50 protein-coding genes and 4 tRNA genes (1 of these 54 running past the window's edge) are annotated in these 56,581 nt (G+C 56.8%); 25 read left to right on the top strand and 29 right to left on the bottom strand.

Translation table 11 applies throughout. The annotated features are described in order from the left end of the window. The 3 genes from ACR0NW_RS01090 to ACR0NW_RS01080 all read right to left on the bottom strand — a co-directional run. A protein-coding gene (locus tag ACR0NW_RS01090) for a DUF502 domain-containing protein (protein ID WP_170650111.1) crosses the window boundary here: on the bottom strand, window positions 1-458 show its 5' portion. The gene continues 220 nt to the left of window position 1, outside the view; the window shows 458 of its 678 coding nt (coding positions 1-458); the start codon lies at window positions 456-458; its stop codon lies off the left edge, out of view. A gap of 77 nt (window positions 459-535) precedes the next feature. Then, window positions 536-1,447 (bottom strand): pseudouridine-5'-phosphate glycosidase, encoded by a 912-nt coding sequence (locus tag ACR0NW_RS01085; protein ID WP_480449367.1) that lies wholly within the window; start codon window positions 1,445-1,447, stop codon window positions 536-538. Then, window positions 1,444-2,337, bottom strand: a complete 894-nt coding sequence (locus ACR0NW_RS01080; RefSeq protein WP_480449369.1) for a PfkB family carbohydrate kinase — start codon at window positions 2,335-2,337, stop codon at window positions 1,444-1,446. Before ACR0NW_RS01080 ends, ACR0NW_RS01085 begins: the two co-directional genes overlap by 4 nt. 169 nt (window positions 2,338-2,506) lie before the next feature. On the opposite strand from ACR0NW_RS01080, the gene ACR0NW_RS01075 reads away from it, so the two are divergent. Then, on the top strand, window positions 2,507-3,652 hold the full coding sequence (locus ACR0NW_RS01075; protein WP_480449371.1) for a HupE/UreJ family protein: 1,146 nt from the start codon (window positions 2,507-2,509) through the stop codon (window positions 3,650-3,652). Here the strand turns inward: ACR0NW_RS01075 and ACR0NW_RS01070 are convergent. After that, entirely contained in the window at window positions 3,649-4,269 is a 621-nt protein-coding gene (locus ACR0NW_RS01070) for a thiamine phosphate synthase (RefSeq protein ID WP_480449613.1), read from the bottom strand. The two genes, ACR0NW_RS01075 and ACR0NW_RS01070, sit on opposite strands and share 4 nt — an antisense overlap. Before the next feature lie 163 nt (window positions 4,270-4,432). On the opposite strand from ACR0NW_RS01070, the gene ACR0NW_RS01065 reads away from it, so the two are divergent. Genes ACR0NW_RS01065 through ACR0NW_RS01055 form a run of 3 tightly spaced genes read left to right on the top strand, consistent with a single transcriptional unit; the run spans window position 4,433 to window position 7,856 of the window. Then, complete coding sequence (locus ACR0NW_RS01065) at window positions 4,433-5,176, top strand: RNA methyltransferase (protein ID WP_170650106.1); 744 nt, start codon at window positions 4,433-4,435, stop codon at window positions 5,174-5,176. A 60-nt stretch (window positions 5,177-5,236) separates the two neighbouring features. Further along, window positions 5,237-6,382 (top strand): heme A synthase, encoded by a 1,146-nt coding sequence (gene ctaA / locus ACR0NW_RS01060; protein ID WP_480449373.1) that lies wholly within the window; start codon window positions 5,237-5,239, stop codon window positions 6,380-6,382. A 4-nt stretch (window positions 6,383-6,386) separates the two neighbouring features. Then, on the top strand, window positions 6,387-7,856 hold the full coding sequence (locus ACR0NW_RS01055; RefSeq protein ID WP_480449375.1) for a carboxypeptidase M32: 1,470 nt from the start codon (window positions 6,387-6,389) through the stop codon (window positions 7,854-7,856). Window positions 7,857-7,908: 52 nt separating this feature from the next. Here ACR0NW_RS01055 and gyrA read toward each other — a convergent pair whose 3' ends face one another. Then, a complete protein-coding gene (gyrA, locus tag ACR0NW_RS01050) occupies window positions 7,909-10,635 on the bottom strand; it encodes a DNA gyrase subunit A (protein ID WP_480449377.1) in 2,727 nt (908 codons plus the stop codon). 192 nt (window positions 10,636-10,827) lie between these two features. On the opposite strand from gyrA, the gene ACR0NW_RS01045 reads away from it, so the two are divergent. Continuing rightward, window positions 10,828-11,097 (top strand): usg protein, encoded by a 270-nt coding sequence (locus ACR0NW_RS01045; protein ID WP_170650102.1) that lies wholly within the window; start codon window positions 10,828-10,830, stop codon window positions 11,095-11,097. Between the two features lie 153 nt (window positions 11,098-11,250). After that, window positions 11,251-11,949: a lipid-binding SYLF domain-containing protein gene (locus tag ACR0NW_RS01040; RefSeq protein WP_480449379.1), complete on the top strand. Its 699-nt coding sequence runs from the start codon at window positions 11,251-11,253 to the stop codon at window positions 11,947-11,949. Between the two features lie 2 nt (window positions 11,950-11,951). Here ACR0NW_RS01040 and ACR0NW_RS01035 read toward each other — a convergent pair whose 3' ends face one another. Next, window positions 11,952-12,905 carry a radical SAM protein gene (locus ACR0NW_RS01035; RefSeq protein WP_480449381.1) on the bottom strand — a complete coding sequence of 318 codons (954 nt, stop codon included), beginning with the start codon at window positions 12,903-12,905 and terminating at the stop codon, window positions 11,952-11,954. Window positions 12,906-13,069: 164 nt separating this feature from the next. Here ACR0NW_RS01035 and zwf point away from each other — a divergent pair, with 164 nt between their 5' ends. The 4 genes from zwf (at window position 13,070) to ACR0NW_RS01015 (ending at window position 18,622) form a co-directional block, all read left to right on the top strand. After that, window positions 13,070-14,524: a glucose-6-phosphate dehydrogenase gene (zwf, locus tag ACR0NW_RS01030; RefSeq protein ID WP_480449383.1), complete on the top strand. Its 1,455-nt coding sequence runs from the start codon at window positions 13,070-13,072 to the stop codon at window positions 14,522-14,524. Beyond that, window positions 14,521-15,192 (top strand): 6-phosphogluconolactonase, encoded by a 672-nt coding sequence (pgl, locus tag ACR0NW_RS01025; RefSeq protein ID WP_480449385.1) that lies wholly within the window; start codon window positions 14,521-14,523, stop codon window positions 15,190-15,192. The genes zwf and pgl overlap by 4 nt, the downstream gene beginning before the upstream one ends. A 5-nt stretch (window positions 15,193-15,197) precedes the next feature. Continuing rightward, window positions 15,198-16,808 carry a glucose-6-phosphate isomerase gene (gene pgi / locus ACR0NW_RS01020; RefSeq protein WP_480449387.1) on the top strand — a complete coding sequence of 537 codons (1,611 nt, stop codon included), beginning with the start codon at window positions 15,198-15,200 and terminating at the stop codon, window positions 16,806-16,808. Window positions 16,809-17,002: 194 nt separating this feature from the next. Beyond that, on the top strand, window positions 17,003-18,622 hold the full coding sequence (locus ACR0NW_RS01015) for a long-chain-fatty-acid--CoA ligase (RefSeq protein ID WP_480449389.1): 1,620 nt from the start codon (window positions 17,003-17,005) through the stop codon (window positions 18,620-18,622). Between the two features lie 50 nt (window positions 18,623-18,672). Here the strand turns inward: ACR0NW_RS01015 and ACR0NW_RS01010 are convergent. The 3 genes from ACR0NW_RS01010 to ACR0NW_RS01000 all read right to left on the bottom strand — a co-directional run bounded on the left by ACR0NW_RS01010 (window position 18,673) and on the right by ACR0NW_RS01000 (window position 19,943). Beyond that, window positions 18,673-18,747 (bottom strand) — tRNA-Asn (locus ACR0NW_RS01010). A 131-nt stretch (window positions 18,748-18,878) separates the two neighbouring features. Next, a tRNA-Asn gene (locus ACR0NW_RS01005) sits at window positions 18,879-18,953 on the bottom strand. A 75-nt stretch (window positions 18,954-19,028) separates the two neighbouring features. Next, the gene (locus tag ACR0NW_RS01000; RefSeq protein WP_480449391.1) at window positions 19,029-19,943 is read right to left on the bottom strand and encodes an MBL fold metallo-hydrolase; all 915 of its coding nucleotides are present in this window, start codon (window positions 19,941-19,943) and stop codon (window positions 19,029-19,031) included. 44 nt (window positions 19,944-19,987) lie between these two features. Between ACR0NW_RS01000 and ACR0NW_RS00995 the strand changes: the two genes are divergently transcribed. Next, entirely contained in the window at window positions 19,988-21,307 is a 1,320-nt protein-coding gene (locus ACR0NW_RS00995; protein ID WP_480449393.1) for an ATP-binding protein, read from the top strand. Window positions 21,308-21,390: 83 nt separating this feature from the next. On the opposite strand, the gene ACR0NW_RS00990 is transcribed toward ACR0NW_RS00995, so the two are convergent. After that, complete coding sequence (locus ACR0NW_RS00990; protein ID WP_480449395.1) at window positions 21,391-22,131, bottom strand: porin; 741 nt, start codon at window positions 22,129-22,131, stop codon at window positions 21,391-21,393. A gap of 282 nt (window positions 22,132-22,413) precedes the next feature. Between ACR0NW_RS00990 and ACR0NW_RS00985 the strand changes: the two genes are divergently transcribed. Beyond that, a complete protein-coding gene (locus ACR0NW_RS00985) occupies window positions 22,414-22,641 on the top strand; it encodes a hypothetical protein (protein ID WP_170650094.1) in 228 nt (75 codons plus the stop codon). Window positions 22,642-22,874: 233 nt separating this feature from the next. On the opposite strand, the gene ACR0NW_RS00980 is transcribed toward ACR0NW_RS00985, so the two are convergent. After that, window positions 22,875-22,951: transfer RNA gene (locus tag ACR0NW_RS00980), tRNA-Ile, on the bottom strand. A gap of 106 nt (window positions 22,952-23,057) precedes the next feature. Here ACR0NW_RS00980 and purM point away from each other — a divergent pair. The 3 genes from purM to rnd all read left to right on the top strand — a co-directional run bounded on the left by purM (window position 23,058) and on the right by rnd (window position 25,972). After that, entirely contained in the window at window positions 23,058-24,104 is a 1,047-nt protein-coding gene (gene purM, locus ACR0NW_RS00975) for a phosphoribosylformylglycinamidine cyclo-ligase (protein WP_480449397.1), read from the top strand. Further along, window positions 24,101-24,697: a phosphoribosylglycinamide formyltransferase gene (gene purN / locus ACR0NW_RS00970; protein ID WP_480449399.1), complete on the top strand. Its 597-nt coding sequence runs from the start codon at window positions 24,101-24,103 to the stop codon at window positions 24,695-24,697. The genes purM and purN overlap by 4 nt, the downstream gene beginning before the upstream one ends. A gap of 117 nt (window positions 24,698-24,814) precedes the next feature. Continuing rightward, entirely contained in the window at window positions 24,815-25,972 is a 1,158-nt protein-coding gene (gene rnd, locus ACR0NW_RS00965) for a ribonuclease D (protein WP_170655795.1), read from the top strand. 9 nt (window positions 25,973-25,981) lie between these two features. On the opposite strand, the gene ACR0NW_RS00960 is transcribed toward rnd, so the two are convergent. Next, on the bottom strand, window positions 25,982-26,470 hold the full coding sequence (locus ACR0NW_RS00960; protein ID WP_480449401.1) for a hypothetical protein: 489 nt from the start codon (window positions 26,468-26,470) through the stop codon (window positions 25,982-25,984). A gap of 137 nt (window positions 26,471-26,607) precedes the next feature. Between ACR0NW_RS00960 and ACR0NW_RS00955 the strand changes: the two genes are divergently transcribed. Next, entirely contained in the window at window positions 26,608-27,018 is a 411-nt protein-coding gene (locus tag ACR0NW_RS00955) for a SufE family protein (protein WP_170655791.1), read from the top strand. A gap of 16 nt (window positions 27,019-27,034) precedes the next feature. On the opposite strand, the gene ACR0NW_RS00950 is transcribed toward ACR0NW_RS00955, so the two are convergent. Next, on the bottom strand, window positions 27,035-27,703 hold the full coding sequence (locus ACR0NW_RS00950; protein ID WP_480449403.1) for a DUF1638 domain-containing protein: 669 nt from the start codon (window positions 27,701-27,703) through the stop codon (window positions 27,035-27,037). 217 nt (window positions 27,704-27,920) lie between these two features. After that, window positions 27,921-28,619, bottom strand: coding sequence for a corrinoid protein (locus tag ACR0NW_RS00945; protein WP_480449405.1), 699 nt, complete (start codon window positions 28,617-28,619; stop codon window positions 27,921-27,923). A gap of 263 nt (window positions 28,620-28,882) precedes the next feature. Here ACR0NW_RS00945 and ACR0NW_RS00940 point away from each other — a divergent pair, with 263 nt between their 5' ends. Further along, window positions 28,883-29,971 (top strand): PA0069 family radical SAM protein, encoded by a 1,089-nt coding sequence (locus ACR0NW_RS00940; RefSeq protein WP_480449407.1) that lies wholly within the window; start codon window positions 28,883-28,885, stop codon window positions 29,969-29,971. A gap of 55 nt (window positions 29,972-30,026) precedes the next feature. Here ACR0NW_RS00940 and gltA read toward each other — a convergent pair whose 3' ends face one another. Both gltA and gltX read right to left on the bottom strand, forming a co-directional pair. Then, entirely contained in the window at window positions 30,027-31,322 is a 1,296-nt protein-coding gene (gene gltA / locus ACR0NW_RS00935; protein WP_170655783.1) for a citrate synthase, read from the bottom strand. Between the two features lie 121 nt (window positions 31,323-31,443). Next, entirely contained in the window at window positions 31,444-32,844 is a 1,401-nt protein-coding gene (gene gltX, locus ACR0NW_RS00930) for a glutamate--tRNA ligase (RefSeq protein WP_480449409.1), read from the bottom strand. Between the two features lie 79 nt (window positions 32,845-32,923). Here gltX and ACR0NW_RS00925 point away from each other — a divergent pair, with 79 nt between their 5' ends. Next, a complete protein-coding gene (locus ACR0NW_RS00925) occupies window positions 32,924-34,954 on the top strand; it encodes a ComEC/Rec2 family competence protein (RefSeq protein ID WP_480449411.1) in 2,031 nt (676 codons plus the stop codon). A gap of 15 nt (window positions 34,955-34,969) precedes the next feature. Here the strand turns inward: ACR0NW_RS00925 and lexA are convergent, their stop codons facing one another. The 6 genes from lexA to ACR0NW_RS00895 form a co-directional block, all read right to left on the bottom strand. Then, window positions 34,970-35,668 (bottom strand): transcriptional repressor LexA, encoded by a 699-nt coding sequence (gene lexA / locus ACR0NW_RS00920; protein WP_170655776.1) that lies wholly within the window; start codon window positions 35,666-35,668, stop codon window positions 34,970-34,972. Between the two features lie 79 nt (window positions 35,669-35,747). Next, the gene (locus tag ACR0NW_RS00915) at window positions 35,748-36,920 is read right to left on the bottom strand and encodes a molybdopterin molybdotransferase MoeA (RefSeq protein WP_480449413.1); all 1,173 of its coding nucleotides are present in this window, start codon (window positions 36,918-36,920) and stop codon (window positions 35,748-35,750) included. After that, on the bottom strand, window positions 36,917-37,390 hold the full coding sequence (gene moaC, locus ACR0NW_RS00910) for a cyclic pyranopterin monophosphate synthase MoaC (protein ID WP_170655772.1): 474 nt from the start codon (window positions 37,388-37,390) through the stop codon (window positions 36,917-36,919). Before moaC ends, ACR0NW_RS00915 begins: the two co-directional genes overlap by 4 nt. Then, window positions 37,390-38,202: an indole-3-glycerol phosphate synthase TrpC gene (trpC, locus tag ACR0NW_RS00905; RefSeq protein ID WP_480449415.1), complete on the bottom strand. Its 813-nt coding sequence runs from the start codon at window positions 38,200-38,202 to the stop codon at window positions 37,390-37,392. Before trpC ends, moaC begins: the two co-directional genes overlap by 1 nt. Next, window positions 38,199-39,218, bottom strand: coding sequence for an anthranilate phosphoribosyltransferase (trpD, locus tag ACR0NW_RS00900; protein ID WP_480449416.1), 1,020 nt, complete (start codon window positions 39,216-39,218; stop codon window positions 38,199-38,201). Before trpD ends, trpC begins: the two co-directional genes overlap by 4 nt. After that, complete coding sequence (locus ACR0NW_RS00895) at window positions 39,215-39,796, bottom strand: aminodeoxychorismate/anthranilate synthase component II (protein WP_170655766.1); 582 nt, start codon at window positions 39,794-39,796, stop codon at window positions 39,215-39,217. Before ACR0NW_RS00895 ends, trpD begins: the two co-directional genes overlap by 4 nt. 196 nt (window positions 39,797-39,992) lie before the next feature. Between ACR0NW_RS00895 and ACR0NW_RS00890 the strand changes: the two genes are divergently transcribed. Beyond that, complete coding sequence (locus ACR0NW_RS00890; RefSeq protein WP_480449418.1) at window positions 39,993-41,393, top strand: divergent polysaccharide deacetylase family protein; 1,401 nt, start codon at window positions 39,993-39,995, stop codon at window positions 41,391-41,393. 41 nt (window positions 41,394-41,434) lie between these two features. Here ACR0NW_RS00890 and trpE read toward each other — a convergent pair whose 3' ends face one another. From trpE to fabI, 5 genes are all read right to left on the bottom strand, one after another. Next, a complete protein-coding gene (trpE, locus tag ACR0NW_RS00885; protein ID WP_480449420.1) occupies window positions 41,435-42,946 on the bottom strand; it encodes an anthranilate synthase component I in 1,512 nt (503 codons plus the stop codon). Between the two features lie 18 nt (window positions 42,947-42,964). Beyond that, entirely contained in the window at window positions 42,965-44,809 is a 1,845-nt protein-coding gene (locus tag ACR0NW_RS00880; protein ID WP_480449422.1) for a peptidyl-prolyl cis-trans isomerase, read from the bottom strand. A 79-nt stretch (window positions 44,810-44,888) separates the two neighbouring features. Next, window positions 44,889-46,064 (bottom strand): aminotransferase, encoded by a 1,176-nt coding sequence (locus tag ACR0NW_RS00875; RefSeq protein WP_480449424.1) that lies wholly within the window; start codon window positions 46,062-46,064, stop codon window positions 44,889-44,891. Between the two features lie 68 nt (window positions 46,065-46,132). Continuing rightward, window positions 46,133-46,642: a xanthine phosphoribosyltransferase gene (gene gpt, locus ACR0NW_RS00870; RefSeq protein ID WP_170655756.1), complete on the bottom strand. Its 510-nt coding sequence runs from the start codon at window positions 46,640-46,642 to the stop codon at window positions 46,133-46,135. Window positions 46,643-46,647: 5 nt separating this feature from the next. Continuing rightward, on the bottom strand, window positions 46,648-47,454 hold the full coding sequence (gene fabI, locus ACR0NW_RS00865) for an enoyl-ACP reductase FabI (RefSeq protein WP_480449426.1): 807 nt from the start codon (window positions 47,452-47,454) through the stop codon (window positions 46,648-46,650). Window positions 47,455-47,588: 134 nt separating this feature from the next. Here fabI and pdxH point away from each other — a divergent pair, with 134 nt between their 5' ends. The 4 genes from pdxH (at window position 47,589) to ACR0NW_RS00845 (ending at window position 49,440) form a co-directional block, all read left to right on the top strand. Continuing rightward, a complete protein-coding gene (gene pdxH / locus ACR0NW_RS00860) occupies window positions 47,589-48,194 on the top strand; it encodes a pyridoxamine 5'-phosphate oxidase (RefSeq protein WP_480449428.1) in 606 nt (201 codons plus the stop codon). Window positions 48,195-48,336: 142 nt separating this feature from the next. Then, on the top strand, window positions 48,337-48,843 hold the full coding sequence (locus tag ACR0NW_RS00855; RefSeq protein ID WP_480449430.1) for a cold-shock protein: 507 nt from the start codon (window positions 48,337-48,339) through the stop codon (window positions 48,841-48,843). A gap of 9 nt (window positions 48,844-48,852) precedes the next feature. Continuing rightward, entirely contained in the window at window positions 48,853-49,320 is a 468-nt protein-coding gene (locus ACR0NW_RS00850) for a DUF192 domain-containing protein (protein ID WP_480449432.1), read from the top strand. Between the two features lie 43 nt (window positions 49,321-49,363). Then, window positions 49,364-49,440, top strand: a tRNA-Pro gene (locus ACR0NW_RS00845). Between the two features lie 8 nt (window positions 49,441-49,448). On the opposite strand, the gene ACR0NW_RS00840 is transcribed toward ACR0NW_RS00845, so the two are convergent. Beyond that, window positions 49,449-49,883, bottom strand: a complete 435-nt coding sequence (locus ACR0NW_RS00840; RefSeq protein WP_480449433.1) for a hypothetical protein — start codon at window positions 49,881-49,883, stop codon at window positions 49,449-49,451. Window positions 49,884-50,413: 530 nt separating this feature from the next. Between ACR0NW_RS00840 and ACR0NW_RS00835 the strand changes: the two genes are divergently transcribed. Then, window positions 50,414-54,043 (top strand): vitamin B12-dependent ribonucleotide reductase, encoded by a 3,630-nt coding sequence (locus tag ACR0NW_RS00835; RefSeq protein WP_480449434.1) that lies wholly within the window; start codon window positions 50,414-50,416, stop codon window positions 54,041-54,043. A 555-nt stretch (window positions 54,044-54,598) separates the two neighbouring features. Then, window positions 54,599-54,844, top strand: a complete 246-nt coding sequence (locus ACR0NW_RS00830; protein WP_480449435.1) for an EF-hand domain-containing protein — start codon at window positions 54,599-54,601, stop codon at window positions 54,842-54,844. Window positions 54,845-54,907: 63 nt separating this feature from the next. On the opposite strand, the gene ACR0NW_RS00825 is transcribed toward ACR0NW_RS00830, so the two are convergent. Continuing rightward, a complete protein-coding gene (locus ACR0NW_RS00825) occupies window positions 54,908-56,452 on the bottom strand; it encodes a trimethylamine methyltransferase family protein (RefSeq protein ID WP_170655740.1) in 1,545 nt (514 codons plus the stop codon). Window positions 56,453-56,581: the final 129 nt, after the last annotated feature.

Raw genomic sequence — 56,581 nt, 5'->3', positions numbered from 1 at the left:
GTCGAAACGAACCCGATGGCCCAAATTCCACGGCGCGGATACTGGATCAGACAGGCTTTTTCAAAGGACCGCTCGGTCTGCGCGAAAACCGTCTCAGATATCTGTTTGATGCCGGAATAGATAGACCGGACCACCGGCATCCGGTTAACCAGACTTTCTGCGAAATGTATCAGCGAGCGGCCCAGAATACCTTTGGCGATCCAGCCGACGATAATCGTGAAGAACAGAAAAAAGATGACACCGACGCCGTGAACATTGATGCCCACGTATTCCTCGGGCTGGAAACGCTGTGGCACCAACGGCAGGACCGCACTGTCGATCCAGCCCACGACTGACCAGATCAGCCAACCAGTCAGCCAGACTGGCGCAATGACCACGATACCCGTCAAAAAAGAGGCGCGAAGTCCGGCCAGCAGACCTGGGCGGCGATGAGGTTCTTCGTCGAACGGTGTATTCATTACGTTTCCGAGTGGTTTACCAGACTAGTTAGGAAGTTTGGAGCGCCGGTACAATAGTCTTTAAGGCGTTGCTTTCGTTACGTGCCGTCCGTCAGGGATTTGGCGATTTTGGCGGCAATGCGGGCGTTGTTTCGCACAAGCGCGATGTTGGCGGTCAACGACCGGCCCTCGGTTTGTTCGAAAATCCGCTGCAGGAGATAGGGCGTTACTCCTTTTCCGGTAATCCGGTGCGCCACGGCATCCGACTGTGCCGAGGCGATGATGGGGGCCAGTTCCTCGGCAGGAATTTGTGCGTCATTCGGAATGGGATTGGCGACCAGTTGGCCGCCCGGAACACCCAGTGCCCGGCGGGTTGTATGCGCTTTGGCGATTTCTTCGGCGCTATCCATTCGCAGGGGAGCAGCAAATTGTGATTTGGCGGACCAGAAGGCCGGAAACTCGTCCTGACCATGGGCAATAACGGGGACACCTAGTGTTTCCAGCACTTCCAAAGTTTTGGCGAGGTCGAGGATCGCCTTTGCGCCAGCCGCAACAACCGTTACCGGGGTTTGGGCCAGTTCGTGCAGGTCGGCGGAGATGTCGAACGAAGTCTCCGCACCCTGATGCACGCCACCGATACCGCCGGTAGCAAACACTTCGATCCCGGCGAGATGCGCGGCGATCATGGTAGCGGCAACCGTAGTGGCCCCTGTGCCACCTGTGGCGATACAGGCGGCCATGTCGGCGCGGGACAGTTTGGCAACGCCCTGAGCCTGCCCCAGTGCAGCCAGCTGTTCGGGTTCAAGCCCCACGTGCAGCGCGCCTTTGATCACGGCGATGGTTGCCGGAATGGCACCGGCATCGCGAATGTCCTGTTCGACCCGGGCTGCGACCTCGACGTTCTGCGGGTGCGGCATGCCATGCGTAATGATCGTGCTTTCTAGCGCGACAATGGGTTGACCTGCATCCTTGGCGGCGCGGACTTCGGTTGAGTATTGGATGTCGATCACAGCGGGGTTTCTCCGGAAACGTAAGTTGCGGCGGCGTGCAGGGCGCGGGCCAATGCCTCGTCCCTGTTCGCGCCATTAGCTTCGGCGGCAATATGTGCCGCCATGAATGTATCACCAGCCCCGGTAACGCGGGTTACGAGAACCGATGGTGGGGTTTGTGTCACCACGCCCAGGATACTGCCCTCGGTAGCGGAGTTGCCGCCATCTGTCACAAGAACACGTAGGGCGCCGCGATCAAGCAAGCTCTTGGCGGCACTCTCTGAATCGGAAAACTCGCGCTGGCAAAGCAATCCTGCTTCTTCAAGATTTACGTACAGGGTCGCGCGCGCGTGTTTGAGAAACGGCAGAAGCCGCTCGGCCTTGCCGGGTGAGGCCGGGGCCACGCGCAGGTCTGCTCGGGCGAAAGCCGGGCTTTGGGCGATATCTTCCAGCAGATCCAGAGTCAGGTTTCCGTCCAGGGCGATCAGCCCTTCGAACGGCGTGTTTTCATACCCGAGCGGACCGTGAAGCAGGGGGCGCAGGATTTTGGCGCCTGCAGCCTCAAGCGAGTGGGCGTCGGCGATGGCTGCAATCAACCCGTTCGCGCCCTCGACCGCCATATATCGGTCGGTCGGCAGGTCCTGCGAGCGATAGACATGATCGGTAATCATACCCAGACGCGCGCAGGAATGGACCAGTTCATCACCTTCGGGATCGCGACCAATCGCAGTCAGCAGGGTCGGGGTCATACCGAACCTGACCAGGGTCATGGCGATATTCATCGCAACGCCGCCGGGCAGGCGCGTAATTCGGCCCGGCACGTCCGATCCCTGACGCATATGACTGGCGGATCGGCCGATGATGTCCCAAAGGACCGAGCCGATGCACAGGATTTCAGTGTTCTGAGTCATGGCGCTGTCATGCCGCAGCGCTGGTGCAGGCGCAAGTCGGAAGGTGGACATTAGGTCCGGGCGTTCAGCAACGGATGAGCTGGATTTGCGCTTGATCTCGTCTGAATTCAGTCGGACTATTGGTGGACAGATACTTGTGATTTGCAAAAAGTTTTATGGTGATACGCAAATGAAGACTGTTTCAGGGGCTTTGCGCTCTGGTCTGCTTGGGCCGCTTTGTTTGCTTGCGGTTTTGCTTTTTGCCCCGAACCAATCCGCGTCACATGAGATCACGCCGACAGTCGCAGATTTTCAGGTCAAAAACGGCGATTTGTTTATCGAGCTTCACTTCAATGCCGAAGCATTTGTTGCCGGTATGGATCTGGATAATCTCTCAGACACAGCCGAAGCGGACGAGTCTGTAAACTATTCGAAGCTTCGTTCTTTGGTTTCCTCGGAACTGGAACCATTGGTGCGAGAGTTCGCAATTCCTTGGATGGACAAGCTGGATGTTCAGGCTCAGGGTCAGGTCAAGCTGTCCTACGAAGGTGTTAATATTCCTGTTGTCGGCAATCGGGAGGCCGCGCGCACGTCAACTTTGCTGTTAACCGGAAATATCCCTGAAAACGCCCATAACCTGCAGGTGAGTTGGCCGGTTGGTGCCGGCCCTCTGGTTCTGCGGCAACAAGGCGTTGAGGCCCCGTACACTGGCTTACTGCAGGGTGGTGAGACCAGCCCCGCCATTCCGTTGGTCGGGGGATCAGCACTGGGATCGACCGAAACGATGGAAACCTTTTTTGCATTGGGGTTCAGTCGTATTCTGCCCAACGGCCCTGAGCAGATCGCGTTTGTTCTGGCTATGTTGTTTCTGTCCGTCAGGGTCCGACCGCTGATCTTGCAACTCATCCCTTTTTCATTGGGGTTTTCCACGATGCTGGCCTTGGGTACTTTGGCGATTGTCGCCGTGCCGCAGGCTGTGGTCGCATTATTGGTTCCAGCGGGTATCGTTTTGCTGTCCGTCGAGAACATATTTGCCCGCCGGTTGCACCTGTGGCGAATGATTGCGGTTTTTGGGTTTGGATTGCTGCACGGATCGGATGCGACATCGGATCTGATCAAAGGCGCGATACCACCAAATCACGCCATGTCCGCAATCATTGGCTATGGCGTGGGTGCCGGTTTGGCAATTCTGGCCATTGGCATTGCTGGATTTGCCGTAATTACACTTTTTTCTTTTGGTTCACAGCGATTTCGCAGTCGGATCAGAATACCGGCCTCGATGGTGTTAGCGTTGGTTGGCGTGTACTGGTGTATCACGCCATTCCTTGCCGTCTAGGCCATCGCCGCGGTCAGCTTTTTGAGGGTGGCCAAAGGATCATCGTTCGACCAGATTTCATCACCCAATCCGAAGAAATCAGTGCAGGGGGTGAGGGCGCGAATGCTGTCTTCGGTCAGACCACCTTCGGCGACGACCGGAACCTCGATCATATCAGACCACCACTGAAACAGGTCAGACTCTGCCACTGTTCCATCACCAAGCGAGGCATTGCCTACCGGCCCGAAAGCGACATAGTCCGCACCGGCCTCACCTGCGTTCATCCCGTCGTGACGTGATGCCCCGCAAAAACTGCCGACAATGGCATCTGGTCCCAGTTCTTTTCTGGCGGTGCGTACCGAACGTGCTGCGTCGTCCAGATGCACACCATCAAGGCCCAAACGTTGAGCGAGAAGAACGTGGTTCGAGATAACAAGTGCTACGTCACGTGCGTGGGCCACTTCGCGGCAGACATCCGCAATGCGGGCAATTGAGTCCTCGTCATTGCCTGCGAGCGCGAGCCTTATGCAGGCAATCTCGGCCCCGTCCAGAACGCGGGCGAGTTGATCGGGGTAGGTGTCCAGTTCGATGGAAGGCGGGGTGATCAGATAGATTTGCGGCTGCTCGGGGGCGTCCATCATTGCGGTCCTTCGCGTTGTCTTTCGCGCGGTTTAGCGGATTGTGGGCGGGAAGCAAACTTTTATGCCTCCGGTGGGGATATTTGGGGCAAGAGGAAGAGTGGTGAGGGTTGCTCTGCCGGGGCCGCGCGACTAGAGCAGGCGCAGCCATTCGGAGTTTGACATGCCCAGCGACAAATCCCAGCCTTCATTTGTGCTTGTGCGCCCCCAGATGGGTGAAAATATCGGGGCCGCCGCGCGGGCGATGTGGAACTTCGGTCTGGACCGGATGCGTATCGTGGCGCCGCGCGATGGCTGGCCGAACCCCAAAGCCGTTGCCATGTCTAGCGGGGCAGGCCGATTGCTGGACGAGGCTCAGTTGTTTGACGATCTGGCGGAGGGTCTGTCGGATCGGACGTTTGTGTTCGCTACCACGGCCCGCCAGCGGGGGTTGACCAAGCCGGTTTACAGCCCCGAGCGCGCGATGCAGATCGCTGCGGAAAAGGTAGCGGCTGGCGAGCAGGTGGCGGTTCTGTTTGGTCCGGAACGTGCGGGTCTTGAGAATGAAGATATCGCCAAAGCCAACGCCATCATCTCGGTCCCGGTGAACCCCGAATACGCCTCGCTGAATCTGGGACAATGCGTGTTGCTGACCGCATATGAGTGGATGCGTCAATCTGCCGATGTCGTGCATGAGACGACTGATCTGGGCAAGGGGGATTGGGCCACGGGAATCGAGGTCGAAAAGCTGGTCGAGCACTATGAGGACCGGTTGGAGGAGGCCGGGTTCTTTTATCCGCCGGAAAAGGCCGAAGGGATGAAGGTAAACCTGCGCAATCTGTGGTCGCGGATGCGCATGACGCGCGCAGACGTTCAAATGTTGCACGGGATCATGCGTCAGATGGTCCGGTGGAAGGACAAGGGCTGAGGCTGGACCTCGGTCGGCCATGGCCCTAGCCTGCGTGAAATTCAAGGACATGAGGATGGCATGAGCGGCAAGCGCAGCATCTTTGAGGAAGTCTCGGACAATCAACAACAGCAGGCGGTTCAGCCCGGCTTGATTGATCGTGGCAGGGGTGGGGCAAGGCGCGCAATCCGGGCCTGGCTGATGATCCTGTTCGCTTTGGTCGTGGCCATGATCGTTGTCGGCGGTTTGACTCGTTTGACCGACAGCGGCCTGTCCATCACCGAATGGCGCCCGATCACTGGAGCCATTCCCCCGATGAGTGAGGCGGACTGGCAGGCCGAGTTCGACAAGTACAAGCAAATTGATCAATGGCGCATTCAGAACCAGTGGATGGAGCTTGATGATTTCAAGTCGATCTACTGGTGGGAATGGGGGCACCGCCAGCTTGGCCGGGTAACCGGTTTGGTTTGGGCGCTAGGCTTTTTTGGTTTTTTGGCCGCGCGGAAGATTCCGGCGGGCTGGACCGGGCGTCTGCTGCTGCCCGGAATTCTGGGAGGCATTCAGGGCGGAATCGGATGGTGGATGGTCGCCTCGGGCGTGACGCAGGGCGAGGGAATGATTGCCGTCGCCAGCTACCGTCTGGCCGTTCACCTCGGACTTGCCTTTGTGATCCTCGGCTTTCTGGCGTGGTATATCTTTATGCTCGGCCGGGAGGAGCGGGACCTGATGCAGGCGCGCCGCGCGAAGGAGGATCGGTTGTTTTCGTTATCGACCGGCCTTATGCATTTTGCCTTTCTGCAAATTCTGATCGGTGCGCTGGTAGCGGGTATCGATGCCGGGCGTTCCTTTACCGATTGGCCATTGATCGGAGGGCAGTTGCTGCCGCCCGATGCAACAATGCTGGAACCAATGTGGCGGAATTTCTTTGAAAGCCCGGGGCTGGTGCAATTCATACACCGCTGCGCAGGATATCTTCTGTTTGCGTTTGGAGCTGTCGTCTGGTTGCGCGGACGGACAAGTGCGCATCCACAAACGCAGCTTGCGTTCAATGCGGTATTTGCCGCGCTGTCGCTGCAAGTGGTGCTTGGTATCGTAACCGTTGTGTACGCCGCACCTTGGCAAATCGCTATATTGCACCAATTAATGGCCGTTGTGGTCTGGACGCTGATCTTGCGCGCGCGCTTCCTGACCGCCTATCCGATCCCAACCTCTTTACGTGGAGCTTGAACCTATGACCGCATTTGACGAATTGATGGCCTTTCAGCGCGAAACATCTGCACTGGGCCAGATCGCGGGCCGTCTGGGCTGGGATCAGGAAACGGTGATGCCGCGCGGTGCCGCTGCGCAACGAGGCGAGGAGATGGCCGCGATCGAGGCTGTTCTGCATGCCCGTCGTTCCGACCCGCGTGTGGCAGATTGGTTGGAAGAAGCCAAAGGGACATGCGAAGTGAGTGAAGCTCAGCTTCGTGAAATCCGTCGTGCGTTCGAGCGTACGGCCAAAGTACCTGCGGACCTAGCAAAGGCGATCGCGCGCGTAACCTCACAAGCGCAGGGAAAGTGGGCACAAGCCCGTGCGGACGAGGATGTGGCCGCCTTCCTGCCGGTTCTGGAAGAAGTGGTCGCCCTCAAGCGCGAAGAAGGCGCTGCGTTGGCTCAGGGCGGGAACATCTACGATGCCATGGTCGAAGATTACGAACCCTACACAACAGGCAGCCAGATTGCCGCGATTTTTGATGAAATGCGCCCGCGGCTGGTCGCATTGCGGGCTGCGATTCTGGAAAGGCCGATGCCTAAGGGCGTAGTCGGATCATTCGCCGAAGGCGATCAGATGCGTCTGTCGCAGAAACTGGCAACCGTGTTCGGATATGATCTGAATCGGGGGCGCGTAGACAAGGCCGTACATCCGTTCAGTTCGGGTAGCGGATCAGACGTGCGAATTACCACGCGCACTAGCGAAACCGACCCGTTCAACTGCTTTTATTCCACGATTCACGAGGTCGGCCACGCGGCATATGAACAGGGTATCGACGCCGCCTACGCCCTAACTCCGCTGGGAAGGGGCGTCTCGATGGGCGTTCATGAAAGCCAAAGCCGAATTTACGAGAACCAGTTGGGGCGCTCTCGCGAGTTCACAGGGTGGCTGTATGGACAGATGACCGATGTTTTTGGTGACTTTGGTATCGCTGATGCCGATGAGTTCTATGCTGCCGTCAACAGGGTACAGAACGGGTATATCCGAACTGAAGCTGATGAGGTGCAATACAACCTGCACATCATGCTGCGCTTTGACCTTGAACGGGCACTGATGGCTGGGGATCTGGAAGTCAATGATTTGGAGGCGGCGTGGAACGATCGCTTCAAGTCCGATTTCGGGTATGCCGTGGACAAGCCTTCGAACGGATGTTTGCAGGATGTGCACTGGTCGGTAGGCCTGTTCGGATACTTTCCAACGTACTCTCTGGGCAATGTCTATGCGGGATGTCTGTATGAGGCATTACAAGCCGCAGTTCCCGATCTGAACGAACAGCTGAGCCGGGGCGAAACGTCTGGCGCGACCAGTTGGCTACTTGAGAATTTGCAACGCTACGGTGGGCTCTATGCGCCACGTGACGTGATTGAACGCGCTAGTGGCCAGAAACCGGGGCCCGAGCCGCTGCTGCAATATCTGGAACAAAAGTTCGGACAGATTTACGGGCTTTAACCAAAAAAAAGCCCCGCCGAATATTGCGGCGGGGCCTTGGATACTGGGTATTTTAGTCCTGAGTGTCGTCGTCGCCCTGATCGGCAATCCAGGCAACGCTGACCACCTCTTCGCCCTTGCCGGTGTTAAAGACTTTGACGCCACCGGCCGAACGGGAACGGAACGAGATGCCATCGACGGGAACCCGGATCGACTGGCCCTTGGATGTCGCCAGCATAATCTGATCGTCGATTTCGACCGGGAAGGACGCAACCAATTCCCCGCCGCGCATCGCCTTGTCCATCGCTGCAACACCCATGCCACCACGTCCGCGCACGGGGTAGTCGTGGCTTGAGCTCAGCTTGCCGGCGCCCCCGGCGGTGATAGTCAGGATCAGGTTTTCGGCCGCCGACATTTCGGCATAGCGTTCCTGAGGCAATACACTGTCCGCGTTACCTTCGTCTTCATCGCTTTCGGTCTCATCCGTAACGCCAGCCATCAAGCGGCGCATCTTGAGGTAGGCCGCGCGCTCGTCCGGTCCGGCTTCGAAGTGACGAATTACGGACATCGAGACCACCCGGTCGCCATTGGTCAGCTTTATACCGCGCACGCCAGTGGATTCGCGTGAGTTGAAGACACGAACGTCCGTAGTGCGGAAGCGGATGGCACGACCCGAATTGGTCACCAGCATCACGTCTTCATCTTCGGAACAGATGCGTGCATTCACCAGTTCCACCCCATCGGGCAGTTTCATGGCGATCTTGCCGTTACGGCGGACGTTGGTGAAATCCGACAGCCGGTTACGGCGAACGTCTCCGGCGCTGGTTGCAAAGACGATCTGCAGGTTTTCCCATTCATCGTCCGGGACATCCACAGGCATGATCGCCGCGATGGAAACACCGGTCGGAATTGGCAGGATGTTTACGATAGCCTTGCCCTTACCGGTGCGCCCCGATTGCGGCAGGCGCCAGGTCTTGAGCTTGTAGACCATCCCGTCGGTGGTGAAGAACAACAGCTGCGTATGCGTATTCGCCACGAAGAGGTTGGTAACCACGTCCTCTTCTTTGGTTTGCATGCCGCTCAACCCTTTGCCTCCGCGTTTTTGGGCGCGGAAGTCAGCCAGAGGGGTTCGCTTGATATAGCCGCCCGAAGTTACGGTCACGACCATATCTTCGCGCTCGATCAGGTCCTCATCATCCATATCGCCGGACCAATCGACGATCTCGGTGCGACGTGGCACGGCGAACTGTTCGCGCACCTCGCGCAATTCATCGGCGATGATGCCCATGATGCGCTCTCGGCTGGACAGAATTTCAAGGTATTCCTTGATCTTGCCTGCCAGTTCTTCCAATTCGTCGGTGACTTCTTTGACGCCAATCTGGGTCAGACGCTGTAGCCGTAGTTCAAGAATGGCCCGAGCTTGGGTTTCAGACAGATTGTAAGTGCCATCATCGTTCGCCGTATGGGTCGGATCGTCGATCAGCGCGATGTATTCCAGTATCGGCTGAGCAGGCCAACGCCGGGTCATCAGCTTTTCGCGGGCTTCCGCTGCGTCCGCTGATTGCCGAATTGTCGTAACGATCTCGTCGATATTGGTGACGGCAACGGCCAGACCACACAGAATGTGACTGCGTTCCCGCGCCTTGCGCAGCAGGTGCGCTGTACGACGTGCAACGACGTCTTCACGGAAATCAATGAACGACGTCAGGAACCGGCGCAGTGTAAGCTGCTCGGGGCGGCCACCGTTCAACGCCAGCATGTTGCAGCCGAAATAGGTCTGCATTGGTGAAAACCGGTAGAGTTGGTTCAGTACCACTTCGGGCGTTGCATCCCGTTTCAGTTCGACCACGACACGCACGCCGTTGCGGTCGGATTCATCCTGAACGTGGGCGACGCCCTCGATCCGCTTCTCGCGCACGGCCTCGGCGATCTTTTCGATCATCGCGGCCTTGTTCACCTGATAGGGGATCTCGTCCACCACAATCGCGTAGCGGTCTTTGCGCAACTCTTCGACGCGTGTCTTGGCGCGGATGATGACGCTTCCGCGCCCTTCCAGATAGGCTTTGCGCGCACCGGATCGGCCCAGCATCACGCCCCCGGTCGGGAAGTCGGGGCCGGGGACGTATTCGATCAGTTGCTCGGATGTCAGATCCGGATCGTCGATCAGCGCCAGAGTGGCGTCGACCACTTCGCCCAGATTGTGAGGCGGAATGTTGGTCGCCATACCCACGGCGATACCGCCGGCACCATTGACCAGCATGTTCGGGAAGCGGGCAGGCAGGACGGTCGGCTCTTTGTCCTTGCCGTCGTAGTTGTCCTGAAAATCAACCGTTTCTTTCTCGATGTCTGCCAGCAGGGCTGCGGCAGGTTTGTCCATGCGAACTTCGGTGTAACGCATGGCCGCCGGGTTATCACCGTCCATCGAACCAAAGTTGCCCTGACCATCCAGCAGCGGCAGTGACATCGAGAAATCCTGAGCCATCCGCACCAGCGCGTCATAGATCGCGCTGTCACCGTGCGGGTGGTATTTACCCATCACATCACCAACCGGACGGGCCGATTTGCGATAAGCCTTGTCATGGGTGTTCCCGGTCTCGTGCATCGCATAAAGGATGCGCCGGTGCACCGGTTTCAACCCGTCGCGCAGATCGGGGATCGCGCGGCTGACGATGACCGACATCGCATAATCGAGGTACGACGTTCGCATCTCGGATTCGATAGACACCGTCGGGCCGTCATAAACGGGGCGTTCCGGTGGGGTTTCGTCCATGTTTTCAGGAGTTTCTGGCGTATCGCTCACGTAACGGCCCGTTCTTTGTGCAGGGTCTATATCTTGTGGATGCATCTTATCAGACCCGGCACATAAGGTGCAAGCAAGCAACGGAAATGGGGCGAATTTCACCGCTCACGCAAGGTTAACGCATTGTTTTAATGAGAGTTCGGTTGAATTCGTGCTATGCTGAAGAGACCTTGCAATAATTTGGAGGTCTGCATGGAGCAAAGCGAAACAGAATTGATGCTTAAGGGGTACGGGCTGACTACGGCTGAGTTCTATTATCACATGCCCGACTACATTCACGTTTTGAATACCTTCACATGGCAGGAATATGATCTGGCGCCTGATCATCCGAGGCTGTTTGATTTCATTGAGTTCTGGCAGCGCGAAATCGAAGGGCCACTTCATTCCGTCCGTTTCACACATCGCAAAATGATCGCGCCGGGTGAGTGGCGTAATGTAGTGGGCGAATTCAGGCTGAATTGACCGATGGCCTAAACGGCGCATTTGGCGTTTCCCGGGCTAGTTTGACGATTGTATTTCGTATGAGGTCGCGATGTTCGCGACGAACCGGATTTTATTTTTGACAACAATGGGTATTGTGAGTGTCGAACGCAGGTTCTGACATTGGATCATTCCATGATGAAGTTACCAATTTCCATCGTTGCGGGGCTTCTGCTTTGCGGAACTGTCTCAGCAGAAAATTTGCTCGATAAGGTCAAAAAAGGCGCTGAAAGTACGGCAGACGCCATTAGCCGCGGCGCTGAAAGCGCTGGTGAGGCTGTTGGCAAAGGCGCCGACATCGTCAGTGATACGTTCGATTCCACCGCTGATTTGGTGACCAATGAGGCGACGCCCGAAGAAACACGCGCCAAGCTGGACACGATGTCAGATGAAATTCTGACTCGTCTTCTGGCAGAGAATTCGGATGCTGATGCGCTTTATCAGGATAGCGCTGGCTATGCCGCCTTTGATACCCGCAAGATAACAGTGTTTCCCGTATCCGCCGGATACGGTCGTGGTGTTGCTGTTTCAAAGGAAGACGGCAGCCGTACATACATGAATATGGGGACAGGTGGAGTTGGGGCGGCCATTGGTATCGGTGGGTTTGAAACCCAGCTGGTGATCTTGTTCGAAACACAGGCAGATTTCCAGAAGTTCATCACCGAAGGCTATGATGCCACGGCGGAAACAGGCGCCATGTATGGCGATGAGAGGACGGGCCAGACCGCCAGGTTCGTCAATGGGCGGTCCATATTCGTGCTCGACAAAAAGGGTTGGCGCGTTTCAGCGAACGCGTCCGGAACCAAGTATTGGAAATCACCCGAACTGAACTGACGTCAAGCCGAACAACTTGCTCCGCCCAGAACGCAGAATTTCGCGCAATGAGGGTGGTTCAGGTGAACATCCGCTTCGGCTTCGGCCAATGTTGTTCCCATTTCGAATTCCGGTGAATAGGGCAGCAGGGTACAGGCCAGAACGGCTGGTTTCGATGCGCCCTTGCGTTTGACCACCATGCGGGAACTGGCGCACATCACGGCGCTAGGTGCTTTGTCAAGAATCCCCCAGCAGGCTGTGGTTATTTCAGGTACTTCCGAAGTTTCGTCCATTTCGGGGAACAGTACTGTTTGGCCGGGGTTAGTGGCATCAATGTCAAAGCCATGTTCGGCGTAGAACGCGGCATAGCCCGCGCGGCTTTCCGCATCGGACTCTCCCCAGACAGTGCGTCCTGCCACAGTCATCCGAAATCCGTTGTCCCGAAGCCATTTCATTCCTTCGAGGGTTTTTTCAAAACTGCCAGCGCCCCTTTCCGCGTCGTGCAGTTCAGAACGATAGTGATCGACCGAAATCCGAAGTGTAAGCTTTTCCCCGTACTCGCGATGAAGTTCCAGTAGTCCTTCGCGCACCTTTCGACGCATCATCGGGCGCATCGCGTTGGTCAGAATCAAAACCTCATATCCGCGTTCAAGGGCGGATCTTGTGATTCCGATCATCTCGGGGTTCATAAAAGGCTCACCGCCGGTAAAACCAATCTCGCGCACTGGCCAGTTCCGCGTTTGAATCTGATCCAGAAATTCAATGACCTCGGATTCCGAAATGTACACCAGCGCATCATTCGTGGGGCTGCTTTTGATATAGCAGTTCAGGCATTCAATGTTGCACAGCGTACCGGTATTGAACCACAACGTCTCTGGATTGCTTAGCGGTACTGCTGCACGCTGCTGGCCATCGGCTGTCACGAATTTGTTCTGAAACTTTCCGATATTGGCTAACTGAGGCGCGTTGTCTTTCATTCCGGCATCCGGTTCCTTGCAACTGTCCAACTGATCTAGCTTATTGCCACAGGTGAATTAAAGACGGACGCGACGTATCTGACAGAGTTTTGATGGTGGGTAACGAAAACGAAATGATTGCGCTAACATTGGACACGCGCCGGATTGGGAGTTAAGGAAAACCCATGGTTTCTCGCATCATACCGGTAGATCCTTTTGATCTGGTCATATTCGGCGGAACCGGCGATCTTGCCCAGCGTAAGATTCTGCCGGCGCTGTTTCGCAGATATTGCGCGGGACAATGGCCCAAGGACGTTTTGATCGTCGGTGCGGCGCGAAGCGATCATGATGACGAGTCGTTTCGTGCGCTCGTCGCCGAATCCCTGCGACAGCTTGTTCCGGTGTTGTCAGCCCGGCACGCCGTCCTCAATGAGTTCCTGCAGCGGATTGTCTATTCCCGGGTTGATGCACTGTCCAACGACGGGTGGGAAGGTCTTGCTAAACGGCTTGATCCGCAGCGGGTCAGGGCGTTTTACTTTTCCGTGGGCCCCCGCCTGTTCGAACCGCTTGCGGAGAGGATCGAAGCATTCGGGATGGTCACGGATCAGACAAGGGTCGTGGTTGAAAAGCCCTTTGGTCATGACCTCGCCAGTGCCCGTGGGCTGAACGCGACCCTGGCTGCGTATTTCGACGAAAAGCAGATTTACCGCATTGATCACTATCTGGGCAAAGAGACGGTCCAGAACCTCATGGCGGTCCGCTTTGGAAACATGCTGTTCGAGCCGTTGTGGAACAGCCAGTATGTCGACCATATCCAGATCACGGTGGCCGAAACCGTAGGTGTGGACGGGCGCGAGAATTACTATGATCGCGCCGGTGCCATGCGCGATATGATACAAAACCATTTGATGCAGCTTCTTTGTCTGATCGCCATGGAGCCACCGGCGAAGTTCGACCCCGATGCGGTACGGGATGAAAAACTCAAGGTGATCCGCGCACTGGACCCCGTTCAACCACACCACATCGTACGCGGTCAGTTTGTGGCCGGGGCCGACGGGCCGGGCTATCGGGATGTGGTTGGCAAAGAGAGGTCCTCTACCGAAAGCTATATCGCTTTGCGCGCGCATATCAGCAACTGGCGGTGGGCCGGAACACCGTTTTATCTGCGTACGGGGAAGCGGCTGGTTGCGCGTTCATCCGTGATCAATGTGATGTTCAAGGACGCGCCGCATTCGATTTTCGGTGAGGGGGCAGGGCGACACGCAAACGTGTTGTCGATCCGCTTGCAACCGAACGAGGGAATTACGCTGAAAGTGACGATCAAAGAGCCGGGCCCGGGGGGGATGCGTCTGGTCGACGTCCCACTGGACATGAGCTTTGCCGAGGCATTGGGGGCAGAAAACCAAGACCCACCGGACGCCTATGAGCGCCTTGTGATGGATGTGATCCGAGGTAACCAGACCCTGTTCATGCGCGACGATGAAGTCGAAGCCGCCTGGGCCTGGACCGATCCGATCATCGCTGGATGGCAGGCGCGCGGCGATGTACCAAAACCATATGACAGCGGCAGCACCGGGCCGGGCGACGCCGAGCTGCTGATGAAACGCGACGGTCGCCGCTGGCAAGGGATCAAGCCATGAATATTCAGGAATATGCTGACAGGGATTTGCTGGCCATCGATGTGGCCAACAAACTGGCGGGAGAACTTGAAGCATCTCTGTTGCACAATGAAACCATCGCTTTCGCTGTCCCCGGGGGAACCACGCCTGGTCCGGTGTTCGACAGCCTGTGCGCGGCTGATCTGGAATGGGATCGTGTGCGTGTTCTGCCAACGGATGAACGTTGTGTGCCTTCAGATCACGGGCGTTCAAACGAGCGCCTGATCCGCGAGCGCCTATTGGTCAGCCGTGCTTCGGCGGCAGAGTTCGTTCCGCTTTATATTCCGTCGGAACATCCCGAGGATGCTCTGGCGCACATCGAGGCCCTGATCGCACCGGTTTTGCCGTTGTCTGTGCTGGTACTAGGGATGGGCGAAGACATGCATACTGCCTCGCTGTATCCCGGGATGGACGGGTTGGCACAGGCCCTTGACGGCGACGCGCCGACACTAGCCGTCGCACGAACAGCGGTGCAGCCCGAACCCCGCATCACGCTAACCGCACCTATTTTGGACGGTGCCTTGTCCAAGCACCTGATTATCTATGGTGCAGCCAAGCGTGACGCGCTGGAACGCGCTATGTCATTGCCTCCTGAAGAGGCGCCAATCGCTGCGGTTCTGAGTGGGATCACAGTCCATTGGGCGGAGTAGAAGAGATGGATATCGGCAGACTTGCGGAACAAGCTGATCATGTGCGGGACCGCAGGATAACTGACTTGTTCGATTCCGATCCAGACCGGGCGCAGGGGTTTTCCGCCTCGTCCGGTGATTTGTTGTTCGATTATTCAAAAACTCAGGTCGACGATCAAATTCGCGCGTCGCTGCTGCGGCTTTGCGAAACGGCTAATTTGGCCGCAAGGCGCGATGCCATGTTTTCCGGCAACAAGATCAACGAAACCGAAAATAGGGCTGTTCTGCACACTGCTCTGCGCAATCTTGACGGTGATCCGGTCGAGGTCGATGGGGCAGATGTCATGCCCGGAGTGCTGGAGACCCTTCAACGGATGAGGGTTTTTGCAGAAGAGGTCCGAGGTGGGGCTATTGAGGGGGCAGGTGGGCCGTTCACTGATGTGGTGAACATCGGCATCGGCGGGTCCGATCTTGGGCCGGTCATGGCTACACGCGCTTTATCACCATATCATGACGGGCCCCGGCTGCACTATGTGTCGAATGTCGATGGTGCGCATATCGCGGATACGCTACGCCCGCTGGATCCTTCGCGCACGCTGGTCATTGTTGCCTCCAAGACGTTTACGACCATCGAAACAATGACCAACGCCCGCACAGCTCGCGCGTGGATGCAGGATGGCGGCGGTGACCCGGCAAAACAGTTCGCCGCAGTTTCCAGCAATCTGGACAAGACCAAGGCATTCGGCATTCCGCAGGAGAGGGTGTTCGGTTTTGCGAATTGGGTTGGCGGGCGTTATTCGATCTGGGGGCCAGTTGGCTTGCCGGTCATGATTGCCGTAGGCTCAAATGCATTCGACGCGTTTCTGCGCGGCGGGCAGGCGATGGACCTGCATTTCCGCTCGGCCGACTTGGTGGAAAACATGCCGGTGATGCTGGCCTTGGTCGGGATATGGCACCGCCAGATTCTGTCTTATTCCAGCCGCGCCGTTTTGCCATACGACCAGCGATTGAACCGCCTTCCGGCGTACCTGCAGCAGCTTGAGATGGAGTCGAACGGAAAATCCGTTGCCATGGACGGCTCTGCTTTGATCGGCCCGTCAGGCCCGATTGTCTGGGGTGAGCCGGGTACCAACGGACAGCACGCATTCTATCAGTTGATCCATCAGGGAACGGATGTTGTCCCCTGCGAATTCATGGTTGCCGCCGAGGGCCACGAGCCCGAGCTGGAACATCACCACCGGCTTTTGCTGGCAAATTGTCTGGCCCAGTCCGAGGCATTGATGCAGGGTCGTTCATTGGACGAGGCGCGCGCGCTTTTGGCGGACCGCGGGCTCGGCGATGAGGAACTCGACCGTCAGGCCCGGCATCGAGTTTTCCCCGGCAACCGTCCGTCGACCACCCTGATGTATCCCAAACTGACGCCCTATGTTCTGGGGCAGATCATCGCCTTGTACGAACACCGGGTTTTTGTCGAGGGCGTGATCCTCGGCATCAATTCATTCGATCAATGGGGTGTGGAACTGGGAAAGGAGCTTGCGACCTCGCTGGGCCCCATTGTGGATGGCGATCGTGGGACAGAGGAGAAAGACAGCTCAACAGCCGCCCTTGTTGCCTATGCGTTGCGCTACCGAAGCTGACTTTGGCTTGTGAAATCAGGCCTGCCGTTACGGCATATCGTATTCGCGTTGTTGTCAGCGGGTGAATTGCTTGGCAGGTTCTTCCTCATGGAAGAGCCATGAGTGATCCGACAAGCACAGCCTTGCCGACGTTCATTCATGCAGAAACAACCGGCGCTGTTCAGTAAGTGCGGCGCCGACAGGGGAGGACACCCATGCTGGGACAGATGATGACGCAGCCCTTGCTGATTTCGTCACTGATAGAACATGCCGAAAAATACCATGGTCAGACCGAGGTATGGTCGGTTGAAACCGACAACACGATAACCCAGACCAACTGGGCGGAAATCTCGCGGAATGCTCGGCGAATGGGGTCTGCGCTGGCGAATCTTGGGCTGGAGCCGCAGGACCGTGTTGGAACGATCGCATGGAATAATCGCCGCCACCTTGAAGTATATTACGCGGCCTCCAGTGCGGGCTTTGTCTGCCACACGATCAACCCGCGTCTTTTCCCCGAACAACTCACCTACATCATCAATCATGCTGAAGACAGGGTGCTGTTCTTTGACGCGACCTTTGTTCCGCTGATCGCCGCGCTCAAAGACAAGCTGACCGCGGTCCGTCATTTTGTACTGATGGGGCCACGAGATGAGGCCGCGTTGTCTCAGATGCCTGGCCTGTTGTTCTATGATGAATTGATCGAAACAGGAGATGCGGATTTCGAATGGCCGGTCTTGGATGAAAACACGGCTTCCAGCTTGTGTTACACATCCGGTACGACCGGCAATCCTAAAGGCGTGTTGTATTCCCACCGATCTACGGTTTTGCACAGTTTTGCTTCGAATACGCGCGACGTGATCGGCTACTCGGCGATGGATGTCGTGCTGCCGGTTGTTCCGATGTTTCACGTCAACGCATGGGGTTCACCCTATGGGTGCGCCATGTCTGGCGCCCGAATGGTACTGCCGGGGCCGGACCTGCATGGCGAAGCTCTGGTCAATTTGATCGATACCTACCATGTCACGCTGGCGATGGGTGTTCCGACGATCTGGCAGGGACTTTTGGCCCATGCGGAAAAATCGGGCAGTAAATTGGAAAGCCTTGAGCGCACAGTAATTGGCGGATCGGCATGTCCACCATCGATGATCGAAACCTTCCGTGAAACCTATGGCGTCGATACCGTCCACGCCTGGGGGATGAGCGAGATGAGCCCCCTTGGCACAGCCAACATTCCCTTGGCCAAGCATCGGAATCTGACCACCGAAGATCAGCACAGGTTGCGCGAAAATCAGGGCAGGCCGCCTTATGGTGTCGAGCTGAAAATCGTTGATGACGACGGAAAGGACTTGCCCAATGACGGGGTGACTCAGGGCGATCTGATGGTGCGCGGGCATTGGGTTCTGGACAGCTATTTCCATATGCAGGACCAACCCTTGTTGCAGGATGGTTGGTTCGCCACGGGCGATGTCGCAACCCTTGATCCGGATGGGTACATGACCATCCGCGATCGTTCCAAAGACATCATCAAATCCGGGGGTGAATGGATCAGTTCGGTTGAGTTGGAAAACATTGCTGTGGCGCATCCCAAACTGGCAACTGCAGCCGTCGTTGGAGTGCCTCATCCGAAATGGGATGAACGGCCATTGCTTGTCGCTGTCAAAGCAGAAGGCGAGGACCCAACCCAAGAAGAGCTTTTAACATTTTTCGAAGGAAAAATCGCGAGTTGGCAGGTGCCTGACAAGGTCGTGTTTGTGGATGCACTGCCGCTGAACGCCACGGGCAAGGTCTTGAAACGCAATTTGCGGGCTGAGTTCTCAGACGTGCTTTCCGACTGAGAAAACGGCAACAGACGGCACAAATGGTCCGATTTGAGGACGAGGGGAAATGGCTCCGGCGGTAGGGATCGAACCTACGACCAATTGATTAACAGTCAACTGCTCTACCGCTGAGCTACGCCGGAACGGTTCGCGCCGTATAGCAACCAGAATATCGGTCGTCCAGAGGGGTGATAAAGTTTTTTCGACGAAAAAACTCACCCGTCTGTAGCGGCATAGAATGGCGCTTACATTGTGTCATTTTGTTAGTGAAAATTGGCTCCGGCGGTAGGGATCGAACCTACGACCAATTGATTAACAGTCAACTGCTCTACCGCTGAGCTACGCCGGAACTGCGGGCCGTATAACAATCCGACATTTTCCCGTCCAGAGGGGAATGACGCGAAAACAATAATTTTTTTCAGCATCAGTCAGCTACGCTGAATTCAGCCGTTATCGAAATCTCGCCGGCCGGTGATACGCGGGATTTTTCGGCAAGATCAACCAGATGCGCAAACACGTTGCGCTCTGCGGCAGGCAGCAGGCGGGGCGGAGTGTCCGTATAGATTCGCTCGGCCAGGTTCCGTGCAGTGCCGGGTTGATCGGTTAACGCGGTCAGTATCTGTGCCTCGCGGCTCTGGCGGTGTTGGATCAGCCAGTCCAGACGCCCAGCGGGATCTGTAACAGGTGCTCCATGACCGGGATGGAACACGGACCAGTTTCGCGCGCGCAGCTTGCGGCATGCCGACATAAAGTCGGTCAAGTCGCCGTCAGGAGGCGATACAAGCGAACTGGCCCAGCCCATTACATGGTCTGCGGTGAAACAGATGTCATTCCATGCAAGTGCGATATGGTTCCCCAGATGCCCCGGAGTATGAATCACCTCCAGGGTCCAGCCGTCGCCGTCGATCATCTGGCCATCCTCAACTTCGATATCAGGGCAAAAGGCCCGGTCAATCCCTTCACCACCCCCGGTGAGGCCCCGCGCTGCCAAGCGTGTCATGACCGCACTACGCCCCGCTTCCGGCCCTCCGAAGGCAAGGACCGGCGCACCGGTTTTTGCCGACAAAGGAGCAGCCAGCGGTGAGTGGTCCAGATGGCTGTGGGAAACGATGATGTGACTGATTCTCTGCTCCGGTTTCAGCGCATCCAGAATCGCCTGCAGATGACGATCATCCGCCGGGCCGGGATCGATAACCGCTACGTCGCGGCGACCCAGAATGTACGTGTTTGTACCACGATAAGTCATGGGTGAGGGGTTTGGCGCAACAACCCTCAGCAGATCATCGTCAAGCTGGAACGGGATGCCAACGGGCGGATCGAATTCATCGGGCGGTAGCATCTTGGCCTCTTTCTCTTGCCGGGGTGCAGGGTTAGGCTTAGCGCATGTCCTTCCGTTGGCTCAAACCTTATATGCCCCGCAGCCTTTATGCCCGCGCAGCGATCATTCTGGCACTGCCTATGATTGTTGTTCTGCTGGTCGTTGCGATCGCGTTTCTGCAACGTCATCTGGAAGACGTTACCACTCAGATGACGCGGACTGCGTCGCGTGAAATTGGATTTGTGACACAAGTCATGCAGTCGGCCGAAACTCAGCAGCAGGCGTTGGCCGCAGCTCGGCCGATTCTGGCGGCGCTTGAAATGAGGGCCGTTTTTCTCAACCAAAATGAAAAGCCAACTGTTGCGTCGCGCCGGTGGTACGACTTCATTGCGCCACTGATTGTTACGCAATTGCAAGGGTGGCTGCCTGATGTTGCGGCGGTATCGTTGCCAAGCAGTCGTGAGGCGCGAGTTTATCTGAACACTAATCTTGGCGTTCTTGAGCTGACGTTTGATCGCAGGCGTTTGTCACCTGCCGCTCCGCATCAATTGATCGTCACGATGGTGTTCTTTGCCGTACTCATGACGTCGATATCCTTCCTCTATATGCGCAATCAGCTGCGCCCGATCACAAAGCTGGCCGAAGTGGCGCAGGCCTTTGGGCGTGGCCGGGTGGTTCCATATTCGCCCGGCGGAGCGATTGAGGTACGTGCCGCAGGCAGTGCCTTTCTCAACATGCGCGCGCGCATAGAGCGGCAAATCGAACAGCGGACGCTGATGCTGTCTGGTGTCAGTCATGACCTGCGAACGCCACTCACCCGGTTAAAATTGGGTCTTTCCATGCTGCCAGCGGAAGACGCCAAGCCGTTGCTGCAGGACGTGGATGAAATGCAGTCTTTGCTGGATGCGTTCCTTGATTTCTCGCGGGGTGCCGCAGAAGGGGCGCCCGAAGCGGTGAAACCAGCCGTTTTGCTGCGCCAGATCGTAGAGGATGCAAAGCGGGCAGGGCGGGTTGTGGAACTGGTGCCAACCGAGGAGCAGGGAGAGGTCATGCTACGCCCTGTGGCGATTCGGCGCGCAGTTGAAAACCTGATCGGAAACGCCGTGAGATACGGGACACGGGCCCGGGTCAGTCTTGTGATGACACCAAAATCAATGCGCATTCGTGTCGAGGATGACGGGCCGGGGATTCCGCCGGAACAAAGAACCGAAGCCGTCAAACCGTTTTCCCGGCTGGATCCCGCACGCAACCAGAATCAAGGGAGTGGAGTGGGGCTTGGGCTTGCCATCGTGGCAGATATCGCCCGCGCACATGGAGGGGCCTTGCGTCTTGGCGTAAGCGAGGAGCTTGGAGGTCTGTGCGTAGACATTGTTATCGGTCGATAACAATGGGTTCTAGCTGAACATTATCTAAAGAACGTACAGGAGATTGAGATGCCCCGGCCTGTTCAGGCCGGGGCAATCCGAACTTAAAGACCTGGAATTTTCGCGGCAACGCCGCGGGTTCCGAATGTAGTGCCGCGTGATGCGCCCAGATTGATACGGACGCCCACACCGACATATGTTTCGTTGGTGCTGCCGTTTCCAATGGCGTAGCGGGCATTGCCAACTTCGCCATAGACCTTGGCATTGGGGCTCAGATCGTAGTCGGCGCCAATCGACAGCGTGCTGATGTCAAGCGCGCCCTCAATATTGTCCACCAAATCGTAGTTCAGCGAAAGTTCCCAGCTATCGGTTACGTAGCTGTTAACAGAAATCCCGAAAATGGTCCCATTGGCGTTGTTGACGACATCCACATCCTGTCGGCCAAGATACCCTTCGATATCTACCTGACCGGCATCATACCCGCCTTCGATACCAAAGAACCGGAAATCTTCGGAAATGAAACCGTTGGTTGCTGGCAGATTTTCCTGACCATAGAAAACCCCCAAAGAGCCGTTCGGGCTAACGTGAAAAACACCATGCAAGGTGGCGTTCGTTACGGTTTCATCAAGGGTGTCGAAACGGTAGGCGCCAAGGTCCAGCTGCAGCCCGACGCTGCGCGAAAAGGCAATTTCACCCGCTCCGTTCAGGTTGTATCGCTGAAAGTCGGTCTGGTCGGTCAGGCCCGAGTAACCAAGATCAACGTAACCTCCGGTAACTTCTACCGCCTGTGCCGCACCAGCGTAAATTCCGGCGGTCAATGCGCCGAATACAAAAAGATTTTTCAATGTCCTGCTCCGTCTTCTTTTTTACGACCGCCCATTCCAAGGAGCGATGCGTTGATTGTCAGTATCGCGATCCTGCGCGTTAGGGTAGAATCCGGTGTGTGAATTTTTAGACTGTGACTATGCAGGCACATGTTTCCGGGTAACCCTCAGAATGGTTGGGAACAACCGATTGGACCCTCTACCAATGCACTATTCGATTATCCTGGGAATTTTGTATTATGCAAAGGCGGCCCGAGAGCCTGAGCAAACATTCGTGTAACCCATCTGAGCAGAGGATCCAGGATGCCCCAGTACAATGACGTGTTCGAGTTGTCGGTTGAAGACATGGATTTGATCGAACTGGCGCTGAGGCAGGCGTCTGCCTCATTCTCGCAGGAACAGATGGGTGAATCGGACGAAGCGAATGCTGATCGTCAGGACACCATTAGACGTATACACGATCTGTTGGGGCGCCTGCATGACCAGAAGATTTTTTACCGACCCAAAGATGGGGTTTATGTCGGAGGGTAGGCGCGTTGCCGTGATACAACCCGACCGCCCGAGCCAGCTTACAGCCGTGGACAGGGTCTGATCGGATGGTTTGATTTTTATGCCGTCCGAAACAAGTTTATGATTTTTATTTGGTCGAACCCATAACGCATTGAAATTGTGTTTAATATTCAAGGCTGTCACCGGCGCTCGGAGGCTGACCTACCCGGCGGGTCGGGTGATCTCGTATCGTTACTTGGAACAAATGCGGATTTTGGTAGGCCCGGAGGGACTCGAACCCCCAACCAAAGCGTTATGAGCGCTCTGCTCTAACCAATTGAGCTACAGGCCCGCCTGAGCGCCTTGGGTATCACGCTTGTCGTCCGCGTCAAGCCTGACCGTTGCATGAAAGGCCACAATCGACTAACCCGCGCAAAAGCAATCATGAGGGATTTGCCATGACAGCAGGCAAGAACGGCATGACCTATGCCGATGCAGGCGTGGATATTGATGCAGGAAACGCCTTGGTGGATCGGATCAAGCCAGCCGCCAAGCGGACCAACAGGCCCGGAGTGATGAGTGGTCTGGGTGGGTTTGGCGCATTGTTCGACCTTAAGGGGGCAGGCTATCAGGATCCGATTCTCGTGGGTGCCACGGATGGAGTCGGAACCAAATTGCGGATCGCCATCGATACGGGCGTTGTTGATGGCGTTGGTGTCGATCTTGTTGCCATGTGTGTCAATGATCTGATCTGTCAGGGCGCCGAGCCGCTGTTTTTCCTGGATTATTTTGCGACCGGCAAGCTGGAAACTGAAACGGCGGCACGGATCATCGAGGGGATTGCAGAAGGGTGCGTACAATCTGGATGCGCTCTGATCGGTGGTGAGACTGCTGAAATGCCCGGTATGTATCCCGAAGGTGATTTCGATCTGGCCGGGTTTGCGGTTGGAGCCATGGAAAGGGATGCTCATCTGCCTGCGGATGTTCAGGAAGGCGATGTTCTTTTGGGGCTTGCCTCGAACGGTGTTCATTCGAATGGTTACTCCTTGGTGCGCCGTCTGGTTGAACATTCCGGTCTGGAGTGGGATTCGCCGTCGCCCTTTGGCGAGGGCCTTTTGGGCGAGGCTCTGCTGACTCCGACTCGGCTGTATGTGAAACAGGCGCTGGCCGCGATCCGTTCCGGTGGGGTACATGCCCTTGCCCACATTACTGGTGGAGGGCTGACTGAAAACCTGCCGCGTGTTCTGCCTGAGGAACTGGGTGCACGGATCGACCTGAATGCCTGGGATCTTCCGCCGGTCTTCAAATGGATGTCCGAAGTTGGTGGAATTGCCGAAGCGGAAATGCTTAAGACCTTCAACTGTGGGATTGGCATGATTGTGGTGTGCGCTTCCGACCAAGCCGAAGAACTGGCGAACACACTGCGTGAAGCCGGTGAAACCGTGTACCGGATCGGCAGTGTCACCAATAAGCCGGGCGTGGAATACTCGGGCACTCTGTCGTGACCAAAAAACGCGTTGCGATCCTGCTTTCGGGTGGCGGTTCAAATATGGTGTCGCTGGTCGACAGCATGACTGGCGATCACCCGGCACGCCCCTGTCTGGTTTTGTCCAACGATCCTCAGGCGGGCGGGTTGAAGAAGGCCGCCGCCCGAGGAATTCCTACTGCGGCAGTCGAACATCAGCCATTTCGCGGTGATCGTTCAGCGTTTGAGGCTGAATTGCTGAAGCCATTGCTGGCGGCAGAACCAGATATCGTCTGTCTTGCTGGATTCATGCGTGTTCTCACCGGAGACTTCGTTTCGCGGTTTCAGGGCAGGATGTTGAACATTCACCCGTCGCTTCTGCCCAAGTACAAAGGGTTGAACACGCATGCTCGCGCGATTGAGGCCGGTGACAGGGTACATGGTTGCACCGTGCATGAGGTGACGGCGGCCCTTGATGACGGTCCTATTCTTGGGCAGGCGAAAGTACCTGTCGAAGTGGACGATACACCGGAAACGTTGGCCGCGCGGGTTCTGTCGTGGGAACACCAGCTTTATCCCGCCGTATTGCAAAGGTATGCGGAAGGTAACAGGTCTCCGGTTCTGTTACCCTGAAAGCCCGACGGTGATTTACACGCATGTGTTTATCGGCCTATGTTCACCGGGATCGCTCGGAACGAGGACAGGTTTATCGGGCAGTAACAAGAACAAGAGCAAGACCTAGCACAGCGCATGAGAACCCTGAAAACGACGCAAGAGCTGGCCGAATTTTGCAAGGCCGCTGCCGCATATCCCTATATCACTGTAGACACCGAGTTTCTGCGTGAGCGGACGTATTATTCCAAACTGTGTCTGGTTCAGTTGGCGGTACCTTCGGACGACAAGGACAGTGCCGTTTTGGTTGACCCGTTGGTTGAAGGCATGTCGCTTGAACCATTGTATGATCTGTTCCGCGATGAAAACGTGGTCAAGGTCTTTCACGCGGCCCGGCAGGATCTGGAGATTTTCTGGGTCGAAGCGGGCATCTTTCCTAAACCGCTTTTCGACACTCAGGTCGCGGCCATGGTCTGTGGGTTTGGTGAGCAGGTGGGCTATGAGACGCTTGTGCGTAAGATTTGCAAGCAGGGTCTCGATAAGACGTCCCGTTTTACCGACTGGTCACGCCGCCCGCTGACCGATGCGCAAAAGACTTATGCACTGGCGGATGTGACACATCTGAGAAAAATCTATGAATATCTGGCGGATGAGCTGGCTAAGACCAACCGTAGCCACTGGGTCGCTGAAGAGTTGCAGGTGCTAACCGGCGCCGAAACCTATGATATTCGCCCCGAAGACGCGTGGCGCAGGGTCAAGACCCGCACCAATTCCGCAAAATTTCTGGCGGTTGTTCGCGAGTTGGCGCAATTCCGTGAGGCATATGCGCAACAAAACAACGTCCCGCGCAGCCGGGTCTTCAAAGATGACGCGCTTATCGAACTGGCGTCAACTAAGCCCAAATCGCCTTCGGATTTGGGCGGTTCCCGTTTGTTGCTGCGTGAGGCCCGTAAGGGTGCAATCGCCGAAGGGATTCTGGCGGCAGTCAAGCGCGGTGTGAATTGCCCGCCCGAGGACATGCCCAAACCGGATAACAGCCGGGAAAAGCTGAAGGTCAATCCTGCGCTGGCAGATCTATTGCGTGTTTTGCTGAAGTCGAAAACCGAAAGTTCCGGAGTGGCCGCCAAGTTGATTGCTACCAGTTCGGATCTGGATCTGATTGCTGCAGGTGAACGTGAAGTGCCCGCCATGTCCGGTTGGCGCTATGAAGTGTTCGGACAGGACGCGCTGCGGCTGTGTGAGGGCAAGATCGCACTGGCGGCCAAAGGGCAATCAGTCAACGTCGTTTCGCTCTGACCGCAGGTTTCAGCGTCTTCTGGTATCAAGCGTGTTTTGCTGCCCGATGACCCGGACCAGACGCACGCCCTGTAAGTCCTGATTGCTGATATCCACCGCCTCGACAATTGTCCGCGAACGTTCCGGCCCTTGGGGCGTCGGACCTTCGGGATAAACGACGCGGAAGGTATAGGCCAAAATACCGTTCTTGGTGTTTTCTTCGGATATGACCGGCCGCAATTCCGCGTTGAATGCACCCTGACGGGAGGCAATCCCCTCAACATAGATGATCGCACCGGTCGAGGTCGGATCAACACGCAATTCGCTGATGACCGCAATCGGTACGCTGAGGTCCGGGCGATCGGGGCGTGAGAGCAATCCTGTACCGCTTCTCTGCGGCACCAGAGCCGTGGCGGCGTCGGTTGTCGGTGCAGTTGTCGCAGATTTGGATTTTCTTGAATTTCCGCAAGCAGACAGGGCCAACGCGGTAACCAGAAGTACGGATAGAGTTTTTTTCATGAGACCCGGCGATCTGAGTGGATTGTCTTGCAATGGGTTAGCCCATCTCGCACGTCTTGAAAAGCCACCGCAGGACTGGACACGCCCTGTGCGGCGTCATAGTTCACTATCGTGAACCGCAACAAAAGGATCGCTGCATGGCAAGTCCCGCCTTTGAAGAAATCGTCGAAGATTTCGAATTCCTGGAAGATTGGGAAGACCGCTATCGCTATGTGATCGAACAGGGCAAGGCGATGGAGCCGCTGGACGACGCGCTAAAGGTTCCGGCAACCAAGGTTCATGGTTGTGCGAGTCAGGTCTGGCTGCATCCAATGATTGACGGCGGTACGTTCCGGTTCGACGGCGACAGTGACGCAATGATCGTGCGGGGTTTGATTGCGGTTTTGCGAGCGCTCTACAATGGGTTGCCGGTCGATGGAGTGCCCAAAGTCGACGCACGGGCAGAAATGGCAAGACTCGGCCTGAATGACCACCTGTCATCTCAGCGTTCAAACGGTTTGCGCGCGATGATTGAGCGGATTCGGGACGTCGCGGCCGAGCACGCCTGAGCTGGCAGGGAAACGTTCAGGAATTCGCGGGGGCGACTGCCCATTCTTCCAGTGTTTTGGCCAAGTCGCCGTATCCGGTAAATCGGCGCTCGAAAGACAGGCCCATTTTGTCAGCGCATTCACGGGCACGTTCGGTCAGTTTCGGGTCATCGGTCTGAGCTTGATACACCAGCTTGGTGTAGTTTCCGAAATACATGTCCCGCAACTCGGGGTGTCGATCCAGGCCTAGTGGCTTCCACACGAATGCATCGAACTGCCGGGCCAGAAAGTCCGTCAAATAGAATGCTGTCGTCTCATCCTCACCATGTTCGGCAAAGATGTCATTGCCTTCGAAAAACGAATAGCAATGCGGCCCCTTTACCATTTCAACACCCAAACGATCGCAGGCTTGTTGCAACAGGCCACCGGTTCCGCAGTCGGCGTAAACCACAAAGATCCGGTCAAACTTTCCGCGATGTTTTTCAACGGATTCCTCAACAGCCTGCGTAATTTTTTCCGGATGGACATGAAGGATTGCGGGTAGGCATGTCAAAGATAGATGGTTCCAACCATTGCGATTCTTCAGGTCAAGAATCTCTCTGGCCAACGCGCCGCAAGCTATCAGCAATATGCGCCCGTTGTCGTTTCCGGGCGCGAGACCTTTGTCGGTCAGGCTTTCGTCATCCGGCAATTGCTGTTGGGTCATTCGATTGCCTCCGTCAGGTTCCGGTCCAGAAAATCGTGGAACGCGGTCCGAAACAACACCGCAGCCGACGTCACATATCCGTCCCGCGACATAAACGGGAACCGCCGAAAGCCGTCGTTTGATTGCATAGTAAATAGAGCGCCGGAGTCGTTGGTGCAAATTTCAAACAAAAAAACCCCACCGTTTTGGTGGGGTTTGATTTTTCGGGTTGGTGAATTTAACCGGCCAACTGATTGTGTTTGCGTGACACAAAATCCTTTGCCGTTTCCACGGCAACCGCAGCATCGCGGCAATAGGCGTCGGCACCAATGGCCTTGCCGAACTCTTCGTTCAGCGGAGCACCGCCAACCAGGACGATATAGTTGTCGCGTACGCCTTGCTCGACCATGGTGTCGATCACGACCTTCATATAAGGCATGGTGGTCGTCAGCAGAGCCGACATGCCCAGAATGTCAGGCTGTTCGTTTTCCAGCGCCTCAAGGTAGTTTTCGACCGGGTTGTTGATGCCCAGATCGACCACTTCAAAGCCTGCGCCTTCCATCATCATCGACACAAGGTTCTTGCCGATATCGTGGATGTCGCCCTTTACGGTGCCAATCACCATCTTGCCAACGCGCGGTGCGCCGGTTTCGGCCAGCAACGGCTTGAGGATGGTCATGCCGCCTTTCATTGCGTTCGCGGCCAGCAGCACTTCGGGAACGAACAGAATGCCGTCGCGGAAATCGTGCCCCACGATGGTCATGCCGCCCACCAGTGCCTTGGTGAGGATGTCGTAAGGGGTCCATCCGCGTTCCAGCAGGATGTTCACACCTTCTTCAATCTCTTCCTTGAGACCGTCATAAAGGTCGTCAAACATCTGTTCGACGAGTTCCTCGTCGTTCAGTTCCGACAGGACGATGTCTTCTTCATCCGACATGAGTCGTTTCCCTGAGCTGTAAGGGGCCGCGGCCCGCAGTGGCAATTTTTTCCGTTTTGGCCATTTCGCCGCAGTTCGACTGCGTTGATTGCGACGTCGCCAGTTCTGCAACCGACCTATAGGTCAGATTTTACCCCGACTCGACAGAATTTTCCGCATGATCTTGTTTCATTGTGCTCACATCAGCATTGCCGGACGCTGGCTGACCATCGAAATCTGCGCCTGAGTATTGTGAATGTTCCTGTAATGTTCTATTTTTTGATATGGAATCTCGCTGGAACAGAGAAAACGTGCACAGAACTGTAAAGGGCAGGGGAGCTGTATCCAATGACACGCCCAGATTCGAGCGTTTTGTGACGACGTTTACGGATGACGGCTGGGATATCATCGAAGATGCTCCTTTGCTTCGAACGCAGGTTCGCGATGAAATTGCGCGCAGTGTGATCTCCTACAATCGTTCGCCGGATTTGCCATTCGATCGCTCAATCAATCCATACCGCGGTTGCGAGCATGGCTGCGTTTACTGCTTTGCGCGCCCGACGCACGCTTATCTGGGATTGTCTCCTGGATTGGACTTCGAAACCCGCCTGATCGCGCGTCCGAACGCAGCCGAGTTGTTGCGCAAAGAGTTGTCCCGACGATCATACAAGGTCGCTCCGCTGGCTTTGGGTACAAACACGGATCCATATCAGCCAATCGAAAAAGATCGTATGATCACAAGGTCTTGCCTGAACGTTCTGGCCGAATTCAGGCATCCGCTGGCAATCGTCACCAAAGGCGCCCTGGTCGAGCGCGATCTCGATATTCTTGCCCCCATGGCCGAACAGGGGCTGGTACGCGTGGGTATTTCACTCACGACATTGGATGCAGAGCTGTCGCGCAGTATGGAACCACGCGCCCCTGCACCCGAAAGGCGTCTACGTGTTATTGAGCGTTTGACCGAGGCTGGCGTACCGGTGCGCATCATGACCTCGCCGATCGTACCGGGCTTGACGGACCATGAACTTGAAAACCTGTTGCAGGCGGGCAAACAGGCGGGGGCGGACTCAGCGAGCTGGATCATGTTGCGTCTACCGCGCGAGGTCTCGCAGCTTTGGCAGGAGTGGTTGGCAGATCACCAGCCGGCACGTGCAGAGAAAGTCATGAGTCGCCTTCGCGAAATGCACGGCGGACGCGACTATGACCCACGTTGGGGCCACAGGATGCGGGGTGAGGGGGTCTTTGCCGAAATGATCGCAAAACGGTTCAAGGCGGCGGTGAAACGGCTTGATCTTGCAACCGAAACTCAACCTTTGCGATGTGATTTGTTTGGCTGTCCCGCTCAGGCAGGCGATCAACTCTCGTTGTTCTGAAACGAAACAAGCCCCGGAGTTTTCCGGGGCTTGTACATAGGGCGCGCTACCAAGTTCAGCGGTTTTCGATGTCCACATAATCGCGGGTCGTTTCGCCAAGGTACAACTGGCGAGGACGGCCGATTTTGTTCTGAGGATCGGCGATCATCTCTTTCCACTGGCTGATCCAGCCCACGGTGCGCGACAGCGCAAAGATCGGTGTAAACATCGAAGTCGGGAAGCCCATCGCCTCCATTACGATTCCCGAGTAGAAATCCACGTTCGGGAACAGCTTTTTCTCGATGAAGTACGGGTCTTCCAGAGCCTGTTTTTCGAGGGCTTTCGCAACCTGAAGCTTTGGATTGTTTTCAACGCCAAGTAGATCCAGAACTTCGTCCGCCGATTGCTTCATCACGGTCGCGCGTGGGTCAAAGTTTTTATAAACCCTGTGACCGAAACCCATCAGGCGGAAAGGATCGTTCGGGTCTTTGGCGCGAGCGATGAATTCTGGGATGCGGTCGACTGTCCCGATTTCCTCCAGCATTTCCAGACACGCCTGGTTTGCACCGCCATGCGCAGGACCCCACAGACAGGCGATGCCAGCAGCGATACAGGCAAATGGGTTTGCACCCGACGAAGAGGCAAGCCGCACAGTCGATGTCGAGGCGTTCTGTTCGTGATCGGCCTGCAGCATGAAAATCCGGTCCATGGCGCGGGCCAGGATCGGGTTGACTTCATAGTCTTCGGCCGGAACGGCAAAGCACATGCTCAGGAAGTTCGATGCATAGTCCAGGTCGTTGCGCGGGTAAACGAAGGGCTGGCCGATATGATACTTATAGGCCCATGCCGCAATCGTCGGCATCTTGGCGATCAGACGGTGCGAAGCAATCTCACGCTGGCGCGGGTCCGAGATATCGGTTGAGTCGTGATAAAATGCCGACATTGCGCCAACAACGCCAACCATGATGGCCATTGGGTGCGCGTCACGGCGGAAACCGCGATAGAAATACTGCATCTGTTCATGCAGCATCGTGTGGCGGGTGATCGTGGTTTCAAATTTTTCCAGATCCTGAGCAGCCGGAAGTTCTCCGTAAAGCAACAGATAGCTGAGTTCCAGAAAGTGCGATTTTCCGGCGAGTTGCTCGATCGGATAGCCGCGATGCAACAGCTCACCCTTTTCTCCGTCGATGAAGGTGATGGTGCTGTCACAGCTTGCGGTTGAGGTGAAGCCGGGATCGTAGGTGAACACGCCCGCCTGACCATAAAGCTTGCGAATGTCGATTACATCCGGGCCGGCGGTCGGGGAAAAAACCGGCAACTCGTAGCTTTCGCCATGGACAGACAATGTGGCTGTTTTTTGGCTATCGGTCATGGTTGTCCCTTTCTCATTCATGCGTATGTCGGTTCGCTGTCCGACATTACGGGCAACGGCTGCGCGTAGCCGCGCAGTCCGGGTCATAGCGGAGCAGCGTTACCTGAATGTGAAGCCAGGATTAACCCGCTGCATCGGAAAGCCGCGCCAGGGTTTCTTCTTTCCCCAACACAAGCATCATGTCAAAGACCGAAGGGGTCACTGCCCGACCTGCCAGTGCGGCCCTCAGTGGACCAGCCAGCTTGCCAAACTTCAGCCCTTTCGTTTCGGCGAACGTGTTAAGGGCTGCCTCCAGTTCGTCTCGTGACCAGCTAGCATTTTGCACGTGCGGCGTCAATTCGTTCAGTATACCATCGGATACAGAAGTGAGCGCTTTTTGTGCTTTCTCATCAGGTTCAACAGGTCGCGATGTCAGCACAAAATGCGCTTTTTCAAGCAGTTCCGGGAAAGTTCGGGCGCGATCCTTGAGGCAATACATCGCACGTTCCAAATCACCGGATTGTGCACTTGTGAGAGGCGCTAGTTTCGCTGCGTCCAGATACTCTTCGATTTCACGCCGCAATGCAGCATCATCGCCGATGGCAATGTGCTGACCGCACAGATTTTCTAGTTTTTTCAGATCAAACCGGGCCGGGCTTTTGCCGATTCCGTCAACGTCGAACCACTCCAGCGCCTGTGCGTCCGTAAAGAATTCGTCGTCACCATGACTCCAGCCCAGCCGCGCCAAATAATTGCGCATGCCTGCCGCCGGATAGCCCATGGCCTGATATTCCTGCGCACCCAGCGCGCCGTGGCGTTTACTGAGCTTTTTGCCGTCTGGCCCGTGGATCAACGGGATGTGGGCCCAGACCGGGACATCCCAACCCATTGCTTCATAGATCATCATCTGCCGCGCGGCATTGTTTAGATGATCATCACCGCGGATCACATGGGTTACCCCCATGTCATGATCGTCCACAACCACGGCAAGCATATAGACCGGCGTTCCGTCCGAGCGGAGCAGCACCATATCGTCCAGTTGGTCGTTCCGGATGGTCACGTCCCCCTGTACCTGATCTCGGATCACGGTGGTTCCGTCTTGCGGCGCCTTTATCCGGATCACGAATGGCGCATTTGGGTGGTCGGCTGGATCGGCCTCCCGCCAGGGGCTGCGGAACAAAGTCGACTTGCCTTCGGCCCGCGCATTTTCGCGGAAGGCAGCAATCTCATCCTGTGTCGAAAAGCACTTGTAAGCCTTGCCGTCTGCCAACAGTTGGTTGGCGACCTCAGCATGACGTTCGGCCCCCTCGAACTGGCTGATGACCTCGCCATCGTGGTCCAGACCAAGCCATTCCATTCCCTGCAGGATCGCTGCTGTGGCTTCAGGTGTTGAACGTTCGCGATCAGTGTCCTCGATCCGCAGCAGGAACTTGCCGCCGCGCCCACGCGCGTAGAGCCAGTTGAACAGCGCGGTACGGGCACCACCGATGTGCAAAAAACCGGTGGGGGACGGGGCAAAACGGGTGACAACCTGATCGGACATTTTCTTGATTAACCTTTTGGTAACCACAGTGGGTATAGCGTTTCCGCCTGTCTAACGAGCCCGAAGGACGGGGGCAACCATGCGAGTTCTGACAGCGGTCGAGGCCGCGTTTCTGAACCAGCGCGGGCATCTGTTCTTGTGGTCTCCGATCTGCCTGGCAATTGGGATCGGTCTCTATTTTGCCTTGCGGTTCGAGCCTGGTCTGCAGATCTATGCCGCTCTTGTGGTGCTGTCCGCAGTGATGGCCGCAATGGGGCGCAGATTGCCTGAGGCCTGGGCGCCGTTGGCGTGGGGGATGGTGTTGATTGCTGCGGGTTTTGCTCTCGCAGGTTTTCGCACCCACAAGGTTGCAGAGCCGGTTCTGCAGTGGCGCTACTACGGCCCGGTCGAGGGGAGGGTCGTGTCACTGGACCGCTCTGCGTCGGATGCGCTGCGGGTCACACTGGATCAGGTGCGCCTCGGGGACGTGCCTGTGTATGACAGGCCCGCACGCATCCGGCTTTCGGTTCACGGCGAAAGTGTGCAGCTGGCGCCGGGCCAGCGCATTATGACAACTGCGCATCTGTCGCCGCCTCAAGGCCCGGTTGAACCCGGTGGTTTCGACTTTCGTCGCCATGCATGGTTTCAAAAGCTTGGGGCTGTTGGTTATTCGCGAAATCCTATCATGACCATTCATCCGCCAAGTGCGGGCCTTGGCGGTTTGCACGTGACTTCGCTGCGGTTCGCAATATCGGACAGGGTTCAATCCGAGCTGCCGGGTGATGTCGGGGGGTTTACAGCTGCCGTTACAACCGGTGACCGTAGCGCCATTGGCCAAGCCACACTTGAGAATCTCCGCGTATCAAATCTGGCGCATCTACTGGCCATTTCAGGTTTGCACATGGGCCTTTTGACCGGTTTCGTTTTTGTGGCCTGTCGTGTTTTGCTTTCCCTTGTTCCATTCTTGGCGTTGCGCCTGCCAGTGCGAAAGTTCGCGGCGGTTTGCGCGCTTGTGACCGCAACAGGGTATCTTCTTTTGTCTGGCGGCGCAGTTGCGACCGAACGTGCCTTTGTCATGGTATCTGTAATGCTGGGCGCCGTTCTGTTGGATCGCCGTGCCATTTCCTTGCGCGCGGTTGCAGTGGCCGGGATGATCATTCTTGTGCTGAGGCCTGAGTCGTTGCTGAGCCCGGGCTTCCAGATGTCGTTTGCAGCTACAACTGCATTGGTCGCCGTATTTGGAGGTATTCGGGACGCACAGATTCCCCTCGGACCGAAATGGCTCCGCCCAGCAACCGCATTGCTTCTTTCGTCGTTTATCGCGGGATTGGCCACGGCTCCAATCGGGGCGGCGCATTTCAATACAGTGTCGCACTATGGTCTGTTGGCGAACATCCTTTCGGTTCCGGTTATGGGGTCCGTGGTAATCCCGGCTGCGGTCATGGCCGCTTTGCTTGCACCTTTTGGTCTGGACTGGATTGCGTTGAACCTCATGGGGCTTGGACTTGGATGGATCTTAGGTGTCGCGGAATGGGTGTCCGGGTTGGATGGGGCGAGAGGGTTTGTACCAAGTCCGCCCAAATTTGTCCTACCCATGATCGCATCGGGCGCCCTGTGGTGTATTCTCTGGCGGGGACGGTCGAGGTGGTTCGGAATTGCCTTAATAATCTTCGCGATTTCGTTTTGGGGGCAGGGTGATCGACCGGAGGTGCTGGTGGCCGATACAGGCGGCCTTATTGGTGTGATGACCCAGAATGGCCGGGCTCTGAGTAAGGCAAAGGGCAGCGGCTTTGTCGCCACGGTCTGGCTTGAGAACGATGGCGACGGTGTTGACCAGTCTACGGCAGCATCAAGATGGCCCGTTGGCCAAAGCGGCGTGCGCCGCTATTCGTTGGGCGACAGAGAGCTAATTCACCTGGTTGGGAAACGCGATGCATCGGAATTTTTAGCATGTTCCGAAAATCAGATCGTCATCTCATCCATACCGGTAAAATTCACCGATTCATGCACGGTTTTTGATCCCGACGACCTGCAACAAACTGGCAGTCTGGCCTTTAAACACGGGAAGATCGCGACAAGCGCACAGGTCTCTGGTGTGCGCCTCTGGTCGCCCCGATTAGTTACGAGATGAACGGTTGAAGGTTCCTCAGTAGGTGCGGATCAGCCCGACCAGTCGACCCTGAACCTTGACCTTGTCTTCGGGCAATACACGGGTTTCATAAGCCGGGTTCGCAGCTTCGAGGGCGATTGCATTCCCGCGCCGGAAAAACCGTTTCAGGGTGGCCTCCTGATCTTCAACCAGCGCCACGACGATATCGCCATTATCTGCGACCGACGTTTCCTGAATCACAACGACATCACCGTCATTGATGCCTGCGTCAATCATCGAGTCACCGCGAACCTCAAGCGCATAGTGATCACCCTGACCGGAAATCATCGATCCGGGTACGGCCACGCGATGCGAAACATGGCTGATTGCTTCAATCGGAACACCGGCGGCGATACGGCCCATGACTGGCAATTCCATTGCATCAACTGTGACCGGTTCAAAATTGGCAGGCCGGGGCGCCGTGGGTTTGTCACCTTCAATCACACGCGGTTTGAAGCCTGCTGTAGGCTCTCCACCAAGGCTTTCCGGCAGTTTGACGATTTCGATAGCACGGGCGCGATGGGCGAGGCGGCGAATAAAGCCGCGTTCCTCCAGCGCGGTGATCAGGCGGTGGATGCCTGATTTCGAGCGCAAATCCAACGCGATCTTCATTTCGTCGAAACTGGGCGGAACTCCGTCCGCCTGAACGCGTTTGTGGATGAATTCCAGCAAATCCAATTGCTTCTTGGTTAGCATCGCTCACACCTCGTCGCTCATGCGTTTTCTTTTGTTCTACGCATGTTCACGTTTTGTGTCAACTGGGTCGCGAAACGTTCTAGATTGGCAGGTAAAGCACATCTTCGCCGGCGTCCCGCGCCGGATCTTCCGGAGGCCGCACCAAAAGCGCATCAGCCTGCGCCAGAACACTGAGCAGAGAACTGTCCTGATCCTCACAGGCGCGAATTCCGTCCTGATCCAATGTTGCGCGCATGTAATGCTCGCGCGGGCCATTGGCTTTTATCGGTTCGGCCAGTTTTGCATGGCGGAAAGCAGGCAAGGCATCATTCAGGCCCAGCATCCGGCGGATCATGGGGGCAACAAACAAATATCCGCAGACCATGGCGCTGACCGGATTTCCGGGAAGGCCAACCATTGCGCTGTCACCCATGCGGCCCGCCATCAACGGTTTTCCGGGGCGCATCCGGATTTTGTAGAAAGACCGCTCCAGCCCGAGGCCCTGCGCAACATTGCCTACCAGATCGTGGTCGCCCACGGATGCGCCGCCGATTGTGATCACCAGATCTGCGCCAGCGGCCAGACCAAACGCCGTTTCCAACGACGACACTGTATCGCGCGCGATTGGCAGAACCCGGACATGCGCCCCAAGCTCCTCCAGCAATGCCTTGAGGCCAAAGGTATTTGACGCGATGATTTGGTCTGGACCGGGTGTTTCGCCCGGCATCACCAATTCGTTTCCGGTTGAGATCAACGCGACCTGCGGTTTGCGCGTGACCGGCACCGAGGCAATGTTCATCGCCGCCATCAAAGCAACGTCTTCAGCCCGGATGTGGCGCGGTGCATCGATGGTTGTTCCGGCGGAGAAATCAACGCCGACTGGGCGGATGTTGGTTTTGGAACCCGGTTCTTCGGTTATTGTAATCAGATCGCCGCGCCGGTCTGCATCCTCTTGAATAACAACGAAATCGGCACCTTCGGGAACAGGTGCGCCGGTAAAGATTCGGACGGCCTGTCCGGGGCCGACTTGCCCAACAAACCGATGCCCAGCTGCGGCCTCGCCGATGACCTTGAACATGGCGTGCAGTTCGACCTCAGCCGCCTTGAGGGCGTACCCATCCATCGAAGACGACCGAAAGGGCGGCTGGTCCCGCGTGGCGGCGACATTCTTCGCCAGGATCCGTCCAGGTGCTTCGATAAGGGGAACAGTTTCGTGTGGAAGTGGTGCCACAAGATCAAGCAGCAGAGCGCGGGCTTCGTCGACAGTAATCATTCCGCCTCGTAACGTCCTGATTTACCGCCGTCTTTCAGCAAAACCCGAATGCCGCCAATTTCCATTGATTTATCAACGGCCTTTGTCATGTCATAGACGGTCAGTGCTGCGGTTGACACTGCCGTCAGCGCCTCCATCTCAACCCCGGTCTGGCCCGAAGTCTTTACCGTTGCCTCAAGGCGAACACCCGGAAGGTCAGGGTCCAGTGATAATTCGACGGCAACCTTCGTGATCGGCAGCGGGTGGCACAAAGGGATTAGATCAGGGGTTTTTTTGGCCCCCATGATCCCGGCGAGACGGGCGATACCCAGAACGTCGCCCTTTTTGGCGCGACCTTCACTAATGATATCAAAGGTTTCCCGCGCCATTTTGATGTGACCTTCGGCGACTGCAATGCGATCGGTCACCGCCTTGTCCGATACATCAACCATATGCGCCTGACCCTTGGCGTCGAAATGCGTCAGCGGCATCACATTACTCCGGGGACCAGAGGGTTCGCCAAAAGTGCTTGGGTTGCAGCTTCGACGTCGTCCTGACGCATCAGGCTTTCACCTATCAGAAAACAACGAGCGCCGTATCGGGCAATGTCGGCCAGATCAGCCGGCGTGTTCAGGCCGCTTTCGCAAACTATTGTGCGATCACCGGGCACCAGTTTGGACAGATGACGGGTTGTGTCCAGCGATGTCTCAAAGGTTTTGAGGTTGCGGTTATTGATCCCGATCAGCGGGCTTTTCAGTTGAGTTGCTCGCTCCAGCTCTTCTTCATCATGTACTTCGATCAGAACGTCCATACCCCAATCAAAAGCGGTTTGCTCCAGCTCAGTGGCCTGTGCATCCCCGACCGAGGCCATGATGATCAGGATGCAATCCGCGCCAAGTGCGCGCGCCTCGACCACCTGATATGGGTCGTACATGAAATCCTTGCGCAGCGCGGGTAAGGAACACGCGTCACGCGCAGCTGTCAGATACTCTTTGGCGCCCTGAAAGCTGGGTGTATCGGTCAAGACCGACAGACAGCTTGCCCCACCGGCCTCATAGGCTTTGGCCAGTTCAGGCGGGTTGAAATCCTCTCGGATCAAACCTTTGGAAGGGCTTGCTTTCTTGACCTCGGCAATTAGACCGTAACCCCGGCGCGTCGCGGCGTGAAGGGCGTTGGCAAAACCACGAACCGGAGAGGCGCCGCGTGCTTCCGCTTCCAGATCATCCAGTGATTTCAGCTCTTTATCCGCTGCAACTTCTTCAAGTTTGTAGGCTTTGATCCTGTCCAGTACAGTTTCGGTCATGCAGCTTCCTGTGTGATTTTGGCCAAAGCGGCGATCTTGTTTCTGGCGTTTCCGCTGTCAATGCTTTCTGCGGCCATTGCGACACCTTCCCGGAGGTCGCTGGCGGCATTCGCCACAACCAGAGCGGCGGCAGAATTCAGCAAGACAGCATCCCGATAGGCAGATGGCGTACCGTCTAACAGGGCGCGGAAAGCTACGGAATTCTCTTCGGGCGTCCCGCCAACGATGTCTTCAAACGGGTGAACCGGCAGGCCCGCATCTTCGGGGTGCAACTCAACTTCTTTGACGATACCATCTTCCAAAGCGGCGACCCAGCTTACGCCGGTAATCGTCAGTTCATCGGTACCATCTGACCCGTGCACCAGCCATGCCCGCTCGGCCCCTAGAACGCCCAGTGTTTCGGCCATAGGGCGGATCAAGTCGCGGCTGAATGCGCCGGTCAACTGCTTTTTGACACCTGCCGGATTGGTAAGTGGACCGAGGATATTGAAAATCGTGCGCGTCCCAAGTTCTTGCCGAGTCGGCATGACATGGGCGATGGCTGGATGATGCATGGGCGCCATCATAAACCCAATGCCAGTTGAGTTCAGCGCTTTTTCAACAACTTCCGGGCCAACCATCACGTTGATGCCCATCTGACCCAGCGCATCGGCTGCGCCGGATTTGGAGCTGAGATTGCGGTTGCCATGCTTGGCAACCGTGACACCGGCACCAGCCACGACAAATGCGGTCGCTGTTGAAATGTTCAGCGTACCTTTCCCGTCGCCCCCAGTGCCGACGATGTCCATCGCTCCTTCAGGTGCTGAGACTGCGTTACATTTGGCGCGCATGACGGCCGCCGCAGCGGCATACTCATCCACGGTTTCGCCACGTGTTCGCATTGCCATCAGCAAACCGCCGATCTGGCTGGGCGTGGCTTCACCTTCAAAAAGGATCGTAAAGGCCTTTTCCGCTTCGGCGCGGGTCAAAGGGCGATCTGCTGCCGCTCCGATCAGCGGTTTCAACGCGTCGCTCATGCGGGGACTTTCATTTCATTCAGGAAGTTCCTGAGCAGGGCGTGACCGTGCTCGGATGCGATGGATTCAGGGTGGAACTGAACACCGTGTATCGGCAGCTCTTTATGCTGCAGGCCCATGATTGTTCCATCGTCCAGTTCGGCGGTAATCTCCAGGCAGTCGGGCAGCGACTCACGCTCGACCACCAGCGAGTGATAACGGGTCGCTTCGAACGGTGACGGCAGACCGGCAAACACGCCTTTGCCGGTGTGACGCATGGTTCCCATCTTGCCATGAACGATTTCGTGGCAACGAACCACTTTTCCGCCGAAGGCCTGCCCGATGGTCTGATGCCCAAGGCAAACGCCCATCAGCGGGATACCGGTTTCAGCCGCCGCTTCGGTCAGCGCCAGACAAATTCCGGCCTGATCCGGGTCGCAAGGCCCTGGGCTCAAAAGGATTCCGGCGGGTTTCATCGCCATCGCTTCCTGCACGTCCAGCGCATCATTGCGGTGCACTTCCATTTCGGCGCCAAGCTCACCCAGATAGTGAACGAGGTTGTAGGTAAACGAGTCGTAGTTGTCGATCAGCAGCAGCATTTGGCTCTTGGTCTCGGCTTTGGCAATTCGGGCTGGCGGTACAGCCTTGGTACACGGTATAATGTCGCGACATACATGCTCAGGCTTGTGCGGCAGCGTCAAGGGGACATCCATCCCAAGTCGCTAGTACAGGCAAGCGCCGCATAAGACGGCATATGTGCAATTGAGGCGAACGACGAGATCAGAGGCAACGAAAATGGGCGGTTTTCTCGGAGGTATGATCGCGGGTGCGGTCACGGTTCTTGCTGTTGGTGCGTATTTTTCCCTGACGTCGCCACTGCCGGTCAGGACAAATGTTGCTGTCTCTGCTCAACAGGTGGCACCAGCAAGTGAACCGGAAACGAACAGTGACGTCAGCGATCCCGGCGCAGATGCCGATCTGGTGGAACTGGCCCCACACGCACCGCAAGGCGCCAAATCCCGGCCGGATACGCTTGCGGCACTCGATGGGGCGGATACGGTGCCCACCGAACGCCCGGATGTGGGCGCGGCCACGGATGGACTGACACAACCTGACAGCGGTCGATCCGAAACGGTTGAGATAGCTGCCGTCGCGCCGATCGCACCTGCACAGCCCGGTCCCGCGCCAAAGTCGCCGCAAGATGACGTTCAGCCTGTCGTTGTTGACGATGAGCCCGCCACACCTTCGATTTCCGAAGCGGTTGTGGTGCCGGAACCCGAGGCACAAATCGAAAACGAACAGCGCGCACCTGAAATCGCCCTGCAGACAGACGAGGAATCAGCCACCCCGCAATCAAAAGCAGCCGACAGTTCCGAAGGCCGGACACTTCCCAGGCTGGCAGCGGTTCCTCAGATCGGAAGTGAGCAGTCGTCGCAAACCCGCAAAATAGCCGGAAAGCGGGTCGTACCACTGACTGATCGAGATGACTTTCCAAGTGGTGAGGAGCAGCCGCAGACGGCCAAAAAGCCGATTGAGGCTTTTGCCGCCAGTTTCGATAATCCCGAAGATAAACCGCTGATGTCCATCGTTTTGATTGACTTCGAAGGCGCCTTTGGGGCCGAAGCATTGCAGGGTTTCCCTTATCCGCTGAGTTTCGCCGTCAGCCCGACCGATCCTGAGGCGGCAGAGAAAATGGCGCGCTATCGTTCTGCAGGGTTCGAGGTTCTGGCCCTGGCGGACCTTCCCGAAGCTGCAAGCGCACAGGACGCGGAAACATCCCTTTCAGTCTGGCTGGATGCCCTGCCTGAAACGGTTGGAATTCTGGAAGGTGTCGACACAGGCATTCAGGGAAACCGACAACTGGCGGATCACGTCGCCGCCATCGCTGGTGGGACCGGACGTGGGCTGCTGACCCAGAACAATGGATTGAACACCGTACAAAAGTTGGCTGCCCGCAGTGGTATTCCCGCCAGCGTCGTGTTCCGCGATTTCGACGGGGCGCAGCAGGACGCCAAGGTAATGCGGCGTTTTCTGGATCAGGCCGCGTTCCGTGCAGGACAGGAGGGGGCGGTCGTCATGCTTGGCCGGGTCCAGCCTGAAACCATCTCGGCTCTTCTGCTTTGGGGGCTCGAGGACCGGAGCAACCGAGTCGCAATGGCCCCGATTTCAGCAGTGTTGATGAACGAAATTCAATAAGGCGTCCCCGGGCAAACATTTGGGGGCACCGCCATTTCGTGTCAGTTGTTGCCGGACCCGGTAAATCGCGAAGCATCTGCGGCTGCGCGTCTGATGGCATTGGATTTATGCACCGTTTCCATATATTCGGCCTCGGGGTCACTGTCGTAAACAACGCCGCCGCCCGCCTGAATGTATAGCTTACGATCCTTGACGATGGCCGTACGCAAAGCAATGCACATGTCCATGTCACCGCCAGCGCTGAAATAACCAACGCCACCGCCATAGACACCGCGTTTTTCAGGCTCAAGCTCGTCAATGATTTCCATCGCGCGGACCTTGGGGGCACCCGATACCGTACCTGCAGGCATTCCGGCGAAAAACGCGTCCAGTGCATCTTTGTCTTCAGCCATTTCACCGACGACATTTGACACGATGTGCATCACGTGACTGTAGCGTTCGATGATGAACTTCTCTGTCGGGCGTACCGTACCGATCTTCGCCACGCGACCTGTATCGTTGCGGCCCAGATCCAGCAGCATCAAATGCTCGGCCAGTTCCTTTTTGTCGGCCAGCAGATCAGCCTCTAACGCGCGATCCTCTTCCGGGGTGGTCCCGCGTGGGCGCGTACCGGCGATGGGGCGGATGGTCACCTCATCGCCAAAGACACGCACAAGAATTTCCGGGCTGGCGCCGACAACCTGAAACCCGCCGAAATTGAAATAGAACATGAAAGGCGAAGGATTCGTCCGACGTAACGATCGATACAACGCAAATGGCGGCTGCGGGAAATCCTGTGTCCAGCGTTGTGCCGGAACCACCTGGAATATGTCTCCGGCCCGGATGTATTCCTTGGCCTTTTCAACCGCTTCCATATAGCCGGATTTCGTGAAATTCGACACCGGCGGCGCAACCTCATGCGCGTCGCCCAGATCGCGTGTTTCGGCGGGCATGGCCCTCTCCAGATCCCGGACGGCGTCCATGACGCGCTCGGCAGCTTGGGCATAGGCCGCTTTGGCCGTTTGGCCATCGCTGGCCCACGCAGGAGAAACAACGGTTACTTCGCCCTTAACGCCATCCAGAACGGCGACAACAGACGGCCTCAGCATCACTGCATCCGGCAGGCCCAGCGGATCAGGGTTCACGTCTGGCAGGTATTCCACCAGCCGCACCATGTCATAGCCCAGATAGCCGAACAGACCGGCAGCGGCTTGCGGCAAATCTTCGGGCAGGGCAATTTTGCTTTCCGCAAGCAGTGCTCGCAGGTTGTCCATGGGATTGCCGGACTGCGGTTCAAACGCATCTGCGTCGAACCGCGCCGACCGGTTGAGCGAAGATGTTTCTCCGTGGCAACGCCAAATTAGGTCGGGCTTCATGCCGATGATCGAGTACCGGCCCCGCACCTCGCCGCCAGTGACGGATTCAAGCATGAATGCGTCCTTTTGGGCACCGGTAAGCTTTAGCATCAGCGAGACCGGGGTATCCAGGTCGGCGGCAAGCCGGGTGTACACGACCTGATTTTCACCGGCCTCATAGGCGCGCGCAAAAGTATCGAAATCTGGGGTCAGGGCCATGTCCGGTCTCTTGGAACGTCAGTTGTAATTTGCCTGCACGGCGTTCAGCGCACGCTGATCGACCGTTGGGCGGGCGCGGGTTTGTGCATCCTGGACGTAGATGTTGAAGATGTTCTGCGCCAGCGCCTGATCCAGCTGGGCAGCCAGTGCTTGCTGCATCTGCTCAAGCTCAGCGGACTCGGCGGGTGGCAGTTCTTCATCCAGACGCACAATCAATGCCGTGCCGTTCCCGGCAATAACACGCAGTTCGCCCGGCTCCATTTCAAACACCTGAGGCATGAAATCGACGGGGACATCTTCCAGAAACGCCGTTCTGGTCAGACCGTTTTCGACCCGGAAGGGCAGGCCAGTTGCGGTGAAATCCCCATCAGTGGCCAGTTGGGTCAGTACAGTGTTGGCCTGATCCTGCAACGCTTTGCTGGTCTCGTCCTGTACCCAGGCCGCGATAACCTTGTTGCGTGCACTTTCCAACGGCTCTGGTCGGGGTGCCAGTTCTTCGTCCAGACGCAGGGCGAAAATCGACCCGTCCTCCAGAAATGCGATTTCAGGAAAGTCACCTTCAGCCACGGCTTCAGCAGCCAGCCGGAAACCACCATAGGCGGCCACGCCATCTGTGCTCTGGCTGGTCCAGTCGATTTCTCCCAACTCCATCTCGGATTCAGAGGTCACTTCTTCGAGTGTTGCACCGCCTGCCAGAAGGTCGTTGATATCCTCGGCCTGTGCCTCAATCAGACGACGGGCGCGGTCGGCAGCCAGTTCGTCGCGAAGTTCGGCCTGAGCTTCTTCAAAGGTGACGACCTGTTCGGCAAGTGAGCCGTTGATCCGGAATAGCGCGGGGCCAAGCGAAGAGGGCAGCGGGCCCACAACATCGCCCACTTCTGCGGCAAACACATCCGCAGCAGCTTCACCAAGATCATCAACGGTGACATCACCCAGATCCGTATCGCTCAGCTCAAGCCCGCGATCCTGAACCAGTTGCTCAAACGTGGTGCCGCCGACTTCGACCTGCGCCAGTGCGTCTTCTGCACTGGCTTCGTCAGAGAAAACAAGGCGTTCAACCAACCGGCGCTCGGGCTGCTGATAGGTCGACTTACGTTCGTCGTAACGGGCGCGCAGCGTATCTTCATCAATCTCAATCCCGTCCAGCAACATTTCCGGCGCAAGCAACGCGTATGTCAGGCGCTTGGTGCGGGGCAGGGTGAATAGATCGGTGTTTTCATCGTAGAACGTCTGAACTTGCTGGTCCGTCGGTTCTGATAATGGGGTCGCCAAGGCATCTGCGCCCAAGGTGGCAACGGTAAAGCTGCGGCGCGCATGAACGTAGTCCGCCAGCGCCTCGACCATGGCCGGGGGCATGGTTACGCCGCTTGTGACTGCATTCTGAACGATGGTTCTGGCCGCTTCTTTCCGCAGGTCATCTTCGAATTCCGATTCCGACAATCCGGCCTGTTCCAGAGAAAACCGATATCCTTCGCGGTCGAAGTTACCATCGACACCCTGAAATGCGGGGATGGCCACGATCTCTTTCTGCAGGTTCTCATCGCCGATCGAGATGCCGATCTGTCCAACTTCGCTGTCAAGCGCAGCCAGCGCGACCAGACGTGACAATGCGAGCTGATCTAGGCCAAACTCCCGCGCCTGAGACATTTGCAACGGTTGCCCGGTCTGTGCCTCGATGGCCCGAATTTCGCGCTGCAGTTCCCGGACATAATCGTCGATGCTGACGGATTCATCGCCCACTTCTGCAACTGTTGTGACAGTTCCCGAGAGATTGACGGCACCAAACCCTGCAAGGCCCACGATCAGCAGACCCATAAGGATCCAGACAAAGGTTTTTGAAAAGCTTTTCATGCCTGCGGCCATGGTGCCCTCTTGTTTTGTGGCTGGTCTCTGCCCTGTCGATTGCGGCCCTGAATACGACGCGCGCCGCCGGGGGGCAAGCTCAGAAGGACAACGCCTGAAGACGCATGAACATTTCTTCGATTCCCGAACGGTCCAGATTGGCGAACGCGATGCGAACCTGTCTTTGTCCCATGATGTCATGATCCGGCATAAACATCGTGCCGGGAAGCAGCAGAACACCTGCTTCACTGACCAACCGGCGGGCCAGTTCGTCCGAAGGGATGTCAAACGGATGCTCGAGATAGGCAAAATACGCGCCGAGTCCCAGCAGCTTCCAACCTTTGGACTGCAGTGCGGGCATGCCATCGGAAATAGCAGCGCGGCGATCAAGTATTTCAGCCCGTTCACCGGCCAGCCACTGGGAAAGGTTCTGCATCCCCCAAAGGGCCGCAAACTGGCCAATCTGACCGGGGCAGATGGCGACCGTGTCCAGGAATTTTTCGATTTCGGCCAAAAGGCTAGGGCTTGTTGCGACGGCGCCGACCCGGTGGCCGGTCAGCCGGTAGGCTTTGGAAAACGAATAGAGATGAACCAGCGTGTCATCCCACTCATTAGCCGTGAACAGCGAATGGGGCGCACCATCGCGGCTGTCAAAATCCCGATATGTCTCATCCACAAGCAGGCGAATGCCGTGTTCCCGGGCCAGATCAAAGAACGCCAGTACCAGCTCCGCGGGATACTCAACACCGCCGGGATTGTTCGGCGTTACCAGAGAAATGGCACGAGTCCTGTCAGTAATAAGCGCCCGTGCCTTGTCCGGGTCGGGGAGCAGATCGTCGCCCGTTGGCAGGTCGACCGACCGGACACCAGCCATGTCGAGCCACATCTTGTGGTTAAAATACCAGGGTGTCGGCAGAATAACCTCGTCCCCTTCGCCAGTGATGGCGGAGATCACTGCCGAAAATGCCTGATTGCAGCCAGAAGTGATGGCAACCTGATCAGCCTGAACAGAGGCATGATAGTGTGCGCCAATCTGATCTGCCAATTCCGCGCGCAGGTCATCATTGCCCAGAACCGGGCCGTAAAGATGCGCGCTGTCCTGAGATACGGCGAATTCGGCCATGGCCTGACGCAGGGCCAGTGGTGGTGGATCAACCGGAGCGGCCTGACTGACATTGATCAGAGGGCGATCAGCTGAAAACGTAACGCCATCAACCCAGCGGCGCGCTTCCATCACGGGCGGGGCGAAGGTGGCGGCAGTGCGGGTCAGGGGCATAAGAAATCCGTGCAGTTCGTGCGAGGCTCTGCCTCACGCTCCGAGGTGTTTTTAAGCAGAGGAAGGGATCAGTCCGTGCCGCGATATGGCTCGACATATTGCAAGGCCATATCCCATGGGAAAAAGATCCATGTATCCTGGCTGACCTCGGTGATGAACGTATCCACCATTGGGCGTCCCTTGGGTTTGGCATAGACCGTTGCGAAATGCGCGTTGGGGTACATTTGACGCACAAGGTCCAGCGTTTTGCCGCTGTCCACCAGATCGTCGATGATCAGAATGCCGGTGCCGTCACCCATTAATTCCGAATCCGGTGATTTCAGAACTTCTGCCTGACCCTGCTCCTGGTGGTGATATGAACGAACACTGATGGTATCGACGGTGCGGATGTCCAGTTCACGGCTGACGATCATCGCTGGTGCCATGCCACCGCGGGTGATCGCCACCACTGCGCGCCAGGCGCCGTCGTCAGGGCCTTGTCCGTCCAGCCGCCAGGCCAGCGCCCGCGCATCGCGGTGAATTTGATCCCAGCTGATGTGAAAGCCCTTTTCGTGGGGCAGGCGATCCTTGGCGCTCATCTCGGTTATCCTTTTTCCACATCCGGCGCATCGACGGCCTTCATGCCGACGATGTGATAGCCCGAATCCACGTGCAGATTCTCACCTGTCACGCCGCTGCTGAGATCGGACAGCAGATACAGTGCCGAGTTGCCGACGTCATCAATGGTTACATTGCGGCGCAGAGGCGAGTTGTACTCGTTCCACTTCATGATGTAGCGGAAATCGCCGATGCCACTTGCGGCCAGTGTCTTGATCGGCCCTGCCGAGATCGCGTTGACGCGAATACCGTCCTTACCAAGGTCTTCGGCAAGATATTTAACCGACGCTTCAAGTGCGGCTTTGGCGACACCCATGACATTGTAGTGGGGCATCACCTGCTCGGCACCGTAATAGGTAAGGGTAATGGCGCTACCACCTTCGGTCATGAGCTTTTCGGCGCGCTGCATAACGGCGGTGAAGGAATAGACCGACACATCCATGGTCAGCTTGAAGTTCGCGCGCGACGTATCGACATACCGGCCTCGCAACTCGTTCTTGTCGGAAAAGCCGATGGCGTGCACGATAAAGTCCAGTTTGCCCCACTTTTCCTCCAGCGAGGCAAAAAGGGCGTCGATCGATTCTTCGTCGCTGACATCGCAGGGCAGCACGATCTCGCTCCCCAGTTGTGCCGCCAGCGGGTCGACCCGTTTTTTCAGAGCGTCCCCCTGATAGGAAAAAGCCAGTTCGGCTCCGGCCTCGGACAAGGCGCGGGCGATTCCCCATGCGATTGATTTGTCATTGGCCAGTCCCATGATGAGGCCGCGTTTGCCGGCCATCAACTGATTTGACATGTTCGGTTCTCCGCCTTCGTCGCGTTATGTTGAAGTGGTTTATGCCATTGATTGACCTGCTTCAAGGTCACGCGCTCTTGCCCGGCGCGGGTTCTCGCCGTAGGGTCGGGCACAAATCGTTCCAGGGGATGGAAATGAGCGAGAGAGATGGCATCTTTGCCGGTGCCGACCCGTTTGTGATTGCGGGGCGTTGGCAGGCCGAGGCTGAACAGAGTGAACCCAACGATCCCAACGCGATTGCCCTGGCGACCGTGGATTCCGATGGCATGCCTAATGTCCGTATGGTGCTGCTAAAGGAAATCGAGCCCGACGCGTTCGTTTTTTATACGAATTACGAAAGCGCAAAGGCCGCCGAACTGGACGGTGCCGGTAAGGCCGCGTTCGTCATGCACTGGAAATCTCTTCGCCGTCAGGTACGAGTTCGCGGGACAATTGCACGCGAAGATGGTATAAAGGCGGACGAATATTATGCATCAAGATCGTTAAAAAGCAGATTGGGGGCCTGGGCATCGCGCCAATCACAGCCGCTGTCCAGTCGGACGGCCCTTATGGCCGAAGTGGCCAAAGTGACCGCCAAGTATGGAACTAATCCGCCGCGCCCTGATTTCTGGGGTGGCTATCGGTTAACGCCGACTGAGATCGAATTTTGGGCCGACGGCGCGTTTCGCCTGCATGACAGGTTTGTTTGGCGGCGAGAGGAAGTTGGAATGGAATGGCAAGTGCAGAGGCTGAATCCATGACGTTCACGTATCGCGAATTGCAAGGTCCTGAAAACGAACACTCTTTTCAGCTTGAATTTGTCCGCCAATATCCTACACATCAACCCCTTAACGACCTGTTAAAAATCGTGATGGGAAAACCGTGCCAGAAGACTTGAACAGCATGTATCGCGTTCGTGGACACGTAAAATGGTTCGACCCCGCTAAGGGGTTTGGATTTGTTGTGTCCGAAGAGGGCGGTCCGGATATTCTGTTGCACGTGAACGTGTTGCGCAATTTCGGTCAGAGTTCCGTAGCTGACGGTGCGAGAATCGAAATCATGACTCACCGGACCGATCGGGGTGTTCAGGCTGTCGAAGTCGTCAGCATCGAACCGCCCGAGCGGACCGATACGATGATGCTTGCAGATTTTGCCGAGCTTGATCCGGCGGTCATTGAGCAGGCACCGCTTGAGGCGGCCCGTGTCAAATGGTTCGACAAGGGCAAGGGGTTCGGTTTCGCCAACGTGTTCGGCCGTGGCGAGGATGTATTCCTACATATCGAGGTTTTGCGCCGCTCGGGTTTGGCAGACCTTCAGCCCGGCGAGGCGCTGGCTATGCGGGTGATTGACGGCAAGCGCGGGCGTATGGCCGCTCAGGTTCTTGCCTGGGAAGCAGCTCTGACTGACTGATTTGGCGACATGAAGAAAACCCTCGCGATTCCGGCCATGCTTGCACTCATGATGGCCGGAGCCGTCGAGGCGGCCTGTCGACCGGATGTTGTCGATCTGAAAAACGAACAAACAACAATCCGCTTCAACATTGAGTTGGCCGCCACCCCGCAGGAACGGTCGCGTGGATTGATGTTCCGCGACTCGCTCCCGAACAGGTCGGGGATGCTGTTCGTATTCGACCCTCCGCAGCGTGTTGCGTTCTGGATGAAGAACACCCTGATTCCCCTCGACATGATCTTTCTGGACCAGACCGGTACCGTGGTTCATGTGCATCAGGGGGCAGTTCCGGGTGATCTGACCCCGATCGAAGGGGGGGATGACGTGTTTGCCGTACTCGAAATCAATGCAGGCCTGTCTAGCCGCTATTCGATTCGTACCGGGACTTTCATGCGCCACGAAATTTTTTCGCAAGGTACCGCAATCTGGCCCTGTTAGGGCTTTTCAAATCAGAAACACCCCGTTAGGAAGGCGCACGGTCCGGGGCGTGGCGCAGTCTGGTAGCGCACCTGTTTTGGGTACAGGGGGTCGTGAGTTCGAATCTCGCCGCCCCGACCACTTCCACATCACTTTGGTGTACCGCCGGCAACGCGGTAAAGGCGGGTCAGCTTCCTGTCCAGCGTCTGGCTTTTCACAGGTATGCGCAGGGTGGTGCCATCTTTTTGTGGCACCGTTAGGAACAGATCCGCGTCGACCTGAAACCCGACCTGATTCTTGGTTGTCTTAAGCTGAATGACGCTTTGGGGTAGTTTCAGCGTATAGCCGTCGAAATTCAGGATAAGGTATGCGGTGGTTTCAGGTGGCAAGAACTGCCTGCATTCGCTGGTACTTGGGCCAAGTTGTCGAAACTCCTCACCAGGATCCGTGCATGATTCTTCGAAGGCGTCGAACAACTTTTCAGGATATTCCGAAAACTGGGCACTACGAGAAACAGGGCCTGTTTCCTGTGGTGTACAGGCCACGATAATGACCGAGGCGAACAAAAGATGGAACAGGCGCATAGCCAGATTGCTCCAATTCAGAATGCTTGATGCATTTACCCTAGGCGATCTGTCGCGTTCTAGCGACCGTGATTCTTTGATGGGGGCAGAAACCGGGATCAGGGTCAGGACGTTCTGGTAACTGTGCCACAAAAAAAGGGAATTCCTGTCCGGACTAAATCCGGTGATCCGTATCAGACCATGGACAAGTCTGTGGAGGAATCGAATTTCCGTACGATGGCCCGGCAGGTCAACACAAAAGATATCAAAATCCGCGAAATTTTGCCGTTGACCTCGTAGGGGTCTATACGCCAAATTGTGTGGGCCGAATGCGCTGCCACTAAATCTGGTAGGTGATGACCGGAAAGGCAGCAGGCGAGGGACAAAGGCACAGCTATAGTTTCGTGCGACCATTCAGATGGTTTCGACCGCATTTTGCGGTGACGGGATCATTGCGCCCTAAAGTATTCGGTGCGCCGGAAAGCAGCAAGCTTACGGCATTTGTGGCGGATTGAGCCAGGTATTGAATTGGTGAAGCTAGGGCGGCGGACATGAAGATTGAAAGAAAATTTACCAAACCGGGGCAGGACGCATACGCGGAACTGAACTTTGTTTCGGCAACGTCCGAAATTCGCAACCCGGATGGAACGATCGTATTCCGCCTTGAAGGTATCGAAGTCCCTGAACGTTGGAGTCAGGTTGCCAGCGATGTGATCGCGCAAAAATACTTCCGCAAGGCCGGTGTTCCGTCACGCATGAAGAAGGTCAAGGAAAAGGGCGTTCCGGAATTCCTCTGGCGGTCCGTTCCCGAAGAAGGTGCCGAGTTCATTGGTGAAACATCGTCCAAGCAGGTGTTCGACCGGCTGGCGGGCGCGTGGGCGTATTGGGGCTGGAAAGGCGGATATTTCTCGACCGAGGAAGACGCGCGCGCTTATTTCGACGAGATGCGTTACATGCTGGCGACCCAGCGCGCCGCGCCAAACTCACCTCAGTGGTTCAACACCGGTTTGCACTGGGCATACGGCATCGATGGGCCGGCGCAGGGGCATCACTATGTCGACTATAAGACCGGCAAGCTGACCAAATCGAAATCTGCTTACGAACATCCGCAGCCGCACGCGTGCTTTATCCAATCCGTCGATGACGATCTGGTGAACGAAGGCGGCATTATGGATCTGTGGGTGCGTGAGGCGCGCCTGTTCAAATACGGCTCGGGTACCGGGACCAACTTCAGCCATCTGCGCGCAGAAGGCGAAGCGCTGTCGGGTGGCGGCAAGTCTTCGGGCCTCATGGGCTTTCTCAAGATCGGCGACCGCGCCGCTGGCGCGATCAAATCAGGCGGGACAACCCGTCGGGCAGCAAAGATGGTAATCGTCGATGCAGATCACCCGGACATCGAGCAATTCATCGAATGGAAGGTGATCGAAGAGCAGAAGGTGGCCTCGATCGTTGCCGGATCGAAGATGCACGAGAAGATGCTGAACGGCATTTTCGAGGCCATCCGCAGCTGGGACGGTGCGCAAGACGACGCGTACGATCCCAACAAGAACGACAGCCTGAAGAAAGCGGTTCGTGAGGCGAAAAAGGTCGCGATCCCCGAGACTTACATCAAGCGCGTGCTGGACTACGCCAAGCAGGGTCACGACAGCATCGAATTCCCGACCTACGACACGGACTGGGATTCGGAAGCCTATAGCTCGGTTTCGGGCCAGAACTCGAACAACTCGATCCGTGTGACCAACGCGTTCCTGACGGCTGTTGAAAAGGACGCCGATTGGGAATTGATCAACCGCACCGATGGCAAAGTCTCCAAGACCGTCAAGGCGCGTGATCTGTGGGAGAAAGTCGGCCACGCCGCATGGGCCTGCGCCGATCCCGGCATCCAGTTCCATGACACCGTTAACGAGTGGCACACATGCCCCCAAGACGGCGAGATCCGGGGCTCGAACCCGTGCTCGGAATACATGTTCCTGGACGACACGGCCTGTAACCTGGCGTCGATGAACCTGCTGACCTTCCTGAAGGATGGTGAGTTCCAGGCAGCGGACTACATGCACGCCTCGCGTCTTTGGACCTTGACGCTGGAAATCTCGGTGACCATGGCGCAGTTCCCATCGAAGGAAATCGCGCAACTGTCCTATGATTTCCGCACGTTGGGTCTGGGCTATGCGAACATCGGCGGCCTGCTGATGAATATGGGCTACAGCTATGACTCGGACGAAGGTCGAGCGATCTGTGGCGCGCTGACAGCGATCATGACCGGTGTTGCCTATGCAACTTCGGCAGAGATTGCGGGTGAACTGGGACCGTTCAAGGGGTACGAGCGGAACGCGGATCACATGCTGCGCGTCATCCGCAACCACCGCCGCGCTGCGCAGGGTGTGACTGAGGGCTACGAAAAGCTGGCGGTCAAGCCTGTGCCGCTGGACCACGGCAACTGCCCCGACAAGCGTCTGGTCGATCTGGCCATGACGGCCTGGGATGAAGCGCTGAGCCTTGGTGAACAAAACGGCTACCGCAACGCGCAGGCCACCGTGATCGCGCCGACCGGCACCATCGGTCTGGTGATGGATTGTGACACCACCGGGATTGAGCCGGACTTTGCTCTGGTCAAGTTCAAGAAACTGGCCGGTGGCGGTTACTTCAAGATCATCAACCGCTCGGTACCGTCGGCGCTGGAAAAGCTGGGGTATTCCTCGGCTCAGATCGAAGAGATCGTGGGCTACGCGGTTGGTCACGGCACCATCGGTAACGCGCCGGGAATCAACCATACTTCGCTGACCGGTCACGGTTTTGGCCCCAACGAACTGGCCAAGGTGGACGCCGCGCTGGAAAGCGCCTTCGACATCCGGTTCGTGTTCAACCAGTGGACACTGGGCGAGGATTTCTGCACCGGTGTTCTGGGCATCCCGGCCACCAAGCTAAACGACCCGACCTTCGATCTGCTGCGCCATCTGGGCTTTACCAAGGCGGATATCGACGCGGCCAACGACCATGTCTGCGGAACCATGACGCTGGAAGGCGCGCCGCACCTGAAGGAAGAACACTACGCGATCTTCGACTGCGCCAACCCGTGCGGCAAGAAAGGTAAGCGTTTCCTTGGTGTTGATAGCCACATCACCATGATGGCAGCGGCGCAGAGCTTCATCTCGGGTGCGATCTCGAAGACGATCAACATGCCGAATGACGCAACCATCGAGGATTGTCAGAAAGCGTATGAACTCAGCTGGTCGCTGGGTGTGAAGGCCAACGCGCTCTATCGAGACGGCTCGAAACTGTCTCAGCCTTTGGCCGCAGCATTGGTCGAGGATGACGATGAAGCAGCCGAGGTTCTGGAAACAGGATCGGCGCAGGAAAAGGCGGTTGTTCTGGCCGAGAAGGTCATCGAAAAGGTTGTGGTCAAAGAAGTCATCCGCAGCCATCGCGAAAAGCTGCCGCATCGCCGCAAGGGCTATACCCAAAAGGCAATCGTAGGTGGGCACAAAGTTTATCTGCGCACCGGCGAGTTCGAAGACGGCCAACTGGGCGAAATCTTCATCGACATGCACAAGGAAGGCGCGGGCTTCCGGGCGATGATGAACAATTTTGCCATCGCAGTGTCGGTCGGCCTGCAATACGGCGTACCGCTGGAAGAATTCGTGGATGCCTTCACCTTCACCAAATTTGAACCGGCAGGGATGGTGCAGGGCAACGACTCGATCAAGAACGCGACGTCGATCTTGGATTACATCTTCCGCGAACTGGCTGTTTCCTATCTGGACCGTACTGATCTGGCGCATGTCAAACCCGAAGGCGCTGCGTTTGACGACGTTGGGCGTGGCGAAGAAGAAGGCGTGTCGAATGTTGCCGAGATCAGCGACAGCGCTGCAACCAAGTCACTGGAGGTTCTGAAGCAGATCAGTTCGACCGGCTATCTCCGCAAGCGTTTGCCTCAGGATCTGATGGTGTTCAACGGAGGCCAGACTGAAATTGGCGGCATGTCAGAATCCTCGGTCGAATTCCAGACACAGACTGAAACTGTTGTCGTCAGCGAAGCCGCGACCGGAATGGATGCCCGCACAAAGGCGAAGATGCAGGGATACGAAGGGGACCCGTGCGGCGAATGCGGAAACTACACGCTGGTGCGTAACGGCACCTGCATGAAGTGCAACACATGCGGATCCACAAGCGGATGCTCGTGATCCGAAACTGAAAACGCACTGGCAACGGTGCGTAGGGGCCGGGGTATCCCTCGGTGATCCGGTCCCGACGAATACGGGGCAAGGCAATGCCTGAGACTTACCCAAGGCGCCTTGTCTCACTCGGTGAACATGCCCGTGTTCACCGGGAACAGGGTGGGGCGGAATATATTGCTCCCTCCCACTCTCTCACGGGGCGGGTGCGCTCGTCCCATGCGACGTCCAGGCCGCAGGCAAAAAAACACCGGGCGGTCAATGAAATGAGCCTGGACGGCGAAACTGATAGGGGGCTTCGGCCCCCTTTCTTTTTCATCAGCGAGTCGTACTGGTTGAGCAAGGGATTGCCATTTCGCCCCCTGGGTGTCGGACAAGACTGGCCGAATTGAGATCTGATGGTTTGGCCAAGCGGCAGACCGCATATGAAAAACCTCGAATCGCGCGGGCTTTGGCGCGAATTGCCATGTCATCTGTCAGGGTCGTGACACGGGGCAATGATTGGGTGTTTCTGATGCCTGTCCGGACGCAATAACCCCCTCAATTCAATCAGGAGTATCCATAATGAAACCGAACAAAGTAGCCGTTATCGCAGCAATCGCATTTGGGCTGCCCGTCGTGGCCTTCGCCCAATCAGGCGCGGATGCCAACGGCGATGGCGTTCTGACCATAGACGAAGTTCAGGCGGTTGTGCCTGAAATGGATGCCGATGGCTTCTCGCAACTGGATGCAAACGGGGACGGGGCGCTGGATCAGGCCGAGATTGCAGCAGCCCAAGAAGCAGGCTTGCTGCCCGCAAGCAACGGCTGATCCTGCATTGCATCCAAACGGCGGCCCGAGGCACTTCGGGCCGCCACTTTTATTTTCAATGCATTACGCGGGCAAGTGAATGTTAAACTTGGCGCGCAATTCTGCATCAAGCAGCGGATCGAACCGGGCTGGCGAAGGATTTGCAAGGATTTCCTCTTTGCGGGCTGTGGCCTTTTCCAGCAGATCGGGCTTGCCCAGTTCCGACCATTCCTTGGGTGAAGTTCGATCCCCGAGTGTCGGATAAACGTAATCCACCTGCATCCGGCTGAGCGTCGCGTCCGTACCCAGGTAGTGTCCGGGCCCACCCAGACAGACCTCGGCGATCTGATCCAGCGCCAGTGTGTCGTCGTTAACTTCGATCCCACGGACGCAGCGAAGAGCCTGACCAATCAGGTCGTCGCTGAGGATCAGGCTTTCAAAGCAGAACCCCAGAAGCGAGGAATGCATACCGGCAGATTCATAGACCATGTTTAGTCCAGACAGACCGGCCATGACGTTCGAGCACATCTGTTCCCACCCGGCTTGCATGTCGGGCAGTTTGGAATCTGATGCCCCCGCAGCAGCGCCACCGGGCAGGCCGTAAAATTTGTGCATTTGGGCACAACCGGCACTCAGCAGGGCCTGTTCGCCAGACCCCACCGACATCGCGCCGGTCCGCAAGTCCAGACCAAAGGGCCAGGTGCCAAAAATCGCGGGTGCACCGGGCTTTACGGCATTTACATAAACCAGCCCCGCAAGGCATTCGGCAGTGGCTTGGGTTATGGCACCTGCAACCGTTGATGGTGCAGTTGCTCCAGCCATACCGGCTGACAGCAGCAGCACAGGCATCCCGGCCTTAATGCATTCTTCCATCACTTCGCAGCTTTCGGTTGCGAATTTCATGGGGGGAACGACGAAACAGTTCGAGTTGGAAACAAAAGGCCGCTCGCGCCATTTGTCCTCTCCTCCCGCGATCATGTGCAGCATTTCCATCGCAGGCGCGACATAGCTGGGATCGGTGAAGGAAGTGCCGATGTGTTTGTATGTTCCCGAACAGCACGCATAGATCGTGTTCAGGTCCATTTCCTGATTGTCCAGAATGTCACGACACACCATAGGGCGCTGTACAAAATGGATATTTTCCAGATTTTCGCAGATTCGAGACGCGTCATGCAGATCCTGAACCGTCGAATCGCGATATTCGCGCCCATGCACGTCGACCATGTGCACAGCAGCACCCGCGGTGCCATAGTGGACGCGGTGGCCTGACAGCTCCAGATCGGTCTTTCCATCGCGGCTGTATAGGGTGACCGAGCGGTTGGCCTTGGCCAGCATGTCCTCGACCAGCGCGCGGGGGAACCGGATGCGGCCGTCATCGCCCAGTATGCAGCCCGCTCCAACCAGATAGTCGATACCGCTTTGCGGTGCGTCGGCCAGACCGATGGTTTCTAACGCGGTCAATGCGGCGTTATGAATACGCTCCATATCTTGCTGGCTAAGTGGTTTGTATGTGCCGCCCTCCATGCCGGGGCGTACAGGGCGCAGATGTTCGGGCAGGGCTGCGGCCCGTGCCGCACGGCGCGCAGAGCGCCCGCCGCTACGAGAAGAGCTTCGGGATTGATCGTTCATGAGAGTGTTCCGAATTTTTGAACTTGAAGAGGTGGTGAAGTCTCAACAAGAAAAAGGGCGACCACGCGCAGCGCGCCCGCGGTCGGCACCGATGGTACGGCTTACCAAACGGATTTTCCAAAAATCGCC

The sequence above is a fragment of the Ruegeria sp. CF5 genome, from assembly GCF_056537325.1.
This window is presented reverse-complemented; position numbering and strand designations above follow the sequence as displayed.

What these genes read in the sequence shown, in the direction of transcription:
- ACR0NW_RS01080 (WP_480449369.1), bottom strand. Translation starts at nt 2,337, where the DNA reads ATGACTCAGAACACTGAAATCCTGTGCATCGGCTCGGTCCTTTGGGAC.
- ACR0NW_RS01075 (WP_480449371.1), top strand. Translation starts at nt 2,507, where the DNA reads ATGAAGACTGTTTCAGGGGCTTTGCGCTCTGGTCTGCTTGGGCCGCTT.
- ACR0NW_RS01070 (WP_480449613.1), bottom strand. Translation starts at nt 4,269, where the DNA reads ATGGACGCCCCCGAGCAGCCGCAAATCTATCTGATCACCCCGCCTTCC.
- ACR0NW_RS01065 (WP_170650106.1), top strand. Translation starts at nt 4,433, where the DNA reads ATGCCCAGCGACAAATCCCAGCCTTCATTTGTGCTTGTGCGCCCCCAG.
- ctaA (WP_480449373.1), top strand. Translation starts at nt 5,237, where the DNA reads ATGAGCGGCAAGCGCAGCATCTTTGAGGAAGTCTCGGACAATCAACAA.
- ACR0NW_RS01055 (WP_480449375.1), top strand. Translation starts at nt 6,387, where the DNA reads ATGACCGCATTTGACGAATTGATGGCCTTTCAGCGCGAAACATCTGCA.
- ACR0NW_RS01045 (WP_170650102.1), top strand. Translation starts at nt 10,828, where the DNA reads ATGGAGCAAAGCGAAACAGAATTGATGCTTAAGGGGTACGGGCTGACT.
- ACR0NW_RS01040 (WP_480449379.1), top strand. Translation starts at nt 11,251, where the DNA reads ATGATGAAGTTACCAATTTCCATCGTTGCGGGGCTTCTGCTTTGCGGA.
- ACR0NW_RS01035 (WP_480449381.1), bottom strand. Translation starts at nt 12,905, where the DNA reads ATGAAAGACAACGCGCCTCAGTTAGCCAATATCGGAAAGTTTCAGAAC.
- zwf (WP_480449383.1), top strand. Translation starts at nt 13,070, where the DNA reads ATGGTTTCTCGCATCATACCGGTAGATCCTTTTGATCTGGTCATATTC.
- pgl (WP_480449385.1), top strand. Translation starts at nt 14,521, where the DNA reads ATGAATATTCAGGAATATGCTGACAGGGATTTGCTGGCCATCGATGTG.
- pgi (WP_480449387.1), top strand. Translation starts at nt 15,198, where the DNA reads ATGGATATCGGCAGACTTGCGGAACAAGCTGATCATGTGCGGGACCGC.
- ACR0NW_RS01015 (WP_480449389.1), top strand. Translation starts at nt 17,003, where the DNA reads ATGCTGGGACAGATGATGACGCAGCCCTTGCTGATTTCGTCACTGATA.
- ACR0NW_RS01000 (WP_480449391.1), bottom strand. Translation starts at nt 19,943, where the DNA reads ATGCTACCGCCCGATGAATTCGATCCGCCCGTTGGCATCCCGTTCCAG.
- ACR0NW_RS00995 (WP_480449393.1), top strand. Translation starts at nt 19,988, where the DNA reads ATGTCCTTCCGTTGGCTCAAACCTTATATGCCCCGCAGCCTTTATGCC.
- ACR0NW_RS00985 (WP_170650094.1), top strand. Translation starts at nt 22,414, where the DNA reads ATGCCCCAGTACAATGACGTGTTCGAGTTGTCGGTTGAAGACATGGAT.
- purM (WP_480449397.1), top strand. Translation starts at nt 23,058, where the DNA reads ATGACAGCAGGCAAGAACGGCATGACCTATGCCGATGCAGGCGTGGAT.
- rnd (WP_170655795.1), top strand. Translation starts at nt 24,815, where the DNA reads ATGAGAACCCTGAAAACGACGCAAGAGCTGGCCGAATTTTGCAAGGCC.
- ACR0NW_RS00960 (WP_480449401.1), bottom strand. Translation starts at nt 26,470, where the DNA reads ATGAAAAAAACTCTATCCGTACTTCTGGTTACCGCGTTGGCCCTGTCT.
- ACR0NW_RS00955 (WP_170655791.1), top strand. Translation starts at nt 26,608, where the DNA reads ATGGCAAGTCCCGCCTTTGAAGAAATCGTCGAAGATTTCGAATTCCTG.
- ACR0NW_RS00950 (WP_480449403.1), bottom strand. Translation starts at nt 27,703, where the DNA reads ATGACCCAACAGCAATTGCCGGATGACGAAAGCCTGACCGACAAAGGT.
- ACR0NW_RS00945 (WP_480449405.1), bottom strand. Translation starts at nt 28,619, where the DNA reads ATGTCGGATGAAGAAGACATCGTCCTGTCGGAACTGAACGACGAGGAA.
- ACR0NW_RS00940 (WP_480449407.1), top strand. Translation starts at nt 28,883, where the DNA reads ATGGAATCTCGCTGGAACAGAGAAAACGTGCACAGAACTGTAAAGGGC.
- gltA (WP_170655783.1), bottom strand. Translation starts at nt 31,322, where the DNA reads ATGACCGATAGCCAAAAAACAGCCACATTGTCTGTCCATGGCGAAAGC.
- gltX (WP_480449409.1), bottom strand. Translation starts at nt 32,844, where the DNA reads ATGTCCGATCAGGTTGTCACCCGTTTTGCCCCGTCCCCCACCGGTTTT.
- ACR0NW_RS00925 (WP_480449411.1), top strand. Translation starts at nt 32,924, where the DNA reads ATGCGAGTTCTGACAGCGGTCGAGGCCGCGTTTCTGAACCAGCGCGGG.
- lexA (WP_170655776.1), bottom strand. Translation starts at nt 35,668, where the DNA reads ATGCTAACCAAGAAGCAATTGGATTTGCTGGAATTCATCCACAAACGC.
- ACR0NW_RS00915 (WP_480449413.1), bottom strand. Translation starts at nt 36,920, where the DNA reads ATGATTACTGTCGACGAAGCCCGCGCTCTGCTGCTTGATCTTGTGGCA.
- moaC (WP_170655772.1), bottom strand. Translation starts at nt 37,390, where the DNA reads ATGCCGCTGACGCATTTCGACGCCAAGGGTCAGGCGCATATGGTTGAT.
- trpC (WP_480449415.1), bottom strand. Translation starts at nt 38,202, where the DNA reads ATGACCGAAACTGTACTGGACAGGATCAAAGCCTACAAACTTGAAGAA.
- trpD (WP_480449416.1), bottom strand. Translation starts at nt 39,218, where the DNA reads ATGAGCGACGCGTTGAAACCGCTGATCGGAGCGGCAGCAGATCGCCCT.
- ACR0NW_RS00895 (WP_170655766.1), bottom strand. Translation starts at nt 39,796, where the DNA reads ATGCTGCTGCTGATCGACAACTACGACTCGTTTACCTACAACCTCGTT.
- ACR0NW_RS00890 (WP_480449418.1), top strand. Translation starts at nt 39,993, where the DNA reads ATGGGCGGTTTTCTCGGAGGTATGATCGCGGGTGCGGTCACGGTTCTT.
- trpE (WP_480449420.1), bottom strand. Translation starts at nt 42,946, where the DNA reads ATGGCCCTGACCCCAGATTTCGATACTTTTGCGCGCGCCTATGAGGCC.
- ACR0NW_RS00880 (WP_480449422.1), bottom strand. Translation starts at nt 44,809, where the DNA reads ATGGCCGCAGGCATGAAAAGCTTTTCAAAAACCTTTGTCTGGATCCTT.
- ACR0NW_RS00875 (WP_480449424.1), bottom strand. Translation starts at nt 46,064, where the DNA reads ATGCCCCTGACCCGCACTGCCGCCACCTTCGCCCCGCCCGTGATGGAA.
- gpt (WP_170655756.1), bottom strand. Translation starts at nt 46,642, where the DNA reads ATGAGCGCCAAGGATCGCCTGCCCCACGAAAAGGGCTTTCACATCAGC.
- fabI (WP_480449426.1), bottom strand. Translation starts at nt 47,454, where the DNA reads ATGTCAAATCAGTTGATGGCCGGCAAACGCGGCCTCATCATGGGACTG.
- pdxH (WP_480449428.1), top strand. Translation starts at nt 47,589, where the DNA reads ATGAGCGAGAGAGATGGCATCTTTGCCGGTGCCGACCCGTTTGTGATT.
- ACR0NW_RS00855 (WP_480449430.1), top strand. Translation starts at nt 48,337, where the DNA reads ATGTATCGCGTTCGTGGACACGTAAAATGGTTCGACCCCGCTAAGGGG.
- ACR0NW_RS00850 (WP_480449432.1), top strand. Translation starts at nt 48,853, where the DNA reads ATGAAGAAAACCCTCGCGATTCCGGCCATGCTTGCACTCATGATGGCC.
- ACR0NW_RS00840 (WP_480449433.1), bottom strand. Translation starts at nt 49,883, where the DNA reads ATGCGCCTGTTCCATCTTTTGTTCGCCTCGGTCATTATCGTGGCCTGT.
- ACR0NW_RS00835 (WP_480449434.1), top strand. Translation starts at nt 50,414, where the DNA reads ATGAAGATTGAAAGAAAATTTACCAAACCGGGGCAGGACGCATACGCG.
- ACR0NW_RS00830 (WP_480449435.1), top strand. Translation starts at nt 54,599, where the DNA reads ATGAAACCGAACAAAGTAGCCGTTATCGCAGCAATCGCATTTGGGCTG.
- ACR0NW_RS00825 (WP_170655740.1), bottom strand. Translation starts at nt 56,452, where the DNA reads ATGAACGATCAATCCCGAAGCTCTTCTCGTAGCGGCGGGCGCTCTGCG.